We start from the raw sequence: 54,903 nt of genomic DNA, 5'->3' as shown, positions 1-54,903 counted from the left end.
ACCAAAGGCTGACTCATGGCAAGTCGGCTCTGCCCGCAAAGTCGCGGGCAAACTGGTAGGCAACGCGGCCACTGCGAGCACCTCGCTCCAAGGCCCACAGCAATGCTTCAGACCTCGCAGCGGCAATCTGTTCTGAACCAAACCCCAGGCTTCCCAGCCATTGGTCGACGATGGACAAATACTCGTCCTGGCTGAAAGGGTAGAAGCTGACCCACAACCCGAATCGCTCAGAAAGGGAGATTTTCTCTTCAACACCTTCACCGGGGTGCACTTCACCGTCTTCGGTGTGCTTATAGGTCTGGTTTTCAGACATATATTCAGGAAGCAAGTGGCGACGATTACTGGTCGCGTATATCAGCACATTGGGAGTGGAGGCTGCCACCGATCCATCGAGCACGGACTTCAAAGCCTTATAGCCAGGTTCGCCGTCGTCAAAGCTGAGGTCATCGCAAAAAACGATGAACTTTTCAGGGCGCGAAGCGATGAGCTCAATGATGTCCTGCAAGTCGATCAAATCCGCTTTGTCGACTTCAATCAGTCGCAAGCCTTTTGGTGCAAACGTATGCAAGCAAGCACGTATCAACGAGGATTTTCCGGTCCCACGTGCACCAGTGAGCAACACATTATTCGCCGTGCCACCGCCGACAAATTGAGCGGTGTTGCGATAAATTTTTTCCTTCTGATCGTCAATTTCACGAAGCGACTCGAGACTCATGGCGCCCACGTGAGCCACCGGGCTGATGATGCCTTGGCCAGAAGTGCGGCGACGGTATCGAAACGCGATAGAGGCAGTCCAGTCCGGCGCTGTCAATGTGTGGGGTAAAGAAGCCTCTACACGCTCCATAAAGAGCTCAGCACGTGCAAAAAACCGCTCCAAGGTATCGGTCATGGCGCTCCCCGTCAAGACCGGTAATCCGCGTTGATCGTGACGTAATCGTGGCTCAAATCACAGGTCCAAACGGTCTGGGCGGCATCACCCCGGCCCAATCCGACACGCACGGTAATTTCGCTCTGCTTCATGACACGCTGACCATCTTCTTCGCGATACGCCGGGTTCCGCCCCCCGCGGGTCACGACATGAACATCATCCAGAAAGAGCTCGATCAGACTCTGATCCAGATCCTCGATTCCGGCATAGCCCACTGCCGCAAGAATGCGACCCAGGTTCGGGTCACTGGCAAAGAATGCGGTCTTCACCAAAGGAGAATGCGCTATCGCATACGCGGCCAATCGGCATTCGGCCTCTGATCGACCGCCCTCGACTTGTACGGAAATAAACTTGGTGGCGCCCTCACCGTCTCGCACAATCGCTTGTGCCAGCTTGCGGGCCACCTCCAGGAGCGCAGTTTTCAGCGCACTGGCGGCGGGCGTATTCAAATCAGTGACAGGGGTGTTCCCAACCTTGTTGGTCGCGATGACGAGCAAAGAGTCATTGGTCGATGTGTCACCATCAACCGTGACGCGATTGAATGATCCTTCCGCCAGTTCCCGTGCCAAAGCATTCATCACCGACTGATCAATACAGGCATCGGTGGCTATGAAGCCCAACATAGTGGCCATATTGGGACGGATCATTCCCGCACCCTTGCTGATGCCAGTTACCGAAACCTGATGACCATCCACTTCCGCAGTAGCACTGAACGCTTTTGGCTGGGTATCCGTGGTCATGATGCCTTCGGCGGCCTTCAACCAGTGATCCGCCTGAACGTCGGCAATAGCGGCATCCATCCCCGCCACAATGCGGTCTACCGGAAGCTGCTCCATGATCACACCGGTCGAAAACGGTAACACCTGTTCCGCTTGAATGCCGAGTTTGGCTGCCAGGGCCACACAGCTTTGCTTTGCGCGCGCCAATCCATCTGCACCGGTACCTGCATTGGCGTTTCCGGTATTGATCAAGACAGCACGTGCAGCAGACAAGCCAAGATGCTCACGACAGACTTGGACTGGCGCTGCGCAAAAGCGATTGGTGGTAAACACACCGCCCACGCTGCAGCCTTCATCCAACAGCATCACCGTCAGGTCTTTTCTGCCTGCTTTGCGGACACCGGCCTCAGTCACACCGATGCGGACACCGGGGATTGCCAAAAGGTCAGCGGCAACAGGCAATGGAAGATTTACTGGCATGACATGAGCCTCAGATAAGTTTGCCGTGGCACTGCTTGTACTTCTTACCGCTGCCGCATGGGCAAGGATCGTTACGTCCGACCCGCGGCACATCTGATGCAGACGCCTGAACAGTGCTGGGGTCAACAGTAGTCTCTACCTCACCACTTTCAGTTGGTGCGGTGTACGTCACATTCGAAATGCTTTCGCCACGTGTCTCAATGGCATCGGCAGCCTGCTCCAACTGTTCGCTGGATTGAATTTTGACCGTCATCAAGATCTTGGTGACGTCGTTCTTCACAGAGTCCAACAACTGCCCGAACAACTCGAAAGCCTCGCGCTTGTATTCCTGCTTAGGCTGCTTTTGGGCATAACCACGCAAGTGAATGCCTTGACGCAAGTAATCCAAAGCACTCAGGTGATCACGCCAATGGGTATCAATGCTTTGCAACAACACCATGCGTTCGAACTGGGTGAAGTTGTCTTTTCCGACCAACTCAACTTTTGCATCAAACGCGGCATTTGCAGCCGTGGTGACAGATGCAACAATTTCTTCATCCGTGATGGAGCTGGCGTCCGTGACTTGCTTTTGCAGATCCAACTCCAACTGCCAATCATCGACCAAAGCCTTCTGCAGTGCAGGAACGTCCCACTGTTCCTCGACCGACTCGACCGGCACGTATTGACGGACGATGTCTTCAAATGCGCCCTCACGCAGTCCCGCTATTTGAGCAGTAAGGTCCTGCGCATCCAGAATGGCGTTGCGCTGCTGATAAATGACTTTGCGCTGGTCATTGGATACATCGTCGTACTCCAGCAATTGTTTGCGCATGTCAAAGTTGCGCGCCTCAACCTTGCGCTGGGCGCTTTCAATGCTGCGCGTCACGATACCAGCCTCAATGGCTTCGCCCTCCGGCATCTTCAATCGGTCCATGATGGACTTGACGCGATCGCCCGCAAATATACGCATCAGTGAGTCGTCAAGACTCAGATAAAAACGCGAAGAGCCCGGATCTCCCTGACGCCCGGAGCGGCCACGCAGTTGGTTATCAATACGGCGGGACTCATGGCGCTCCGTCGCAATGATACGCAGACCGCCCAGTGCCTTGATGGCTTCATGATCCTTCTGCCATTGAGCGCGCAGTTCCGTAATCTTTGCTTGTTTCGCTGCTGCATCGAGAGATTCGTCAGCTTCCACCGCTTCGATGGCCTTGTCCATGTTGCCGCCCAACACAATGTCGGTGCCCCGACCTGCCATGTTGGTGGCAATCGTGATCATTTTGGCTCGGCCTGCCTGCGCCACGATATCGGCCTCACGAGCATGCTGCTTGGCGTTAAGCACCTGGTGTGGGAGCTTTTCTTTTTCCAACAACTGCGCAATGATTTCTGAGTTTTCGATGGACGTAGTTCCAACCAAGACGGGCTGGCCGCGCTCGTAACATTCCCGGATATCTTTGATTGCAGCTTCGTACTTTTCGCGGGTCGTTTTGTACACGCGGTCCAACTGGTCTTCACGACGGCTGATCCGGTTCGGTGGAATGACCACCGTTTCAAGCCCGTATATCTCTTGGAATTCATAGGCTTCGGTGTCAGCTGTACCTGTCATACCGGCCAGCTTGTTGTAAAGCCGGAAGTAATTCTGGAAAGTAATGGAAGCCAGTGTCTGGTTTTCTGCCTGGATCTGGACACCTTCTTTAGCCTCAACCGCTTGGTGCAAACCATCGCTCCAACGCCGGCCGGACATCAAACGCCCGGTGAACTCATCCACAATGACGATTTCACCGTTTTGCACTACGTAATGCTGGTCACGGTGATACAGGTGATTGGCTCGCAGTGCTGCATACAAGTGATGCATCAGCGTAATGTTCGCGGGGTCATATAACGAAGACCCGGCTGGAATCAAGCCGAGCTCAGCAAAAATGGCTTCCGCAGCCTCATGTCCTTGCTCAGTCAAAAAGACCTGATGGCTCTTTTCGTCCAAAGTGAAGTCGCCAGGCTTGGTAATGCCTTGTCCCGTGATCGGGTCAGCTTCACCCTCTTGCTTCACCAACCGGGGGATCGCCTTGTTGATGGCAATGTACAGATCCGTGTGGTCTTCCGCTTGCCCGCTAATGATCAATGGCGTGCGCGCCTCATCAATCAGGATGGAGTCCACTTCATCAACGATCGCGAAGTTCAGCCCGCGTTGCACGCGATCACCCGCTTCATAGACCATGTTGTCGCGCAGGTAGTCGAAGCCGTATTCGTTATTGGTACCGTAGGTGATGTCTGACGCGTAGGCTTGCTGCTTTTCTTCGCGCGGGGCCTGCGGCAAATTGATACCCACCGACAGACCCAAGAAGTTGTACAGGCGCCCCATCCAACGGGCATCGCGACTTGCGAGATAGTCGTTTACCGTAACAACGTGAACACCCTTGCCACTTAGTGCGTTCAGATAAACCGGCAATGTCGCTGTAAGCGTCTTGCCTTCTCCGGTACGCATTTCGGAAATTTTCCCGTAATGCAGCGCCATGCCGCCAAGCATCTGGACATCAAAGTGGCGCATTTTCATGATGCGCTTGGAGCCTTCGCGAACAACCGCAAAAGCTTCCGGAAGGATCGCATCCAGCGTCTCCCCTTTCGCTACGCGTTCTTTGAACTCCTGAGTTTTCGCTCTGAGTCCGTCATCGGTCAGTGTTTCAAACTGCGATTCAAGTGCATTGATACGGGCTACGACAGCACGATATTGCTTAAGCAAGCGGTCGTTGCGACTGCCAAATATTTTGGTGAGGATGTTAATGGCCATCAATGCAAGCCTGAGTCGAAAGCCCACCATGGGCTTTGTAATCAGCGCAGTCCTTTTACTAATCGATTTGATTTGGTGGCGCGATTCCGGAAGTCAAGTCTCTGCCAAAGACACTCATTCCAATCGAGCTTAATCCACCATTTTAGCGTTGCGTTGCGACAGTCTTCGAACCGGCAACTTGCGATGCAGCGAGGCCTCTGCCGGCGCTCAGAAATTTTTGAGGATCCTGCGGCACGCCCTGAACCAGAACCTCAAAATGGAGATGAGGTCCGGTGGACCTGCCTGTGTTGCCTACTTCAGCGATTCTTTGCCCACGCTTGATCAGATCACCCTTCTTGACCAGGATCTTGGACGCATGGGCATATCGCGTGATCAAGTTGTTGCCATGATCCACTTCCAGCATATTCCCGTATTGGGGGTGGAACTCTTGGGTAACCACCATTCCACCTGCGGCAGCATAGATCGGTGTTCCAGGGGTGGCCGGAAAATCCAAACCGGTATGCAACGCAGAACGCCCCGTAATGGGATCGATGCGCCAACCGAATGTCGAACCCAAATTGGCATCGGGCACAGGAATTTGGGTGGGCACCATCATTTTCTTGATTTTTTGCTCGAACAGTCGGGACTCAATCACAGTCATCACATCGGTCCGCTGACTTGCCAGCCCATCGAGCGCTGTGAGCGTAGCGTCCAGTTCTTGGATCGTGAGATCGCGGCCACTGACAAGAGCACCACCTTGACCAGGCTTGATGGCAATATCTGCCGGGCTGATGCCTGCCAAGCCCGACACGCGCTCGCCTAGAGACTCTAACTGCAGCATTTTTGCCTGCATCTCACCCAAGCGCTTGGCCAAGACCTCAATATTCTCCTTCACGTATCGATCCCGTTGTGCGAATTCATCTTTCACAACCAGTCGAACTAAGGAACCAATAATCGGCCAGCCCTCACGGGCACCTTTCATGAACACCCAGTGATACAGTCCCGCCGAAGTCAACATCAAGCAGAGAGAGAGCAGAAATAGCGACAGCAGCAACTTGACGCCGCTCAGGTGGAAGGCTCGCGTTCTGGCCATCCAGGCATCCGTGATAATCACTTGCATCCAACCGTTCCTTTGTTTTTAGATTGCCGTCATGATCAGAAACCATCGTTCCGTGACCGCACTGCAGGCCGCTCATGAATCGCCAACCTTGGCCCACTTGGCGGGTTTGGCAGACGAATCATCGGCGCGACTGAAAAGTATCCAAGGCTTGATTCCCAAATCCTTGCTCGGCAGCATCAAGGCCGGGCCGATTGACGGAACAGTATGGTGCCTGATACTGGAAAACAATGCAGTTGCAGCCAAGTTGCGGCAACTCATGCCTGCATTACAAGCGCACCTGCGATCCAAAGGCTGGGAGGTTACCTCAATCCGCTTGAAGGTACAAATGTCGTCGTCATCGCTGGGGAGATAACGAGAAGAGGAATGGTGCCGGTTATCGGATTCGAACTGATGACCTACCGCTTACAAGGCGGTTGCTCTACCAACTGAGCTAAACCGGCACGGGCTGGATTGTACCTCAGCCAAAAGCAAGTTCTGGAAACTACGCTTATTTAATTCGCGTTAAAGCCGGTCGACCGGCTGGCGAGGCCGGCTTAGGAGGCGTGGGTGTTCCATCATCCTCTGCTATACCTGCTTCTACGGAAGCTAGTACAGGTGGCGCAGCACGCTCGCCCTCCGCGTCGACTGGCTTCGACTGTGATTCTTGCCTCATCACAGAACTGACGGGAAAGGCCATACCTTGCCCATTTTCACGGGCATAAATGGCCAAAACCCGAGTTACTGGAACCAGGATGTCCCTCGCAACGCCCCCAAACCGACCCTTGAACTCAATGTAATCATTCCCAAGCTTCAAGGCACTGGTTGCATCAAAGCTGACATTGAGCACGATTTCGCCATCTTTGACAAACTCCATGGGAACCCGCACCGTCTCATCGACTTGGACCGCGATAAATGGCGTAAAACCGTTATCCGTGCACCACTCATAGAGCGCCCGAATGAGATAAGGCCGTGTCGAAGGGGTATCCATGGAGTCCATCATAAGAGCCAAAGCGCTTACTTGCGCATCACCTTTTCAGATGGAGTCAGTGCTTCAATGTACGCAGGGCGAGAGAAGATCCGCTCCGCATACTTCAACAAAGGAGCCGCATTCTTGCTCAGATCGATACCGTAGTAGTCAAGACGCCACAACAAGGGGGCGATAGCCACATCCAACATCGAGAAGTTCTCGCCAAGCATGTACTTGTTCTTCAAAAACACAGGCGCCAACTGGGTGAGGCGATCACGGATGTGCGCGCGCGCCTTTTCCAACGCCTTTTCATTGCCCTTGGAAGCGCGAGCCTCCAAGGTGTTGACGTGCACGAAAAGCTCTTTCTCAAAATTCAACAAGAACAGGCGTACACGGGCCCGGTCAACGGGGTCACCGGGCATCAACTGTGGATGGGGGAATCGCTCATCAATGTATTCATTGATGATGTTGGACTCATACAAGATCAAATCGCGTTCGACCAAAATGGGGACTTGCCCATAGGGATTCATCACACTGATGTCTTCAGGCTTGTTGTAAAGGTCCACATCACGGATCTCAAAGTCCATGCCTTTCTCAAACAAGACAAAACGGCAACGATGAGAAAAAGGGCAGGTTGTTCCTGAATACAGCACCATCATGGCGAGAGACTCCTAAAAAATGAAAAAGAGTGGGACGCGTCAGCGGACCCACTCTGAACCTGTCGCTGTCCGCCGGCTAGGACGGCACGACAGCCGGAAGATTTACTTCACGTCCTTCCAGAACGCGGCATTCAAACGCCATGCAAACAAGGTCAAAACCGACAAGAACAATAGGACCCATACCCCAACGCGAACACGGGTGTTTTGCGCAGGTTCTGCCATCCACTGCAAGTAGTTGACCAAATCACCAATGGTTTGGTCGTACTGAGCAGGTGTCATAGTGCCGGGTGTGACTTGCTGCCAACCCTTGAACACGTGCTCCTCATGGCCGTGATTTTCTACTGTTTCGTAGATTGGAACACGCTTGCCCTGCAACTCCCAGAGCACATGTGGCATACCCACATTCGGGAACGCCAGGTTGTTCCAACCGGTTGCCTTGGTGTCATCTGCGTAATAAGTGCGCAAATAGGTGTAGAGGTAATCAGCACCGGTACCACCCGCACCTGCACGTGAGCGTGCAATCACGGTCAAATCGGGCGGGTTCGCTCCAAACCACTCTTTGGCTTGGCGAGGATCAATCGCCGCCTTCATGGTTTCACCCACTTTTTCGGTAGTGAACAACAGGTTGTCTTTGATCTGTTGATCTGTGAGCCCGATGTCTTTCAACCGGTTGAAGCGCATGAATGCAGCGGAGTGGCAATTCAAGCAGTAGTTCACAAACACTTTGGCGCCATTTTGCAAGGAAGCCAAGTCATTGGTCTTGGAGGGCGCCTTGTCCCAGGCGATCCCGCCGCTACTGGCGTGGACTCCGGAAACCACTCCCAGAACCAATGCCAAAGACAGAATAATTTTTTTCATAAATTGTTTCTCCGGCGCTCAATGAGCTGCAAATGTCACGCGGGAAGGCACTTGCTTGCTCTCGCCAATCGTGCTCCACCAAGGCATCAACAAGAAAAAGCCGAAGTAGAACAAGGTGCCCACTTGCGAGACGCGTTCACCGATCGGGGAAGGTGGTTGCACGCCCAGATAAGCGAGAACAACAAAATTGATCACGAAGATGCCATACAGGTACTTATGCCAATCAGGGCGATACCGGATCGACTTGACTGGGCTGTTGTCGAGCCAAGGCAAGAAGAACAGGATAACCACTGCACCACCCATCACCACGACACCCCAGAACTTGGCGTCGATAGACAGCATGGCGACGGAGACCACCACAGCAGCGCCGACGATTGCACCCTTGAATATGTTGGGCAGCTTGGCTTTGATCACACCAAAGGCCGCCGCACCGATCACGCACGCAATCAGTGCGTACATCATTTCACTGGTGATCGCACGAAGCATGGAGTAGAAGGGCGTGAAGTACCAGACCGGCGCAATGTGCGCTGGGGTCTTCAGGGGGTCAGCTGGAATAAAGTTGTTGTATTCCAAGAAGTAGCCACCGAATTCAGGCGCGAAAAAGATGATGGCTGTGAAGACCATCAGGAACATGCTGACAGCAAAAATGTCATGCACGGTGTAGTAGGGATGGAATGGAACGCCATCCAGAGGGTGCCCTTGGGCGTCGCGGGGAGCGTTGGGACCCTTGATCTCTACGCCATCCGGATTGTTGGATCCAACATCATGCAGAGCCAACAAGTGCGCGACCACCAAGCCCAACAAAACCAAGGGGACAGCGATCACGTGGAAACTGAAGAAGCGGTTCAGGGTGGCATCACCGACCACGAAATCACCGCGAATCAACAAAGCCAAGTCAGGTCCGACCAATGGCACTGCAGCGAACAAGTTCACAATCACTTGAGCACCCCAGTACGACATTTGGCCCCAGGGCAACAGGTAGCCCATGAAAGCTTCTGCCATCAGGCACAAGAAAATTGCGCAACCGAAGATCCAAACCAATTCACGGGGCTTGCGGTAGCTTCCGTAGATCAAGCCACGGAACATGTGCAGGTACACCACAACGAAGAAAGCGGATGCCCCTGTGGAGTGCATGTATCGGATCAGCCAGCCCCACGGAACATCGCGCATGATGTATTCCACAGAACCGAAAGCCAGATTCGCATCCGGCTTGTAGTGCATCACCAAGAAGATGCCCGTAACGATCTGGATCACCAGCACTAGGAGTGCCAGTGAGCCGAAGATGTACCAGAAGTTAAAGTTCTTCGGAGCGTAGTACTCCGACATGTGCACCTTGTAGGCGTCGAAAGCAGTGGGGAACCGGTTCTCAAACCAGTTGGTCACCTTTTCGCCGGCAGACGCGTTCGGGGAAATGTCCTTGAATTCACGGGCCATGTCTTAATCCTCAGGCTTTCTTGTCTTCACCGATCAGCAACTTGCTGTCGGACAGGAACATGTGCGGCGGCACTTCGAGGTTGTCTGGTGCAGGCTTGTTTTTGAACACGCGACCGGCCATATCGAACGTGGAACCGTGGCAAGGGCACAAAAAGCCACCTGCCCAGTTATCCGGCAAAGAAGGCTGAGCCCCAGTCTGGAACTTGTCCGAGGGAGAACATCCCAAATGGGAGCAGATACCCACCGCCACGAAGAACTCCGGCTTGATGGAGCGGCCTTCGTTGCGTGCGTATTCAGGAGTCAATTCTGAGGGCTTGCGCTCAGACTTAGGGTCTGCCAACAAGGCATCGTTGCCAGGCAGTGCGGCAACCTGCTCAGGGGTACGGCGAACAATCCAAACCGGCTTGCCGCGCCATTCAACGGTAATTTTTTCACCGGGCTTAAGCCCTGCAATGTCCACTTCCACTGCAGCACCAGCCGCTTTCGCGCGCTCCGAGGGCTGAAATGTACTCACGAAGGGAATGGCGGTGGCTACACCGCCTACTGCACCAGCGCAACCGGAGGCTATCAACCAAGTCCGTTTGCTGGAGTCGATCTTTTTGCTGTCGACAAGTGTTTCACTCATGAGAATCCTCAATGAACATCGCTAGTAGGGTAGACCGGAATTGTAGCTGAGAGCTGTAGGGTTATTCAACGCAGCCAGTACTTGGCGCCACGGGTCGTATGACCCCGTTTTCGGGGATACTTCCGGTTTTAACAATTTGAGGAGTCCGCTTCCATGGGTATGTTGCAAGAATTCAAAGAGTTCGCCATCAAAGGCAACGTGGTCGACTTGGCTGTGGGTGTGATCATCGGCGGCGCTTTCGGAAAGATCGTCGACTCTGTAGTTGGCGACCTCATCATGCCCCTGGTCGGCGCAGTGGTCGGCAAACTGGACTTCTCAAACCTGTTTTTGATACTCGGTAGCGTACCGCCCGGCACAGGAACAACACTGGATGCGCTCAAGAAAGCCGGCGTTCCTGTCTTCGCTTATGGCAGCTTTATCACCGTTGCCGTGAACTTTGCCATTCTGGCGTTCATCATCTTCCTGATGATCAAGCAGATCAACCGCCTGAAGAAGGAAGCTCCCGCGCCGGTAGCAGAACCCGCACCCGTGGTGACTCCGGAGGACGTGCTGTTGCTCCGCGAGATCCGCGATAGCCTGAAAAAGTAACTCGGAACCACCAGGCAGCCGCTATAAATTTAGGAGCTGCTTGCGCATTATCCATAGGCGCTGGAAGCCAATTTAAGTCAAATTTGCGAGGCGCTTGGCCATGCGAACTGCCTCGATCAAGCTTTCCGCACTGGCGAGCCCTCGGCCGGCAATGTCAAACGCTGTGCCGTGGTCCGGACTGGTACGGACCAGCGGCAAGCCTAGGGTCACATTCACACCCTGTTCTACGCCCATGTATTTCACAGGGATCAATCCTTGGTCGTGGTACATCGCCACGACCACGTCAAACTCACCGGGATGATCATCAGCGTGGCGTGCACGCATGAATACGGTATCCGGCGCGATGGGCCCGTGGACATCAGCCCCCTCTACACGTGCCGCTGCGATCGCAGGCGAGATCGTCTCAATCTCTTCCCGGCCGAACAAGCCACCCTCCCCCGCATGCGGATTCAGCCCGGCCACCGCGATACGCGGCTCGCGCCCCAGCACATTCCGCAAGGCTATGCGAGTAATGCGTATGGTTTCCAGCACATTGTCAAACGTCACTGCATCCAAGGCATCCCGCAACGACACATGGATGCTGACGAGTACGGTCCGCAAAGCCTCGTTGGCTAACATCATTCGCACCGGCATTTCTGCGATGGGTACGCCACGGGCTGTCGCCGCCCGCGCCTGCAAAAGCTCGGTATGTCCAGGGTAGTTGTCGTATGGCTTACCCGCCGCACTCAGGGCTTCTTTGTGAATCGGCGCAGTGACCAAGGCGGCAATCTCGCCTTTTAAGACCGCATCAGCCGCCCAAGTAACGCAGCGCCCGGCAAATTCTCCGGCGCAAGCCTGCACTTGCCCCATGGCAACCGGCGCCAACGCATCGCCGATCTGCAGCACGGGAATGCATTGCGGGGGCGCAAGCTGCCCCTCCTCAGGAAAGCTGATTTGTAAGACTGGAAGTTGGACTTGTCCGGCGGCCACCTGCTGCGCGGCCCGCCGCATGGCCTGCACATCCCCGGCAACAAAACAGGCGCGCAGGACTTCAGGCTCCTCGCGGAAAGCCTTGGCAATGATTTCAGGGCCTATGCCCGCAGCATCGCCCATGGTTACGGCAATAGTGTGCGATTTCATGCGGGGTTCGGAATATCGATAAAGGTGTGACGGATTCCGAAATCCGCCGCCATTTTGGACGCCACAGCTGGTGCTCCGTAGCGCTCACTGGCGTGGTGCCCGCAGGCGATGTAAGACACACCGCATTCGCGTGCATAGTGGGCTTGGGGTTCAGAAATTTCCCCGGTAATGAATACCTGCGCCCCGGCTGCAATGGCGGGTTCAAAGTAGCCTTGCGCCCCTCCGGTGCACCAGCCCACCAGGCTCACGGGGCCTCGCCGGCCAGACACCAAGGTTACGGGCCGATCCAGGACTGCTTCCACGTGCTGCGCCAGTGCGGCGTCTGACTCCCACGCGCCGGAGGACGAACTCCCCAAGAGCCCCAGCGATTGCTCGCCGAAGCTGGCGTGTGATTGCAGTCCGAGAAGCCGCCCCAATTGTGCGTTGTTGCCCAGCTCCGGATGTGCATCCAGCGGCAGGTGGTAGGCGAACAAATTGATGTCATGAGAAAGCAGCAAAGAAAGACGCTTACGCATCCAGCCACTCACCTGGCCGTCGAAGCCTTTCCAGAACAAACCATGGTGCACCAGGATGGCATCTGCGCCGCAGTCTATGGCTGCCTGAATCAACGCCTCGCTCGCCGTGACGCCGGAAACCAGGTGTCGAATGTCTGCTCGTCCCTCAACCTGCAGTCCGTTATGGCAATAGTCTTTGAAACGCTCGGGCAGCAGCAGCGTCTGAAGGGATTGGAGAAATGCGTGGCGTTCAATCATGAGTTGGCGGACTTGTTCGTCTCCGTTTTGTTCGGCTGGATTGTCCCAGACGGGCTCGCCACTTCCAGCGTGCTGTCACACCCCGAGCCGGCCGATATCCAACGGGGCGCGAGCTTTCGCAGCAAAGCAGCCAATGGTTTCTTTGCAAACTGCATCCACCGCGGCAAGAAATCACCCAAAATGTGTTGAGGCTCGGTCAACGCGCCACAGCGGTAAACACGCTCTTCTTCCACCCAAAGAAGCGCTTCGCACGCTCCCGTTCGACGCCTGCTCAACACCATCCCCACAGGGCAGGGTTCCGCCAGACAGCAAACGCCGCATCCATTGCAGACCGTACCCCATGCCGGCTTGGCGGGGGCCTCAGGCTGGATAAAGATGATGCTGCGGGGTTTCGCCATAGATCAGGGTAGACGCAAAGCTTAGCAGCCTACAATTTGCGCAAAGCACGCACTGTTGTGTGCCCATTGCTGAGTGATTGCATGAAAAGACTTTGGTTGCTGTTTTCCCAAACCTGCACGGTGCTGTTGGCAGCCTACTTTGTGGTGGCCACCTTAAAACCGCAGTGGATCGGCCACGGCAGCGGAGCACGGGGGGCCATTTCCCTCTTTGAGACACCCGCACCGGCAGCAGGCGAAATTCCTCCCGGCAGCCTTCGCGCCGCTGCACAAAAAGCCTCCTCGGCCGTAGTGAGCATCAACACCAGCAAAGCGGCCGTCAAGAACCCCAACGCCAACGATCCGTGGTTCCGCTTCTTCTATGGCGACCAGGGTGACGAACCACAGGGAGGACTGGGCAGCGGCGTCATCGTCAGCCCTGAGGGCTACATCCTGACCAACAACCACGTAATCGAAGAGGCCGACGAGATTCAGGTGTTCTTCAATGACGGACGTAAGGCACCCGCCAAGGTCATCGGTACTGACCCGGACAGCGATCTTGCCGTGCTGAAAGTGGAAATGGACAAACTGCCCACCATCGTGCTGGGCAACTCTGACTCCTTGCAGGTAGGTGACCAAGTGCTCGCCATCGGGAACCCCTTCGGTGTCGGCCAGACCGTGACCAGTGGCATCGTCAGTGCGCTGGGCCGCAACCAACTCGGCATCAACACCTTTGAAAACTTTATACAAACAGACGCTGCCATCAACCCCGGCAACTCCGGCGGCGCATTGGTAGACACCAACGGCAATTTGCTGGGTATCAACACGGCCATTTATTCGCGCTCAGGCGGCAGCATGGGCATTGGCTTTGCCATTCCGGTCGCTACCGCCAAGCAAGTGCTCGAAGACATTGTGAAAGACGGCAAAGTCACCCGTGGCTGGATCGGTGTGGAGCCCAACGACCTGTCAGCCGAGTTGGCTGAGACCTTTGATGTCAAAACCAAAGAAGGGGTCATCATCACCGGCGTATTGCAGAACGGCCCGGCCGCGCAAGCAGGCATTCGCCCTGGCGATGTCATCGTGAGCATTGCCGGGAAGCCGGTGCCGGACGTAACCCAACTGCTGTCTTTGGTATCTTCGTTGAAGCCAGGCACGGAGGCGAGCTTTGTGGTCCAACGCAAAGACGAGACCTTGAAACTCAAACTCACACCCGGCGTCCGCCCCAAACCCAAAGCGCAGAAGCGCTAAACAAAAAAGCCCCCGATTCCGGGGGCTTTTGGCCTACGTCGTGGAGCTCGTCTCTTCGGGTGCCTGAGTGTGTTTGATAAACACCTGCGCTGCCCAGATACCGATTTCGTACAAGATGCACATCGGGATGGCCAGTGCCAGCTGAGACACCACATCCGGCGGCGTCACGATGGCCGCCACTACAAACGCCAACACAATGAAGTAGCTGCGGAAAGCCTTGAGCTTTTCGATGCTCACCAAGCCCATGCGTGCCAGTACCACCACGACAACAGGCACCTCGAAGGCCAGGCCGAATGCCAAGAACATCGATAGTACGAAGTCGAGGTAGTACTCGATATCCGGAGTTGCTGAGATGCTCTTGGGCGCAAAACTTTGAATGAACTTGAAGACCTGCCCGAAAACGAAGAAATAACAGAACGCGACACCCACGAAAAACAACAAAGTGCTGGATATCACCAAAGGCAAGACCAACTTCTTTTCATGGCTGTACAAACCCGGAGCCACAAAAGCCCAGAGCTGCCAGAGGACTACCGGCAACGCCAGCAAAAATGCTGTCATCAGCATGATCTTCAGCGGTACCAGAAACGGGGAGATCACCGACGTCGCAATCAGTTTGCCACCCGCGGGCAGAGTGGCAACCAGCGGCTGTGCGAGAATGTCATAGAGTGCCGCAGGCCCGGGGTACAAAGCCAAGAGGGCTAACGCAACGCCCACCGCAATCAGGGCTTTGACCAGACGGTCGCGGAGCTCCATCAAATGCTGGACGAAAGGCTGCTCGGTGCCTGCAAGCTCGTCTTGCGGTTGATTTTCAGTGGACATGGGAGAAAAGTTGGGCGCCGCTCAATGGGCGCGAGGTGGACGGAACCGGGCCACCCGTGCAGCCCCTGACAACGCGCGGGTGCGCACGCCATTGCGGGCCTTGTACCAGTGCGGCATGGCCCCCTGCTTGAGGCGCCACTTCTTGTTCGGGTGTTTGTAGGCGGGCGCTTCGGGCTCCAGCGCCGCGTCAGTCGCATCGGTCCATGACTTCTCAAAGTCGCTGGCCGAGGTCTGGATAGAGTTCTCCACATTACGCGCAGCGTCTTCCACGGTTTCGCGCATTTTTTTCAACTCATCCAAATCCATGGAGCGGTTGACCTCGGCCTTCACGTCAGCCACATAACGCTGCGCTTTGCCGAGCAAAGCGCCCACGGTGCGGGCGACGCGGGGAAGCTTCTCCGGCCCGATGACGATCAGCGCCACCGCGCCGATCAGCGCCATTTTGGAAATTCCGAGATCAATCACGCAGGACTAACTCAGTTCTTTTGCTTGGCTTCCACGTCGATCGTGGTTTTTTCAGAAGCGTTGGCCACTTGCTGCGCAGGGGCAGCAGGTTTGTCATCAGGTGTAGAGCCGTCTTTCATGCCGTCTTTGAAACCCTTGACCGCACCGCCCAGATCAGAACCGATGTTCTTGAGCTTCTTGGTACCGAAGACCATGACGACGATCAACAGAACGATCAACCAGTGCCAGATAGAAAATGAACCCATGATGTACTCCTAACGATTAATTGAATTCTAGTCCCCGCCGGGGAGACTCAACCCCGCAGCCAAGGGCGCGGACCGCCCATGACATGAAAATGCAAGTGATGGACTTCCTGCCCGCCTTCCAGGCCGGTATTGGTTACCAGACGGTAGCCGCCTTCGGGGTAAGGGTTGCACCCTTCCTGCAAAGCCAGTTTGGGAACCAGGGCCATCATGTGACCCATCAGGGCACCATGCTCTGCGCCCACATGGGCCATGCTCGGAATGTGCGTCTTGGGAATTAGCAAAAAATGCACCGGCGCCCAGGGGTTAATGTCGTGGAAAGCATAGACATGCTCGTCCTCGTAAACCGTTTTGGACGGGATCTGCTTGGCCACGATTTTGCAAAAAATGCAATTCGGATCGTGGGCGCTGTGGGTGTGCTCGCTCATGCACCAATCTCCTGACCTTTGTTCATTGCCACAAAGCCCGTCACGATACGGTACAGGAACCAAACAGATATGACAGCCCAGGCAATCGCTCCGGGAAAGTAGAGCAACAAAAACAGCGGAAATGTCAGCAAGTATGCCAGCCCCGCAAAAATGACAGAGCGGATACGCCACCGGAAGTGGGATGCATGCCAGGTGCCCGCTGCATCATCACGCTTGACCATATCCAGAATCAAGGCAACAACCAGCAAGGTCATGCCGAACTGCCCACCGGGAATGAACGCTGCCACTGCCACGATGAGGTGCAGCACATAGCTGATGGTGCCTATGGTGTTGAGCCCCTGCAACTTGAGCAACAGGGCTTGGTCCGGCGTGGTGGGAGTGGTGAAATCCTGGCTCATGGCGACTCCTTATTTGGATTCTGCTTCACGGGCGACTGCCTTGCGCAAGGCCTTTTCTTCCAGTCCGCTGGTGCCCAGGCGGCGCTCCAGCTCGCTGATAACGTCTGCAGGGCTCAGGCCGTAATGGGCCAGCGCCACCATGCTATGGAACCACAGGTCTGCCATTTCGTAGACGATCTTGGACTTGTCACCGCCATGGTCTGCGTCTTTGGCGGCCAGCACCACTTCGGTGGCTTCTTCGCCGATTTTCTTCAAAAAGGCGTCAGGGCCTTTGTGCAGCAGGCGGGCCACATAGCTGGCTTCCGGGTCACCCCCATTAGCGGCTTTGCGGCTCTCGATGACTGCCGCCAAATGGGCCAGCGAGTCTTGAGAAGTGGGCTTGTCATGCATAGCTTGAGTACGCGCTTTATTTGTAAATGGATTCAGGGTCTTTGAGCACAGGGTCCACTGCCTGCCATACACCGTCTTTCAACACACTGAAGAAACAGCTGTGGCGGCCGGTGTGGCAGGCGATGCCGGGCTCATGGCCAAGCTGGGTCACTTTGAGCAAGATAACGTCACTGTCACAGTCCATGCGGATTTCATGGACTTTCTGCACATGGCCGGACTCCTCGCCCTTGAACCAGAGCTTGTCGCGCGAACGGCTGAAATACACTGCCTGCCCCAGCTCCACGGTCTTTTGCAAAGCTTCGCGATTCATCCACGCGAACATGAGCACATCACCGGTGCCTTGCTCTTGAGCGATGACAGGCACCAGGCCCTTGGAGTCCCATCGGATGTGCTTGATCCAGCTCACTGGAGGGTTTGACGGAGATTCCATTTGCTATTTCTTTGATAGCTGCTCGCGCAGCATTGACGGGCGCCAGAGGCCCAAAAGACTTAAATCCTGACCGGAATGCCCCGCTCCGCCATGCGCGCTTTGGCTTGGCCTACTGTGTATTCACCGTAGTGGAAAATGCTGGCAGCCAACACCGCATCGGCACCGCCCTGCTGCACACCGTCTGCCAAGTGATCGAGGTTGCCTACGCCGCCGCTGGCAATTACCGGCACGCTGATGGCATCAGCCACTGCGCGTGTCAGAGCCAGATCGAAACCGCTCTTGGTGCCATCGCGGTCCATGCTGGTCAGCAGGATTTCGCCAGCGCCGCGCCGGGCCATCTCGGTCGCCCAGGCCACAGCATCGAGGCCGGTGTTTTTGCGGCCGCCATGGCTGTACACATCCCAACCGGGGCCACGGACCAAGGCGTCTTCTTCGGAGCGGCGCTTGGCATCTATGGCCACCACAATGCACTGCGCGCCATACTTGAGCGAGGCGTCTTCAATGACTTGCGGATTGGCTATTGCCGCGGAGTTGAAGCTGGTTTTGTCAGCGCCAGCATTCAGCAGACGGCGTACATCGTCCACAGTACGCACTCCGCCACCGACGGTAAGCGGAATGAACACCTGGGAGGCCACCGCCTCGATGATGTGCAGAATCAGGTCACGGCCATCACTGGTCGCGGTGATGTCGAGAAACGTGAGTTCGTCAGCGCCCTGGTCGTTGTAACGGGCGGCAATTTCCACCGGGTCCCCGGCGTCTCGCAGCTCGACAAAGTTGACGCCTTTGACGACGCGACCGCCGGTCACGTCCAGGCAAGGAATGATTCTTTTGGCTAACACTGTTTAGCCGTTCAACTCGTCAGCGCGTTGCTGTGCTTTTTCGAAGTCGAGATCGCCGCTATAAATCGCGCGGCCACAGATCACACCTTCCACGCCTTCGTCCTCTACTTCGCACAAAGCTTCGATATCAGCCATGTTGGACAGGCCACCGGATGCGATCACGGGGATGGTCAGCGCTTGGGCAAGCTTGACCGTGGCGTCGATGTTGATGCCCGAGAGCATGCCGTCGCGGCCGATGTCGGTGTAGATGATGGACTCGACACCGTAGTCTTCAAACTTCTTGCCCAGGTCCACCACATCATGGCGGGTGAGCTTGCTCCAGCCGTCGGTGGCTACTTTGCCGTCACGTGCGTCCAGGCCCACGATGATGTGGCCGCCGAATGCGGTGCAGGCGTCCTGCAAAAAGCCGGGGTTTTTGACCGCTGCGGTGCCGATGATGACGTAGCGCAATCCGGCGTCCAAGTAGCGCTCGATGGTGTCCAGATCGCGGATACCGCCGCCCAGCTGCACGTCGATTTCGCTGCCCACTTCCTTGAGGATCTTACGGATGGCCTGTTCGTTCTTGGGGTGACCGGCAAAGGCGCCGTTCAAATCCACCAGATGGAGGCGGCGCGCGCCCTTGTCGACCCAGCTCCGGGCCATGACCGCAGGGTCTTCGCCAAAGGTAGTGGATTGGTCCATATCGCCTTGTTTGAGGCGAACGCAGTGGCCGTCTTTGAGGTCAATCGCAGGAATTAAAAGCATGGTGCTTCAGGGTTGGAGGGAAAAGAGAGTCGCTTTGCCAGGTGCAGAGATGCGGCAAGGATAAAGATTCAAGGGTTCCAGTGCAGGAAGTTGCGGTACAGGGCCAAACCGTGTTCAGCGCTTTTCTCGGGGTGGAATTGTGTTGCGAAAATATTATCGCGCGCAATCGCACAGGAGAAGCGTTGGCCATAGTCGGTCTCGCCCGCGCTGTGGCGCGCATCTGACGGTCGGGCGTAGTAGCTGTGCACAAAGTAGAAATAGCTGCCATCCGGCACATCGCCCCACACCGGATGGCGCGTGGCGGCATCTTGGCCGCCGCTTTGCCACACACGGTTCCAGCCCATTTGGGGTACCTTGAAGCGGCTGCCGTCAGCTTGCAGCTGGCCAGCGAGGTCGAACTTGACCACCTCGCCAGGAATCAAGCCCAGGCAGGGCGTGTCCAGCTCTTCCGAGTGATCCAGCAGCATTTGCATGCCCACGCACACCCCCATCAAGGGTTTGTGCGCTGCAGCGTGCATCACGGCGTCGAACATGCCGGAATCATGCAACTCGCGCATGCAATCGCGCATGCCACCCTGGCCGGGCAGCACCACGCGCTCGGCGTCCATCACTTCTTGCGGGGTGCGGGCCCAAACGACCTCGACACCGGTGCCCTCGGCCACGTGCATCACCGCCTGGGTGACGGAGCGCAAATTGCCCATGCCGTAATCAACGACAGCGACCTTTTTCATCAGAGCGAACCTTTGGTGGAGGGAATCACACCCAATGCGCGCGGATCAAACTCCAGAGCTGAGCGCAGTGCCCGGGCAAAAGCCTTGAACACGGTCTCGGCCTGGTGGTGGGCGTTTTCGCCCTTGAGGTTGTCAATGTGCAGGGTCACCGAGGCGTGGTTCACAAAGCCTTGGAAGAACTCGTGCGTGAGCTGGGTGTCAAACGCTCCGATCATGCCGCTCTTGAAGGGCACATGCATTTCCAACTGCGGGCGGCCGGAAAAGTCGATCACCACGCGGCTCAGCGCTTCGTCCAAGGGCACATAAGCGTGGCCATAACGGCGGATGCCTTTCTTGTCGCCCACCGCCTTGGCAAAGGCCTGGCCCAAAGTGATGCCCACATCTTCCACCGTGTGGTGCCCGTCGATGTGCAAGTCGCCTTCGGCTTCGATGTCGAGGTCAATCAACCCGTGGCGGGCGATCTGGTCGAGCATGTGGTCGAAAAAGCCGATGCCGGTGGATAGGCGGCTCACACCCGTGCCGTCCAGGTTCACGCGCACGCGGATCTTGGTTTCCGCGGTGTTGCGGGACACTTCGGCAATGCGCGCGGGCATGGAGGCGGGGACTTCGGTGATCGGGTAATTGGTGCTCATAAGGTTTCCTGCAAGGCCTGAATCAGTCGGGCGTTTTCTTCGGCGGTGCCGACGGTCAAACGCAAACAGCGGGCCAGCAATGGGTGCATTTTAGAAACGTTCTTGACCAGCACACCGCGCGCCTTCAAACCATCGAATATTTTGTGCGCCGCATCGTCCGAGCCGGGGAAGCGCACCAGCACCATGTTGGCATCGCTGTCCCACGCTTTCACACCGGGCATGGCACGCAATGCTCCCAAAAGAATAGCGCGTTGCGCACATATCTCTTGGGCTTGCACGGAAAAAGCATCTTGATGCTCTAGGGCAAACAAGGCGCACTCGTAATTCAGCACGCTGATGTTGTACGGCGGGCGCACCTTGTCCACCTGCGCAATCAGGGCAGCGGGGCCAGTCATGTAGCCCAGGCGCACACCGGCCAGGCCGAACTTGCTCAGGGTGCGCATCAGCACTACATGGGGGTGGGCGGCAGGGTTGGCGCGGATCACGTCCATGTAGGTGCGGCTGGAAAACGGCTGGTAGGCCTCGTCCACCGCCACGATGCTGCCCGCTTGCCTGGCTGCGGCAATCACGGTGGCCATGGCGTCGGCGTCCCACAAATTGGCGGTGGGGTTGTTGGGGTAGGCCAGGTACACGATGGCGGGCTGCTTCTCGGCAATGGCCTGCACCATGGCATGCACATCGAGGGCAAAGTCTTCGGTCAGCGGCACGCCCACAAAGTCCAGCCCCTGCAGCTGGGCGCTCATGGCGTACATCACAAAGCCGGGCGTGGGCGCCAGCACCACGGGGCGGGCCGCGCCGGGCTGGGCAGGTACGTCGCAGGCCATGGAGAGCAGAGAGATCAGCTCGTCAGAGCCATTGCCCAGCATGATGTCGTGGCCAGCGGGCATGCCCACGTACTGCGCCAAGGCTGCGCGTAGGTCGTTGACCCGGCCATCTGGGTAGCGGTTCAAGGCCAGTGCGCCCAGGCGTTGGCCCAGCGCGGCTTGCAGGTCAGGTGGCAGGGAAAACGGGTTTTCCATGGCATCGAGCTTGACCATGCCTTTGGAATCCTGGACCGCGTAGGCATGCATGCCCTGCACGTCTTGGCGGATGCGGCGCGAAATAAGCGCCTGAACGTCAGCAGCAAAGTCGGCAGAGGTAGTCATGCGAGGGCTTTCAAAAAAACTAGTCGGCCAGCGCCAAGTCGGCAGGCGTGGCTTGCAAAGGGTTCAGGATGGTGATGCCGTCGATTTGCTGGCCGTGCTGCAAGTCAAACGACAGCACATGGCTCGCACCGCTCTGCGCGGCGGCGGCGACGATAAGCGCATCCCAATACGGCAGGCCAAAGCGGGCTTCCACGCCCCAGGCGGTTTCCACCGTCTGGTGGTCAATCTGCCAAGGCTGCCAGAGCTGGTAGCGGCGCAGCTTGGCGCGCGCGTCGCCCTGCGGCATGGAGAAGCGGCGGGTGGCGCCGACGTAATAGGCATTCAGCACCTGCGTGCTCAAGCGCCCTGCCCTGCGCTGCCACAAGGCTTGGAGCCATTCGCGTACGCGGGTTTGGCGAGGAGCATCGAACGCATCATCGGCGGCCAACAGCACGTTGGTGTCTACAAAGACGATGGCGCCGGAGGTGTCGAGCGGGCTAGCCATGGTTCAGATCCCGCGCCGGATAAGCCTTGCCACCCGAGCTGAAGCTGGAGGTATCCGCCACCCAATCGCGCTGGGCTCGGGCATAGGCGTCGTCGTGTTGCATCTTCTCGGTCAACATCTCGCCCACCAGCCGCGACACACTGGTATTGCGCCGCGCCGCCTCGATCCGCACCCATTCCAGGGTGGCGTCTTCGACGGTGATGGTGACGTTTTTCATCTTGAAACCAGTTTACACGAAATTCGTGTTGCACGAAGTTCGTGTTAATTTTCAACTGTTTGTTTTCGTTGACATTCCGTTCCGTCTCAATGGCTCGTCGGCAAGGTTGGGCATGCGTTTCGCAATGACCACTCATCTGAACCAAGGCTCCACTCCGAATGAGCGCCTGAACAAAGCAAAAGTGGGTTTGTCGCCGGAGATTCATCAAGCCCGGATACCCTACCGGGTTGCAGCCGCTCAGATCAGAAGGTGACTTCTGCATGCAAACCAACGATCCACATCGAACCGCGAAGACCCCCATGACCAGACAAGTAGGCTCCGTTGAGATCAGGGCCAAGCACCGTGCCTCATGCCACTGCGGAGCCGTGGTACTCGAGCTTGATTTGCCGGATGGAATCGTGAATGCGCGGCGTTGCAACTGCTCCATCTGCAAGCGAAAAGGCGCTGCGGTGGCATCGGTACCCGTCACGGGCCTGAGAGTTCTACAGGGGGCGGAATCACTCCAGCTCTACCAGTTCAACACACGGTCTGCCAAACATTACTTTTGCAAGGTATGTGGCATCCACACGCACAACCAGAGCCGGTCCCAGGCCGGACAGTACGCCTACAACGTGGGATGCTTGGAAGACGTCAATCCACATGAGCTTGGAACGCTACCCGTCAGTGACGGGGTGAACCATATCGCGGACCGCAAGGCCTGAAAATCTACTTCACCCGCTGGAAACCGAATATCTTTTTTAGCCGCTAGCGCCCAGCGCATATGCCGGAGTAGCTACCGAATTGATAGCAAATCCATTGCCCCAACGCCTCAGAGGCAGGGGTACACCGTCCCCAGCGCATTCACCATGACCAGCTGCACCGGCATGTCGGCCTCATACAGGTCGGCGTTGCGCTTCAGTTCGGTGGTGTACAGGTTCTTGGCCATGCTGGGCTCCAGACGGCGGCCATTGAGGCAAATGCTGGCGCTGGCACCTGCGCGTACCGCTTGGGTGTGGGCCTCGAGCGCGCCTTCCATGACACCGACCAGGTAGTAGTCGGTATAGGTGCTTCCTTGCTTTTCCGTCTTCTCCAGAGCCCGCATTTCGCGGATCGTCATGGCCTGGGTCGTCGAAACTGCGACAAGGCCCAGAACAAAACACGCAGCCGCTTGCCGCAGTGTGGAGAAGGCGTGGGGAGTATGAAGTGTGGTGCGCATGTGGATTGGTCGTCCTGATGCACCCATTCTTACTTCAATCGCATTTCCGCCGCACGTGCATGGGCTTGCAGGCCCTCGCCATGCGCCAGCACAGAGGCAATCTGCCCCAACGCTTGGGCGCCCTGCTCGCTCACCTCGATGAGGCTGCTGCGCTTCTGAAAGTCGTATACGCCCAGCGGGCTGCTAAATCGCGCAGTGCCACTGGTAGGCAGCACGTGGTTGGGGCCGGCGCAGTAGTCGCCCAGGCTCTCGGAGGTGTAGGCGCCCAGGAAGATCGCACCGGCGTGCTTGAGCAAGGGCTCCCAGCGGTGCGGGTCGTTGCTGGAGACTTCCAAGTGCTCGGGTGCAATGCGGTTGCTAATCTCGCAGGCCTCTTCCATGCTGCGGGTCTGGATCAGCGCGCCACGGCCGGTGAGGCTTTTGGCAATGATCTCGGCGCGCGGCATTTCAGGCAGTAGGCGGTTGATGCTCTGTTGTACTTGCTCGATGTAGGCCGCGTCAGGGCACAGCAAAATGCTTTGCGCCAGCTCGTCATGCTCAGCCTGGCTGAACAAATCCATGGCCACCCAGTCCGGGGGGGTGGTGCCGTCGGCCAGCACCAGAATCTCGCTGGGGCCGGCAATCATGTCGATGCCCACGGTACCGAACACGCGGCGCTTGGCGGCGGCCACATAGGCGTTGCCGGGGCCGGTGATTTTGTGCACGGCAGGGATGGTGGCGGTGCCATAGGCCAATGCGGCCACCGCTTGCGCGCCGCCGATGGTGAAGGCCCGGGTCACGCCGGCCACATAGGCGGCGGCCAGCACCAAGGCGTTTTTCTCGCCCTTAGGCGTGGGTACGACCATGATGATTTCGCCGACACCTGCCACGTGGGCGGGGATGGCGTTCATCAACACACTGCTGGGATACGCTGCTTTGCCGCCGGGCACATAAATGCCCACGCGGTCCAAGGGTGTGACCTTTTGGCCCAAGAGCGTGCCGTCTTCGTCGCGGTAGGTCCAGCTCTCGCCAGAGGCCTTCTTTTGCGCTTCGTGGTAGCTGCGCACGCGCTTTGCGGCGGCCTCCAGCGCGGTGCGTTGGGCTGCGGGAATGCTGTCGAACGCGGCTTTGAGCTCGGCTTGGGTCAGCTCCAGCGCCTTCATGTCGGTAGCGTTCAGGCCATCGAAACGGGCGGTGTACTCCAGCACCGCCGCATCGCCACGCTGCTGCACGTCAGCCAGGATGTCGGCCACACGCTGCTCGATGGCGGCGTCGGTGTCGGCAGACCAATGCAGGCGCGCCTTGAATTCAGCCTCAAAAGTGGCGCTAGCGCTTGATAAACGTGCGGGAGCAGCTACAAAACTCATAGCAAACAATTCTCAGGTGTTACTTGCCGACAGCGCCTGCAAAGGCGTCGATGATCTTGCGGATAGGTTCTTGTTTGAGCTTAAGCGCGGCTTGATTCACCACTAGACGGGAGCTGATGTCCATGATGCGCTCCACCTCGACAAGGTGGTTGGCCTTGAGCGTGTTGCCGGTGGACACCAAATCCACAATCGCGTCGGCCAGCCCGACCAAGGGAGCAAGCTCCATACTGCCGTAGAGCTTGATCAGATCCACGTGCACGCCCTTGCTGGCGAAAAATTCGCGGGCAATGGCTACGTATTTCGTTGCCACTTTCAGGCGGGAGCCCTGCTTGACGGCAGACGCATAGTCAAAGTCCGCGCGCACGGCCACGCTGATGCGGCATTTGGCGATCTGCAAATCCAGCGGCTGGTACAGGCCTTGGCTGCCGTGTTCCAGCAATGTGTCTTTGCCGGTAATGCCGAGGTCGGCGCCACCGTACTGCACATAGGTGGGCACGTCGGTCGCACGGACCACCAACACCCGCACGTTGGGCTGGTTGGTTTCCAGAATCAATTTGCGGGACTTCTCGGGGTCGTCCAGCACTTCAATGCCAGCAGCTTTGAGCAGCGGCACGGTTTCTTCAAAAATGCGGCCTTTGGACAGGGCCAGGGTGATCATGTCTGCGCTCATGGCGGGCTCTCGGGGTTGCGTGCGCCTCAGGCGGACTGGGCTGCCCATTCGGTGGGCGAGAAGGTTTTCATGGACAAGGCGTGCACCTCGTCGGTTTGCATGCGGTTGCCCAGGGTGGCGTAGACCAGCCGTTGGCGCTGCACGAGGCGTTTGCCTTCAAATTCAGGCGACACGATGGTGGCGTACCAGTGGCGGCCATCGCCTTCGAGCGCGCAATGGTCGCAGGCGAGGCCGGCGGTGATGATGGCTTGGAGTTGGTCTGCGGTCATAGGAATCTCAGCTGCGGATTTTGTAGCCGCTGCGCAGCAATTGAAGGGCAATCAGGCTCACAGCAACGGTCGCGCCGCCGACAACAGACAAGCTCATCCAGGGGGACACATCGCTGATGCCGAAGAAGCCGAAACGGAAGCCGTCGATCATGTAGAAAAACGGATTGAAGTGACTCACCCCTTGCCAGAAAGCAGGCAAGGAATGGATGGAATAAAACACGCCGCTCAAGAACGTCATGGGCATGACCACAAAGTTCTGGAAGGCGGCAAGCTGGTCAAACTTCTCTGCCCACAGGCCTGCAATCAAGCCCAGTGCGCCCATCAAGGTGGCGCCCAGCACAGCGAACACCAGAATCCACAGAGGCGCTGCATAGCTCATGGGCGCAAAAAACGCTGCCACCACGAACACGCCAAGCGCCACGACCAAACCGCGGATCACGGCGGCACCCACGTAGGCTACAAACCAGTTGAAATACGACAGGGGCGTCAGCAACAGGAACACCAGATTCCCCATGACCTTGCTCATGATGAGCGAGGACGAGCTGTTGGCAAATGCGTTCTGCAACAGACTCATCATGGCCAGGCCCGGCACCAGAAAGGCGGTGTAACTGACCTGGTCGTACACCTTCACATGGCTTTCCAGGGCGTGGCCGAAGATCAGCAGGTACAACATGGCGGTCAGCACGGGCCCGGCAATGGTTTGGGCCGCAACCTTCCAGAAGCGCAGGGTCTCTTTGTAGAGCAGAGTTTGCCAGCCGTTCATGCCTGTGCTCCTTGCTGGTTCATGACATCGAGGAACACATCCTCCAGATCGGCTTTGCGGATCTCCACGTCATCCACCGTGACGCCGGCCTGACGCACCGCAGCGAGGTAATTTTCAATTTCGAGCGCGTTGTTGGCTGGCAACTGAACAATACGGCCGGTGATGCGGGCAAGTGCAGCGAGTTCAGGGGGCAGCATATCGGCGGTCTTGAAGCGCAGCACATTGCTGCTGGCCGCCTTGAGCAGGTCGCTGGTTTTGTCCAAAGCCACGATGCGGCCGGTCTTGAGCATGGCAATGCGCCCACACAACGCTTCGGCCTCTTCCAAATAGTGGGTGGTCAGCAACACGGTGCTGCCTTGCTTGTTGAGGTTGGCGACAAACTGCCAGAGCGTCTGGCGCAGCTCCACGTCTACACCGGCGGTGGGCTCATCCAGCACGATGACGGGTGGCTTGTGCACCAAGGCCTGCGCCACCAACACACGGCGCTTCATGCCGCCAGACAATTGGCGCATGTTGGCGTTGGCCTTGTCGGCCAGGCCCAAGCCTTCCAGCAGCTCATCGACCCAGGCGTCGTTGTTCTTGAGCCCGAAGTAACCGGACTGGATGCGTAGCATCTCGCGCACATTGAAGAAGGGATCAAACACCAGCTCTTGTGGCACCACACCCAGCTTGCGGCGGGCGTCGGCGAAATCGCTTTGCACGTCGCTGCCCAAGACTTGCACACTGCCAGTGGTGGGGCGGGACAAGCCGGCCAGCATGCTGATCAGGGTGGTTTTGCCAGCACCGTTGGGCCCGAGAAGACCAAAAAATTCGCCCTCTTCGATGTTGAGACTGACGTTATCGACTGCCTTGAAGGTGGTGCCTTTCGGCCCCTTGGGCGAGGGATACGTCTTGGAGATGGATTGGAAGGAGATGGCGGGCATAAAGAACCCGCGATTTTACGCTGCTGCCCTCAGGCGGGCTTGAGCAGGGCGTCAATCCCGTACAGGGCGGCCAGATCGCGCAAACGGGCGGGGAGTTTTTGCACCGCAAATACCTTCCCCGCCTTGGCGCACTCGCGCCGCAGCTCCAGCAAGACGGCCAGCGCGGAGGAGTCAAAGCGCTGCAAACGCTCGCCATCGACAACGACGGTCGCAGCTTCGCGCTGCAGTCCGTCGCGAAGCTCCGACAGACAGGCCGGGGCGACTTCATGTGTCATGGTGGCGGGCAGGTTCAGCACATCAGCCTTTCTTGGCGTTGGCCTTGTTTTGCTCGGCCAAGGCGTCAATCAAACCATCGACACCCTTGGCATTGATCTGCTGGGCAAACTGGCTGCGGTAGGTTTCCACCAGCCAGACGCCCAGAACGTTCAGGTTGTAAATCTTCCAGCCGGCGCCCACTCCGGGGGTTTTCTCAAGGCGGTAGTCCAGCTGGATGGGGTCACCCTTACCTTTGATTTCGGTACGAACGATAACTTCTTTATCTTCAGGCGCCATGCGCATCGGCTTCATGACGATAGTTTGGTCATTGACTTGAGCCAACGCTCCGGCATAGGTGCGAACCAACAGAATCTTGAATTCGTCTTGCAAGCGCTTTTGCTGCTCGGGCGTCGCCTGGCGCCAACCCGGGCCCACTGCGGACGCCGTCATGCGCTGGAAGTTCACGTTAGGCATGATGCGCGTGTCAACCAAGGTCGCGATCTTTGCGGTGTCACCGGTGCGGATGGATTTGTCTGCCTTGATGGTATCCAGCACATCGACCGACAAGCGCTTGATCAGTGCGTCAGGAGCCTCGTCATCGGCATGGGCCGCAGGGGAAAAAACCACGCCTGCAACCAGAGCCAAAGAGCTTGCCAGCCCCAGAAAACCACGTTTACTCAACATTTTTCATTCCCATCAAACAAGTGCAAATTATGCACATCACCCGTTCAGTCTGCGCCTGCAGCCCCTAACCCTACGGCTCCTGGGGCTCTTCGTCCGGCGGATTGCCGTCATAGACCTGGTACCGCTGTCGCTGCAAATAGCTATCGCGGATGAAGGAGTACCGGTCCAGCGCCGCACCATTGACGACACCCTCTGAATCCAAAAACGTGGACCGCGTGTCCACAAGGTCGACCACAGTCAGGCCGGTTCGCGTGCCTTCATCAGCCACCTGATTCACCAAGTTCCCCTGGCGATCCACAGGGAGTGCCGCTACTTCCCGCAAAGTGAAGGGGCCGAGCAAGGGCAACACTACATAAGGACCGGCCCCCACTCCCCAATGCCCCAGGGTGATGTTGAAGTTCGCGGGGTGCCGCTCAATATTCAATTCGCTGGCCACATCAAACAAACCACCCAATCCGATGGTGGTGTTCACCATGACGCGGCCTACGCTATCGCCAAAGGCTTGGCGTCTTAACGTCAGCCCGTTGTTGACCGCCGACCAGACATCGTCAAGATTGGCAAAGAAATTGTTAATGCCTGTACGCGTCCACGATGGCAAGGTTTGTTTGTATGCCACTGCAACCGGCTTGACGACCGCGCGATCCACCGCATCGTTGAACCCGAAGACTGACCGGTTCATGGATTCCCATGGGTCACGCGGATCAGGATTGGCTACTGTCGCGCAGCCCTGCAAAGTAGCGAAAAGGGCCAGCAACGCCAGCCAGCGGAGCGATAGGCGCATCATTTTGCTGATTTGTCAGAGGGGCCGTCTGCGGCCTTGCTATAAAGAAACTGGCTGATCAGGTTTTCCAGCACCACGGCGCTTTGGGTGGTGCCGATCACGTCGCCAGCAGCAAGGTTCGCTGCATCAGCACCTGCTTCGATGCCGATGTACTGTTCACCGAGCAGACCGCTGGTCAAAATTTTGAGGGAACTGTCTTTGGGGAAGGCAAAGCGCTTGTCCATGGCCAACTGGACTTTGGCCTGAAAGGTTTTGTCATCGAACCCGATGGACTCCACACGCCCCACCACCACACCGGCACTTTTGACCGCGGCTTTGGGCTTGAGACCGCCGATGTTGTCGAACTTGGCCGTCACCGGGTAACCCTTGTCCACGCTGAAAGTCAGGAGGTTCGCCGACTGCAGCGCCAAAAACACCAGCGCCAAAGCCCCCAGCAGCACAAACAGGCCCACCCACACATCATTTTTGGAGCGTTGCATTTTTCTTCCCCTAGATACTGAACATCATGGCGGTAAGGACAAAGTCCAACGCCAGTACGGTGAGCGATGCCACCACCACGGTACGCGTCGTGGCCCGGGCAACGCCCTCGGGTGTTGGCTGCGCCTCGAAGCCCTGCAGCAAAGCGATGAAACTCACTGCAAAACCGAACACCACGCTCTTGATGACGCCATTGCCCACGTCGACCCAGACATCCACACCGCTTTGCATTTGGCTCCAGAACGCGCCTGAGTCAATGCCGATCATGGGCACGCTGACAATCCACCCTCCCAATACGCCGACAGCACTGAACACTGCTGCCAATATAGGCATGGCGATCACCGCACCCCAGAATCGCGGTGCAAGAATGCGCGACACGGGGTCCACCGCCATCATCTCCATGGCGCTAAGTTGCTCACCCGCCTTCATCAGGCCGATTTCGGCGGTCAAGGAGGTTCCAGCCCTTCCCGCAAACAGCAAAGCAGTCAACACCGGCCCGAACTCACGTACCAGGCTCAGGCTAATCAGCATGCCTACCGAGTCGGCCGCACCGAAGCGCTGCAAGCCATAGTAGTACTGCAAGCCCATCACAAAGCCGACAAACACGCCGGACACCGCGATGATGGCCAGTGAATAGTTGCCCATGAAGTGGATCTGGTCACGCAGCAATGCCGGCCTGCGCAACACCGCGCCCAAGGAGGCCACGAGTCGCCCCATCAAGCGCGCACCCGCACCCCAATCCGCCAACTTGCTACGGACAGCAAAACCCAGCTCGGCGGGATGCAAAAACTTCATCGCGCTACCTCTGTTGAGAAGTCGGCCTCTACCGGCACTGCGGGGTAATGGAAGCGTACAGGTCCTTCAGGCAAAGCATTCACAAACTGGTGCACCAACGGATCCGTACTGGCACGCACCTCTTGTGGCGTGCCTTGGGCAGCAATCTTGCCGTTGGCCAACACAATGACCTGATCGGCGATGTGGAAGGTTTCCTCCAGATCGTGCGACACGATGATGCTGGTCAGCCCCATGGCATCGTTCAGTTGGCGGATGAGCCGCGCAGCAGTACCCAGAGAAATCGGATCCAGGCCGGCGAACGGTTCGTCGTACATCACCAACTCGGGGTCCAAGGCAATGGCACGCGCCAGTGCGACGCGCCGCGCCATGCCACCGGAGATTTCAGAAGGCATCAAATCTCGCGCGCCTCGCAAGCCCACCGCGTTCAGCTTCATCAGGACGATGTCGCGAACCAGTGCTTCCGATAGACCGGTGTGCTCCCGCAAGGGGAAGGCCACGTTGTCAAACACACTCAAATCCGTGAACAAGGCACCGAACTGGAACAACATGCCCATACGACGGCGGGCAGCGTACAAGGCCTCAGAGCCCAGACTAGAAATGTCCTGTGGCACATCACCCGCGTTGGGACCGTGGAGCAGCACCTGCCCGCTTTGCACCCGGATTTGCCCTCCGATGAGACGAAGCACCGTCGTTTTGCCACCACCAGACGCGCCCATCAGGGCCGTCACCTTGCCGCGCGGCACTGTCAGGGACACGCCATCGAGAATGCGCCGCTCCCCGTATCCAAAGGAAACGTTTTTCAGTTCAACCAGAGCAGAGAAAGGAGTGGCGGCCATAAAAGCAACAAGGCCGGGATGTGCCCGGCCTTGGAATGATAAGGGGGAAAACCCTTATCAGCGTGGCAGTTCGGTAAAGCCCATCAAGAACTCGTCCACCGCACGTGCGGCTTGGCGGCCTTCGCGGATGGCCCACACCACCAGGGATTGACCGCGGCGGATATCGCCAGCTGCGAACACCTTGGGCACATTGGTGGCGTAGCCGCCAGAGATGTCAGTCGTGGCTTTGGCGTTGCCGCGAGCGTCTTTGTCAATGCCAAAGGACTCCAACACCGTAGCGACCGGATTGACGAAACCCATGGCCAGCAACACGAGGTCGGCCTTGAGCACCTTTTCAGTGCCAGGGACGTCCATCAATTTGCCATCCTTGAACTCGACCTGCACGGTCTTGAGACCCGTGACTTTGCCTTTTTCGCCGATGAACTCTTTGGTGGAGATGGAGAACACGCGCTCGCAACCTTCTTCATGGCTGGAGCTGGTGCGCAGCTTCAGAGGCCAGTAAGGCCAGGTGAGCGGACGGTTCTCTTCAGCCGGAGGCTGGGGCATCACCTCGAACTGGGTCACGCTGACCGCACCGTGGCGGTTGGAGGTGCCCACGCAGTCAGAGCCGGTGTCGCCACCGCCAATGACGATGACGTGTTTTCCGTCAGCGCGCAGTTGGTTCTTCAGCTTGTCACCGGCATTGACCTTGTTTTGCTGGGGCAGGAACTCCATGGCGAAATGGATACCGTCCAGATCGCGGCCGGGAACTGGCAAGTCGCGGGACTGCTCGGAGCCGCCGGTCAGCAGCACGGCGTCAAAGTCCTTTTTGAGCTGCTCGGGGGAAATGGTTTCCTTGGCCCAGTTGGTGACTTTGGAGCCCTTGGGCATTTCACCTACCAACACGCCGGTGCGGATGGTCACGCCTTCGGCGACCAACTGCTCAGCGCGGCGGTCGATGTGGGACTTTTCCATCTTGAAGTCAGGAATGCCGTAGCGCAGCAGGCCGCCGATGCGGTCGTTCTTCTCGAACAATGTGACGTCGTGGCCGACGCGGGCCAACTGCTGGGCAGCGGCCATACCCGCGGGGCCGGAGCCCACCACGGCCACTTTTTTGCCGGTCTTGACGGTAGAGGGCTGGGGCTTGACCCAGCCTTCATGCCAGGCGCGGTCGATGATGGCGTGTTCAATCGACTTGATGCCCACCGCTTCTTCGTTGACGTTCAAGGTGCAGGCTGCCTCGCAAGGGGCGGGGCAGATGCGCCCGGTGAACTCGGGGAAGTTGTTGGTGCTGTGCAGTGTGTCGATTGCAGCCTTCCAGTCCTTGCGGAAGACGAGGTCGTTGAAATCCGGAATGATGTTGTTGACCGGGCAGCCGTTATTGCAGAACGGCGTACCGCAGTCCATGCAGCGCGCAGCTTGCTTGTTAGCCTGTGCATCGTCCAGACCGATAACGAACTCTTTGTAGTTCTTCAGGCGCTCAGTAACGGGCTTGTAGCCCTCTTCGATGCGCTCAAACTCCATGAAGCCAGTGACTTTTCCCATGATGTACGTCCTTGTGCGTTAGATCAGGCTCGCCTTACTTGGCAGCCGCTGCTTCTTTTTTAGTAGCTGCTGGCGCAGACTTGGCGGGCGCTACAGCCGATTTACGTGCATGAATCTCACCCAGAGCACGCTTGTACTCGTTGGGGAACACCTTCACGAACTTGGCGCGGGATGCTTCCCAGTTGTCCAGCAGTTCGCGTGCACGCTTGCTACCGGTCCAGCGGTTGTGGTCTTCCAGCAGTTTCTTAAGCTGGGCTTCATCGGTTTCACCACGGTGCCAGATGCCCTTGTCGAGGGTGGCTTCCTGCTCGGCGGCAGTCAACACCTTCTCCAGGCTCACCATGGCGGTGTTGCAACGCTTGGCGAACTGGCCGTCTTCGTCATAGACGTAGGCAATACCGCCGCTCATGCCCGCTGCAAAGTTGCGGCCGGTTTTACCCAGCACCGCCACCGTACCGCCGGTCATGTACTCGCAACCGTGGTCGCCGGTACCTTCGACCACAGCAGTGGCGCCGGACAAACGAACCGCAAAGCGCTCGCCGGCCACGCCGCTCAGGAAGGCTTCGCCGGTAGTCGCACCGTACATCACCGTATTGCCGACGATGGTGTTGCGGATGGCTTCACCACGGAAGTCGATACTCGGACGCACGACCACGCGGCCGCCGGACAGGCCCTTGCCGGTGTAGTCGTTGGCGTCACCGATCAAGTACAGGGTGATGCCCTTGGCCAGGAAAGCGCCGAAAGACTGGCCGCCTGTGCCTTCCAGCTGGATGCGGATGGTGTCATCCGGCAAACCTTCTGGGTGTACCTTGGTGACAGCGCCGGAGAGCATGGCACCCACCGAACGGTTCACGTTGCGAGCCACTTCCATGAACTGCACGCGTTCACCCTTGTCGATGGCGGCGCGGCTCTTGGCGATGAGCACATTGTCCAGCGCCTTTTCCAGACCGTGGTCTTGGGTAAGGGTTTGGAAGCGTGGCACGTCGGCAGGCACTTGCGGCTGGGCAAACAAACGGGCGAAATCCAGGCCTTGGGCTTTCCAGTGCTCGATGCTCTTGCGGGTGTCGAGCAGATCGGAACGACCGATCATGTCGTCGAACTTGCGGATACCCAGCTGGGCCATGATCTGGCGCACTTCTTCAGCGATGAAGAAGAAGTAGTTCACCACGTGCTCAGGCTTGCCGGAGAATTTGGCGCGCAGCACAGGGTCTTGGGTCGCCACGCCCACGGGGCAGGTGTTCAGGTGGCACTTGCGCATCATGATGCAGCCTTCCACCACCAGCGGGGCGGTAGCAAAGCCGAACTCATCCGCACCCAACAGGGCACCGATGGCGACGTCGCGGCCGGTCTTCATCTGACCGTCAGCCTGCACGCGGATACGGCTGCGCAAGCGGTTCAGCACCAGGGTCTGCTGGGTTTCGGCCAAGCCGATTTCCCATGGGGAACCTGCGTGCTTGATGGAGGACCAGGGAGATGCACCGGTACCACCGTCGTGCCCGGCGATCACCACGTGGTCTGCCTTGCACTTGGCAACGCCGGCAGCGATGGTGCCCACGCCGATTTCAGACACCAGCTTGACGCTGATGCCGGAATGCGGAGCCACGTTCTTCAGGTCGTGGATCAGCTGGGCCAAGTCCTCGATGGAGTAGATGTCGTGGTGGGGAGGGGGCGAAATCAGGCCCACACCCGGCACAGAGTGACGCAGCTTGCCGATGTAGTCAGACACTTTGCCGCCTGGCAACTGGCCGCCCTCACCGGGCTTGGCGCCCTGAGCCATCTTGATCTGGATCTGGTCGGCGCTGGACAGGTACTCGGCGGTCACACCGAAGCGGCCGGAAGCCACTTGCTTGATGCGGCTGCGCAGGGAGTCGCCGGCCTGCAGGGGGAGGTCCACTTCCACGTTCTCGGCACCGATCACGCTCTTGAGGCTGTCGCCCTGCTTGATTGGGATGCCCTTGAGTTCGTTGCGGTAACGTGCCGCGTCTTCACCACCTTCACCGGTGTTGCTCTTGCCACCGATGCGGTTCATAGCCACAGCCAAAGTCGCGTGCGCTTCGGTGGAGATGGAGCCCAAAGACATGGCGCCGGTTGCAAAGCGTTTGACGATTTCCTTGGCGGGCTCGACTTCTTCCAGCGGAATGGCCTTGGCAGGGTCCACCTTGAACTCGAACAGGCCGCGCAGCGTCAGGTGGCGCTTGGACTGGTCGTTGATGATCTGGGCGTACTCTTTGTAGGTGTTCCAGTTGTTGGCACGGGTAGAGTGCTGCAACTTGGCGATCGCGTCCGGTGTCCACATGTGCTCTTCACCACGGGTGCGCCAGGCGTACTCACCACCGGCATCCAATGCATTGGCCAGCACGGGGCTGTCACCAAACGCCAGCTTGTGCATCCGGATGGCTTCTTCAGCGATCTCGAACACGCCGATACCTTCCACCTTGCTGGGGGTGCGGGTGAAGTACTTGTCGATGGTTTCGGTGTTCAGGCCGATGGCTTCAAACAACTGGGCACCGCAGTAGGACATGTAGGTCGACACGCCCATTTTGGACATGATCTTGGACAGGCCCTTGCCGATCGCCTTGATGTAGTTGTAGATGGCTTTGTCAGCGCTCAGGTCACCCGGCAGGTCCTTGTGGATGTCCTGAAGGGTTTCCATGGCGAGGTAGGGGTGCACCGCCTCAGCGCCGTAACCAGCCAATACCGCGAAGTGGTGCACTTCACGGGCCGTGCCGGTTTCCACCACCAGACCGGCGGTGGTACGCAAACCTTCACGCACCAGGTGCTGGTGGATAGCGGAGAGTGCCAACAGCGCAGGAATAGCCACTTGGGTGGAGCTGATGCTGCGGTCGCTGATGATCAGGATGTTTTTGCCACTCTTGATGGCATCCACCGCTTCAGCGCACAAAGAAGCCAACTTGGCCTCCACACCCTCATGGCCCCAAGCCAAGGGGTAGGTGATATCCAGCGTGTAGCTACGGAACTTGCCCTGGGTGTGGTGCTCGATGTTCCGCACCTTGGCCATGTCGGCAAAGTCCAGAATGGGCTGGCTCACCTCGAGGCGCATGGGCGGGTTCACCTGGTTGATGTCCAACAGGTTGGGCTTGGGTCCGATGAAGGACACCAATGACATCACGATGGCTTCGCGGATCGGGTCGATCGGTGGGTTGGTCACCTGCGCAAACAGCTGCTTGAAGTAGCTGTAAAGCGGCTTGTTTTTGTCAGACAACACCGCCAATGGGCTGTCGTTGCCCATGGAGCCAATGGCTTCTTCGCCGGCGGTAGCCATAGGTGCAATCAGGAACTTCAGGTCTTCCTGGGTAAAGCCGAAAGCCTGCTGGCGGTCCAGCAGGCTCACCTGGTCGGTGACGCGCTTGGGCTCTACGCCTGCCACTACTGCGGACAAGGCCTTGTCGGTGCGACGCTCGTCAAACGACACATCGTCCAGCTTGATGCGCAGGTTCTCAATCCACTGCTTGTAGGGCTTGCTGTTGGCGAGGCTGGCTTTGAGTTCTTCGTCATCAATCATGCGGCCTTGTTCCAGGTCGATCAGGAACATCTTGCCGGGCTGCAGGCGCCACTTGCGCACGATTTTGTTTTCAGGCACGGGCAACACGCCGGACTCGGAGCCCATGATGACCAAGTCGTCATCGGTGATGCAATAGCGGGAAGGACGCAGACCGTTGCGATCCAGCGTGGCGCCAATCTGACGGCCATCGGTGAACACGATCGAGGCCGGGCCGTCCCACGGCTCCATCATCGCAGCGTGGTACTCATAGAAGGCCTTGCGGCGCTCGTCCATGGTGGTGTGCTGCTCCCATGGCTCGGGGATCATCATCATCACGGCCTGGCTGATGGGGTAGCCCGCCATTGTCAACAGCTCAAGGCAGTTGTCGAAAGTGGCTGTGTCGGACTGGTCTGCAAAGCTGATGGGGTACAGCTTTTGCAGATCGGCAGCCAACACGGGGGAAGACATCACGCCTTCGCGGGCCTTCATCCAGTTGTAGTTGCCTTTAACGGTGTTGATCTCACCGTTGTGGGCCACGTAGCGGTAAGGGTGAGCCAATGGCCATTCGGGGAAGGTGTTGGTGGAGAAGCGCTGGTGCACCAGGCCCAAAGCTGACACGCAGCGAGCGTCTTCCAGGTCCTTGAAATACACACCCACCTGGTCAGCCAGCAGCAGGCCCTTGTAGACCACGGTGCGGCTGGACATGCTGGGCACGTAATATTCTTTGGAGTGGGTCAAGCCCAATGCCTGGATGTTGGCACTGGCGGTCTTGCGGATTACGTACAGCTTGCGTTCCAGCGCGTCCTGCACGATCACGTCGTTGCCGCGGCCAATGAAGACTTGACGCAGGATAGGTTCTTTTTCGCGCACGGTGGGCGACATGGGCATGTCGCGGTTCACAGGCACATCGCGCCATCCCAACAGCACTTGGCCTTCGGCCTTGATGGCGCGTTCCATTTCCTGCTCGCAAGCGAGACGGGAGGCGTGCTCTTTGGGCAAAAAGATCATGCCGACGCCGTATTCGCCCTGGGGCGGCAAGGTCACGCCTTGCTTGGCCATTTCTTCGCGGTAGAGCGCATCTGGCAGTTGGATCAAGATGCCGGCGCCGTCACCCATAAGGGGGTCTGCACCCACCGCACCGCGGTGGTCGAGGTTTTCAAGGATCTTGAGTGCGTTCTTGACGATGTCGTGGCTCTTTTCGCCACGAATGTGCGCCACAAAGCCGACGCCGCAGGCATCGTGCTCGTTGGCGTTGGAATACAAACCGTGGTCTTTGAGGTGTTGGATTTCGGCTGCCGTAGTCATGGCGCACTCCTGAAAATTACAGTGGACTCGAAGAATACTGCAACGCAACAAAAGTGCCAAGAAATTTAATTGGGGTCAGACACTATTTGAATCTCTTATCAGATTCAAAAAAATCAAATAGGGACACATCAAATTAATAGCGGCCTGCGCTTATCCAGTAAGCGCCAGGGGCGATATTCAGTCTGGAGAAGTTGCCTTGCGGGGCCGTCCTGGCGTTCTGCGAACCAGGCGTCGCGAGGTATTTTTTTGCAACTCTGCAACGAAATCATCGTCCGCCAGCGCCCATCCACGGGTCACCGAGTCAGTAATTTGATGGAGTTGCACTGAATTGAGGCCCTCCCGGGCCGCCGCTTGGTAGGCCGCCTCGCGCGCGAAAGGCGTATTGCCCAATGCCCAATAGGCGGGGTGGGTCACGATACGCTTGTCCATGATGGCGCCGCTGTAATGCGAGTAACTGGTCCACGGATAGTCTGAAGGCGGCAATCCGATACCGGCGCGTTGCGGATGGAGGTCCATAAATGTCAGTGCCGCTAGGGCGTGGCGTGGCTGCAAGACCGCGGATTTGAAGCGCCCCTCCCACAAGGTCCCTTTGCGGTCGTATTTGCGGTTGAAGTAGCGCACATAAGTACGCCCCAAGGACTGCATCATGAGCGCCAAGCCCTGCTCGCTAGCAGGTGTCAACAACAGATGGAAGTGATCCTGCAGCAGCACATAACCATGCACGGCGACCTGATGTTGCCGGGCCGCGAGGTGTATCGCATTCAGCAGTTCTTCGTAATCCTCCGCGGCCGAGCAAATGGACTGGCCGTGCGCACCGCGCTGCAAAACGTGGTGCAGATGTCCGGCAATTGCCAAGCGGGGAAGTCGTGCCATGGGCCGCGATGGTAGCGGATCACAGCCTCAACCCGCTTACAAGCTCGTCACCGGCAATTGGTATTGGGGCGTGCCCATGAGATCAATACCGCATGACAGGTTATCCAACCAATCCAGCAACTGGGCAATGGCAGCCCCTTGCAAGGGCGCGCCATGCTGCGGAACGATCATCGAAATCTCCAGCCCACGAACCATGCGTACCCAAAGCTTGAGGATTTTGTTGCTGACCATGTAGCGGCGGTGAAACGCCTCCATGCCATGAGGCATAGGCATCAAGTTGGTGATGGGTTTGCGCGCGTCCTGACCACTGAGCATGGAAACACCCAGGTCGCCGGAAAACAGGATCTTGCTCACGGGGTCATAGAACTGGAAATTACCCTCGGCATGCAGAAAGTGCGCGGGTAACAGCCACAGCTCGGTTTTGCCGAAGCGGAGTTTGCCCCCTTCATCGGGAATGGGAATGATGCGGTCTTCCGTCTTGCCGATTTTGCAGAAGTGAGGGGCGAAACGAGCCCAAAGCTGTGAAATCAACAACTTGGCCTGGGTGGATGTCATCCAGCGGTCCAGGGAGGCAATGATGTCCGGGTCGGCGTGGGAGGCGATGATGTAGTCGAGGTGCTGAGGCGCGATGTACTTGCGCATCGTCAGATTCAGCTCGTTGTAGGTCATATTGCCACCCGGATCAAGGATCACACCTTCTCCATGGTCGACGATGAGAAACTGATTGGCCTGCACCGCTTCGGTTTCGTCGGACACGAGATCCGTGAACATCACACAGCAGTGATGGGCGTCTTTGTAGAGTTCAACAGCCATGGCGGGGCCCTTATGCAAAGTGGGCGCCTATGCGCCCACATGAACCCCGATTGTCAAATCAGCCCGAAAACCGGGCTTTGATTCACATCAATTATTTGGGCGCTTTGGTCACTCGGACTTTGCCACCGGTGGTGACGATAATCACGGCATCACCTGCTGCCAATTGCTCACCACCCTTGGCTTGGACGATGGCACGGCGATCGCCTCCTTTGAGTTGAACGAGAATTTCAACCGCTTCTTCTTTGGTAGACAAGCGCTCCAACGCGTTGCCTGCAGCAGCGCCTGCCACGCCAGCCAATACACCCAGGACTTGCGCCTCGCGTTGCACACCACTGCCGCCGTAGCCGCCGATGGCACCCACTACGCCGCCTACAGCGGCGCCTACGCCGGACTGGCTGCCGTCCACCACCACATTTCGCACGGACAGGATGACCCCGTCTTGTACCTGGGCCATACGCTGCGCATCACCGCGCTGGATGACATCCGGACTGCTGCTCGCGCATGCACCCAAAGTGGCTACTACCAGGGCAATGCTTGCCCATTTCATGATCTTTTGCATATTTCTCTCCGGTTCTGGAACGGTTCACTTCAGCCCAGCTAACGCTTTAGCCCACCGCTCCGTTGTCAGCCATATTGTCAACCGGCAATGTAAACCGCGTGTCAAGCAGGGATGTGAGCCCGAATTCGCCCAAAATCGCGCGCAAACGCTCCGCAGCGGCACGTTTTTTCTGCCCCGTGTAGCGAGCCAGAATCAACTCATTTTTCATGCTGTGCTCCCAGCCCACCAGTTCAGTCACGGTCACTTGGTAGCCGTGAGCCTCCAGATACAGGCATCGCAGCACATTGGTGAGCTGGCTACCCAGCTCACGGGTGTGCAGAGGGTGACGCCAGAGCTCGGCCAGCGGTGTGCGCGTCAGGTTCATGGCCTTGTTTTGATTCAAGTGACGGGCAAGCTCTGCCTGGCAGCAGGGCACGAGCACAAACGCCCTCACCTTTTTCTCCAGTCCGAACGCAATGGCATCGTCCGTCGCGGTATCGCAAGCATGTAAAGCGGTGACGACATCGAAGCTGGGGGGAAGCTCTTGCAAGCTGGTGGATTCCGCCACACTCACATTCAGAAAGCTCATGCGTTCAAAGTGAAGCTTGGTGGCCAAGGCTTTGGATTTCTCCACCAGTTCAGCGCGGGTTTCAATTCCGTACAAGTGACTGTGCGGGAGGTTCTTGAAGTACAAGTCGTACAGAATGAACCCGAGATAAGACTTTCCCGCGCCGTGGTCTGCCAAGGTGAAGCTGAGGCCTTCTGTTACCGGAAGTTCATTCATCAGTTTTTCAATGAACTGATAGAGGTGATAAACCTGCTTGAGCTTGCGGCGGGAGTCCTGGTTCAACTTTCCGTCGCGCGTGAGGATATGTAGCTCTTTGAGCAACTCCACTGACTGACCGGGGCGGATTTCAGGCGCGATTTGCCCAGAGGGTTGAGTGCCGCCGACTTGCGCAGGCTGTGCTTTGTTTTTTTTCATTGAATGCTTTCGCCCCATCACAAGGGCGCAATGTCAGGGCCGACTTGCAATGCTGACCACCCTTCGGGGCCCAGCCTTTGCAGTGTGGCAATGTTCTTTTCGTAAATCTGCTCCGCAGCGGGGAATGCTTCTACCGCCTTATCGATACTGGCTTCACGCAGGAGATGAAGTGTCGGGTACGGTGCCCGGTTGGTGAAGTTGCCGATGTCATCGGGCTCCGCGTCTGCAAACTGGAATTCAGGGTGGAAGCTGGCAATTTGCAGCTCCCCATCGAGCTTCAATTTGCGGAGTGCTTTGTCAGCGGAATACAAGAAATCGTTGAAGTCCACAAAGTCCACAAACGCATCCGGAAGGATCAGCAGCGTCGTGTCGCGCAACTGCGGGGCCGCTTGAGCGAGTCCCAGAAGCTCTTCGCGAAGTACATCCAGCACATCAGCTGGCTCGGTCGCACGACAAACCACATAGCGCACCTGATTCTTGACGTGCACGGCTTTGGCGAAAGGACACAGGTTGAGACCGATGACGGCCCGCTCCAACCACCGTTGCATAGACTTGACCACTGCGTCATCTGCACTGGGCTGCTGATTACTCAATTCAGACATGGAACAACCTCTGCCCAGTGAGCCGCTCATGCTCCCGCAAAGCAAATCGGTCTGTCATACCCGCGATGTAGTCACTGACCTGGCGTTGAAGAGAGATGTCTTTCATTGCCTCGTCATCCTGGTGCATTTCTGCGGGTGAAGCGACATAGGCATCAAACAGCTCCCCCACAACGCACTTGGCCTTCCCCATGGTGTCCATTACTTGCTGATGCCGATAGAGGTGCTTGAACAAGAAGTGCTTGAGCTCCCGGGTTTGCGCGCGCATTTCGGCACTGAACAGCACTAGCGCCGGTGCTGCGCGTACAGCGTTCACGTCTTGGGGCATTACCTCTTCCAGTTGAGCGCGGGTTGCAGCCAACACGTCATACACCATATCACTGAGCATAAGTCGTATGGTCTCGTAGAGCCAACGCCGCTGTTTTTTGGCTTGCGCGAAATCCGACTGTTGACTTGCCGCTTGGTCCGCATACTTCCGGAACAAGGGCACTTCCAACATCTGGTCCATGCTGAGCAGTCCCGACCGGACTCCGTCATCTATATCGTGGCAGTTGTAGGCAATCTCGTCAGCCAAATTACACAGTTGCGCTTCAAGGCTCGGTTGCCCACCTTGCAGGAATCGCTTGGCGACCCCGCCACTTTGCCCGGGGAAGTCAGCTTCCCATAGCTCCAAGGACATCGCATTGTTTTTGGAGCAATGCTTCAAAATGCCTTCGCGGGACTCAAAACAGAGATTCAACCCGTCAAAACCCGGGTAACGGGCCTCCAGATGATCCACTACGCGCAGACTCTGGAGATTGTGCTCAAAGCCACCGTAAGAGGCCATGCATTCATGTAGCGCGTCTTGTCCGGCGTGGCCGAAAGGAGTGTGGCCCAGGTCATGCGCCAAAGCAATGGTTTCCACCAGATCCTCATTCAAGCCCAAAGTTCTCGCCATGGACCTGCCTAGCTGAGCAACCTCCAGCGAGTGGGTCAAGCGGGTTCTGAACAGGTCTCCTTCATGATTAATGAAGACTTGCGTTTTGTAGACCAGCCGACGAAACGCAGTGGAGTGAACGATACGGTCTCTGTCGCGCTGAAACGGCGTACGCGTGGGGGCTGCCGCCTCAGCAAACCGCCGACCTCGACTCTGGTCCGGTTGGCACGCATATGGTTGTAGGCTGGACATCAAATTATCCACTGACGCCCGTCTGATATGCGTGAGCAGCTATTTTTTCGATAGCAATCAGGCGCAACATGCATCGATGACCTCACGCACCAAGGCATCAGGCGCTGCTCGCATGACCGCACGACCAGGACCGTCAATCAAGACGAACCGGATTTCACCGGCCTCGGACTTCTTGTCATGGCGCATGAGTTCAAGATAGCGACCGGCGTTGTCGGAGGCATCCAAGCTGGGGCCACGGATTGGTAATCCCGCCGATGCAATGATCCGGGTGAGTCGTTCGACAAACGCTGTATCCACCAAGCCCAGGCGCTGGGATAGGTGGGCAGCCATGACCATGCCGCAGCCAACTGCCTCGCCGTGCAACCATTCGCCATAACCCAAGCCCGCTTCGATTGCATGCCCGAAGGTGTGGCCGAAATTCAAAATGGCACGCAGACCGGACTCACGCTCATCTTGCCCCACAACCCAGGCCTTCAACTCACAGCTGCGCTTTACTGCGTGCGCTAGCGCCTTGGCATCCAGTCGCACCAAGCTCTCCATATGGTTCTCAATCCAAGACAGAAACTCCATATCGGCGATGGGACCGTATTTGATAACTTCCGCCAGTCCAGCGCTGACCTCCCTTGGCGGCAGTGTTTTCAATACATCAAGGTCACACACCACCATTTGAGGTTGGTAGAAGGCGCCCACCATGTTTTTACCAAGTGGATGGTTTATTCCGGTTTTTCCGCCCACTGAAGAGTCCACTTGTGCCAAGAGGGTGGTCGGCACCTGAACAAAGGGTACGCCGCGCATATAGCTTGCGGCAGCGAATCCGGTCATGTCCCCGACGACCCCTCCCCCCAAAGCAAACAGGACAGTTTTTCGATCGCAGGTGTTCTGCAACAGCACATCGAAAATCAAGTTCAAAGTTTCCCAATGCTTGTAAGACTCACCATCAGGGAGTTCCATGGCCAGCACTTTGGAATACTTTCCAGCAAGAGCAACTTTTAGCTTCTCCGCATACAACGGGGCCACAGTAGTGTTACTCACAATGACTGCCGTTTTGCCATTGGGCAAGCCAGCGAAAATCTCTGGGTTGCCAATTAGTTCGCCACCGATGTGAATAGGATAGCTGCGTTCAGCCAGGGAAATGTTTACGGTTTGGTGCACCTGAATTGTCATAGCCGCTTAGTTTAGGGCTTTCAGGTGCTGCAACAGCGCTGCTACACGTCAGCGGAAGGAATCGCCCCTGAAAGCTCAAGCTGCATGACGATCATGTTCACCAACGTCGCCACTGAGGGACGACCGGTTTCCAATACAAAGTGCGCAGTTTCGCGGTACAAAGGATCACGAACTGAAAACAGCTCTCGCATTCGAGTCAATGGATCAGCAACCTGGAGCAGTGGTCGACTCACATCGTGCCGGAGGCGACGAAATAACTCTTCGGGCGTGGATTTGAGATAAATCACTTTACCTCGCGAATGCAAATGATGCCGATTGTTCGGCCTGAGGACTGCGCCGCCTCCGGTGGATAGCACGCAATTCACATTTGCCGAGAGGGCATCAAGAACCTCTTCTTCGATATCTCGAAAACGAGACTCACCCTCGCGGTCAAAAAACTCACGAATCGAGCAACCGATACGCGCCTCAATGGCGTGATCCGAATCTACGAAAGGAATGCGCAAGCGGCGCGCCAACTGACGCCCCACTGTGGTCTTCCCTGAACCGGGAAGACCAACAAGACTGATACTCAAGTGAGGCCCATCTCAACCAATGCCAGAGTTACCGGCCAACCACCTTGTCTGCAATGACCTTAGGTGTGATGAACACCAGCATTTCACGCTTGGTGATTTCCTTTGCCCGGTTGCGGAACAAGACGCCCAATCCAGGCAGGTCACCGAAGAATGGAACTTTGGTTTCGCTGTCGGTCGAGCTTTCTGTAAAGATGCCGCCGATAACCACAGTGCCGCCGTTCTCAACCAGTACTTGCGTTTGCACGTGCTTGGTATCAATCGCAAATCCTGCTGGAGTGCTCTGACCGACAGTGTCTTTAGTCACATCCAAGGTGAGGATGATGTTTCCTTCAGGGGTGATCTGCGGCAGTACTTCCAGTTTCAAGTTAGCCTTCCGGAACGCGATCGAAGTAGCACCGCTAGACGAGGCCACTTGATAAGGCAATTCCGTGCCCTGTTCAATCAGCGCCTTGATCTGGTCTGCAGTCACGACTCGAGGACTGGACACCACCTTGCCTTTGCCTTCAGCCTCAAGAGCGGAAATCTCGAGGTTCAAGAACCTGTCCGCGCCAGCGCCAAAAATGGATACTGCAAATTGTCCGGGAGTACTGGAGCCAAGTGCACCTGTGGATGGGAGATTTACAAAGTTGCCGGAAGTTGTCGCTGCCGAACCCACCACATAACTTGAGCCCAGTGCAATTCCCGGCTTATCGCCGGAAGCAGCTGCAGTACCGCCTCCACCCAATTTGACGCCCAGAGATTTTCCGAAACTATCGGACGCCTCAACGATACGCGCCTCGATCAAAACTTGTCGAACAGCAATATCGATTTTTGCAATCAACTGTTGAACTTGCTCCAATTTACTTGGAATATCAGTGACAAATAATTGATTTGTGCGTGTTTCAAAAATCACGCTACCTCGAGAACTCAGAATTCGACTTGCCGTAACACCTTGGCCCGGTCCGGAACCAGCTGCAATCAGGCCCGCCGCAATATCTGCTGCTTTGCCGTAATTGATTTGGAATGCTTGGGTACGAAGGGGTTCAAGATTCTGTACTGCAACAACGGTTTCAAGATCTAGCTTTTCTTTGGCCGCAATCTCATCCTTCGGGGCAACCCACAGAACATTGCCCGTCTTGCGCATGCCCAGGCCCTTAGCCTGCAAAATGATGTCCAGCGCTTGGTCCCAAGGGACGTCCTGCAAACGCAATGTCACCGATCCTGAAACAGAGTCAGAGGTCACGATATTAAAATTAGTGAAATCTGCAATCACTTGCAAGAGCGAACGCACTTCAATATTCTGGAAATTCAGCGATAGCTTTTGGCCGTTATAGCCAACACCTTGCGTCAATTTCTTTGGATCCACCTTCACTTCTTTGATCTCGACCACGAATTGCTCGTCACTCTGGTAAGCACTGTGCTCCCAATCACCCTTAGGCTCGATGACCATCCGAACCCGATCCCCAGATTGAGTTGTAGTTACAGACTTCACCGGAGTGCCAAAATCTGCAACATCCAGCTTCCGGCGTAATCCCTCTGGCAAACTGGATTTCATGAACTCGACAACCAGACCTTGACCTTGTTGGCGGATGTCGACTCCAACTTGATTGTTGGGCAAAGTGACAACCACTCTTCCCGACCCATCGGTACCGCGCCTAAAGTCAACATCCCTCAATGGAGCCGTTACCCTGCTGGTCGTCTCAGAAAACGCATTTATCGGCTTGGCATTGGCGGACTCTGTCGCCTCCAACGACACAAGGAGGGACTTACCTTGGATTTCAGCCTTGTAAGCAGCCGGTTGTTTCAAGTTCAAGACTACACGGGTGCGCTCACCCGCTTGAACCACGCTAACAGACTTGAGATTCCCTTGGTTGATTTCGACCGTAGAACGACCCATCGCGTTGGATACGCCGGGGAAATCCAAAGCAATCCTCGCAGGTGACTGGATCGCAAACCCAGTAGGTAACGAGGTCAGCGCTTGCGACAAATCAATTCTCACAACTTCGCTTCCGCCCTGAACAGAGCCAGAAACGGCCTCGATAGAACCTTGAGCAAAAGCCGCGTGCCCGAGCAAAACAGACAACACAAAGCCGATTTTTTTCAACATGCGCGTTCCAATTAAATTAATTCGGTTTGTCATTTCGCCTTCTCTTGCAACTCTAGAGTTGCTGCTCGCTCAATCCATTCCCCCACAGCGTCCTGAACTATCTCGCGGAGAATGACCTGAGTTTCAGTGATTTTTGTGACCTTGCCATAATTTTGACCAAGATAGTTACCCAATCTCACTTGATATAACAGGTTGTCAACTTTTACCAAAGCAACTGGTTGGCCAGTTTTTGTAAGATTACCGACCAAAGACATCGAATCCAAAGGAAAAGCCTCCAACGGCTCCTTTCTTCGCGCCAGCTCAGGAGCAACCAATGCTCCGTTAGTTACTGCCTGCGACGACTCTCTCTTCAAAGCTTGGGTTAACTTGACATTGCTGAACGGTTCAATCGCTACTGTATTTGTATAAGCTTCCGGTACAAACTGCTTTGGAGCAGGAATTGGAGCGACCTTTGGACGGGTTTGATTTCTTTCTTCAACAATCCATTGTCTTAGGTCGTCTTCGCTGCTTGATCCACAAGCACTCAATAGGGCCAGTACAGAAAGGCCGATCAAGCCGATTAACCTATTCATTTCTGAGCTCCAGTCGCTTTTCGCTGAGCCTTCACTTCATCTGGATCCAAATAGCGGAAAGTCTTCGCGGTGGCATCTAAAGTCAATATCCCATCAGCTCGCGGAGCGAGGGATAAATTATTGAGAGTCACGATGCGTGAGAGGTTCGCTATGTCGGAAGCGAAGCTACCAATATCATGATATTTGCCAGTTACTCTTATTGTGATTGGAAGCTCAGCGTAATATTCTTTAACGGCGACTTGCCCCGGACGAAACAATTCAAACTGGAGACTTCGCCCTAGGCCAGCTTGATTGATATCCGAAAGCAATGCATCCATTTCAGCTTTGCTTGGGAGTTGCTTTTCCAATTGCGTCACGTACTGTTGCACTTGTTCTCGCTGCTTCTTGAGAACATCAAGATTAACCGCTTTAGCTAGTTTCGTTTTGTAGTCTTCTCGCAGCTTCACTTCTTTGTCTTGCTCCTGTTGCAGTGCGTCCTCTGAGCCTGTGAGCCATGTGAACCATAGGACGATTACGATAGCTACAGCGGCAAATACAAATAAAGCATAGCGGGGAGCAGTTGGCCATAAAGACGGATCCTTGGGATCCAAGTCTCTAAATTGAGAAAAGACTTTTTGCTGTATCAGAGCAAAATCGAGTGAGGTACTGGAACTGGTAGCCATAAATACCTAATTAGGAAATTTTGGGTTGGGCACCAGAAGCCGCCACTCCTGGGCTGCTCGCCGGAACAATCGGAGCGTCCGCAGGCCTTGGAACAAGCTTTTCTGCTTCACTGGCCCGCATTAACTTAACTTTTATTGTGAAGTTATATACACGCTTTTGTTCTTTTGTTGAAATCGAAGCTGAACCAGAGGTAATTTCGATTAATTCTGGCTTTGTAAACCAAGGCGTGTTGTTTGCGAGATTCCGAAGCAATTCTGAAACACGCTCGTTTGACTGCGCAACGCCCACCAAAGATACCTGCTGATCCTGCTGAGTCATTTTGTTTATGTAGACACCGTCAGGTAGCTGATTAACTAATTCTGTCATCAGATGAACTGGTAAGTTTCTATCCGACTGCAAGTCTTCAACCGCTTGCTGGCGAGCTCGCAGTGCAGCGATTTCCGTCTCCAATCCCGCAATGTCCTTTATCTGTCCCTCAAGCTTTTTAATCTCTGTTTCCAAGACTAAGTTATTACTTTGTTGTTGCGTGATGGCAGCTTGATACCAAAGGAATATAGTTCCAGCAATAACTCCACCAAGTAATGCGGATGCACCCAAGGAAACGTTGAATAAATCTTTGCGTCGTTTGCGCGCAGCCTCGCGGTGAGGCAATAGATTAATCAATATCATTGCGAAAACCTCCGCAATGCCAGACCGCAAGATGTCAGATAAGAGGGCGCCTCTCTCGTCATTCTTTTGAGCCTGACTCCATCGCCAATTTCCATCCCATCAAAAGGATTCAACAAGCTGCAAGGGAAAGTAGTGTGTTGAGTGACTGCATTGGTTAAGCCTGGCAATGCTGCAGAGCCACCCGCCAACATGATGTAGTCCACCTTGTTGTGCGGAGTACTGGTAAAGAAGAACTGCAACGCGCGGCCAAGCTCCTGAACCATGGTTTCGATGAATGGCTTCAGTACAGTGGATTCGTAGTCATCGGGCAACTCGCCACTGCGCTTTTTGCTCTCTGCTTCTTCTTGCGAAAAGCCATACTGTCTAACAATGAGCTGTGTCAGCTGGGCGCCACCGAACGCCTGATCACGGTCATACAACACCTCATCGTCCCGCATTACCTGCATACTGGTGGTCATGGCACCTATTTCAAACAGTGCCACGATTAAACCAGCGCCTTTGCTGGGCAAGTTTTCAATCAACCGACCAGCTGCCAGACGGGATGCATAGGACTCCACATCAACAATCACAGGAGTCAAGCCTGCAGCTTCGGCAAGTCCCTGAATGTCTTGAACTTTTTCCCGACGGGAAGCAGCGATAAGCACTTCAATGTCACCTGCGGAAGCAGCGCTCGGACCGATGACGCAGAAATCCAAACTTACCTCGTCTAAAGGGAAAGGAATGTATTGGTTAGCTTCAGACTCAACTTGCTGTTCAAGCTCCATGTCAGACATGCCGCCAGGCAAGATGATTTTCTTGGTGATGACAGCTGAAGGTGGCAATGCCATCGCCACATTCTTAGTCTTTGTGCCACTCTTTTTGACGAGCTTTCTGACGGCATCTGCAACTTCATCGAATTTTTCGACGTTGCCATCGGTGATCCAACCGCGCTCCAACGGTTCAATGGCGCATCGCTCCAGAACCAGATTGCCGGCTTTGTCACGCCCCAACTCCACCAGCTTTACGCTGGACGAGCTGATGTCCAACCCGAGCATGGGAGCGGGCTGCCGGCTGAATAAAGACCCCAATGAGATCAAAATGGTCCCCTGAAACGGACTGACAACAGGCCAGTCAAACTTAAGAATTCACTTGAATGCTATCAGCAAGAGTATTGAGCGGCAAAGGTTTTTTCACTTTCTGACAATTTATAACGTTGCCAAAAGCAGACGTTAAACGCCGCCTTTCGGATACGATTTCATCTTAGCGGGGTCGTCAGCATTTCAGGATGCAGGATGTGATCCTCTATCCATGCCTGCCAGTGAGGCCCTCAACGGTGTCATTTTTATAATGACCCGAACGCCCAAGATTGCTATGCCAGATTCACAAGACTCCACCAAAACTGCCAAACCTAAGACACGACATTGGGCATTGGTCACTCTTTTTTGGCTCGTGGGCCTCGCCACAGCTGGCATTTTTTCCGTACTGGCATTGGTCGCACTCGCGTTGTCCATGGCCTACCCCAACCTTCCGGACATTAGCGACCTGTCTGATTACCGCCCCAAGCTGCCTTTAAGAATCTATTCAGCAGAGGGGGACTTGATCGGCGAGTTCGGTGAAGAGCGCCGAAAACTCACCCCCATCAAGGAAATCCCCAAAGCCATGACAGACGCGATCCTAGCGGTTGAGGATGCCCGTTTTTATCAGCATGGCGGGGTGGACTATATCGGCGTGATCCGAGCGGGGTTGGCTAACGTAGGGCGCGTCAAAAGTCAGGGGGCATCAACCATCACCATGCAGGTCGCGCGCAATGTCTATCTGACCTCGGAAAAAACATTCACTCGCAAGATCTATGAAATTCTGCTGACTTTTAAACTGGAACATTTGCTGTCCAAAGATCAGATCCTTGAGATCTATATGAACCAGATCTTCTTGGGGAATCGCGCATACGGTTTTGCAGCGGCTGCTGAAACTTACTTCGGGAAGCCACTGAAGGACATCTCGATTGCGGAAGCTGCCATGCTGGCGGGGCTCCCCAAGGCCCCCTCCGCTTACAACCCGATCAGCAATCCGAAACGCGCGAAAGCACGCCAGCAGTACATCATCGATCGCATGCTCGAGAACGGATTCATCACCGAGGAAGAAGCTGAGACAGCCCGAAATGAACAATTGAACGTCAAGAACGGCCCGGGCGCAAACCCGATACATGCGGAATATGTCGCCGAAATGGTGCGGCAACTGATGTTTTCTCAATATGGAGAAGAGACCTACACGCGCGGCCTGAACGTCTTCACCACTCTCAAATCCGAACAGCAAATCGCGGCTTACCGCGCACTTCGGCGGGGCATCATGGACTTTGAGCGTCGTCAGGTCTACCGCGGCCCTGAGAAGTTTCTGGAACTACCTGCCAAGGGCCAGGAACTGGAAGATGCGATTGATGAAGCCTTGGACGAACACCCCGACAACGGAGACGTGATGGCTGCCGTCGTGCTGGAGGCAGACGCCAAGCACATCAAAGCACAGCGTCAGGGTGGAGAAATTGTGGAGATCATTGGTGACGGCCTGAAGCCAGCCCAGTCCGGCCTTTCCGACAAAGCGCCCCCTAACATCAAACTCCGCAAGGGGGCCTTGATCCGGGTTGCAAAAACGGCCAAAGGAACTTGGGAAATTACCCAACTACCGGAAGTGGAAGGTGCTTTCGTGGCCCTAGACCCTCGAGACGGATCGATCAAGGCACTGGTCGGCGGTTTTGACTTCAACAAAAACAAATTCAATCACGTCACACAAGCGTGGCGCCAACCTGGCTCTAGCTTCAAGCCCTTTATTTACTCTGCGGCCTTGGAAAAGGGTTTCGGTCCGGCAACAGTTGTCAACGACGCGCCTTTGTTTTTTGATGCAGGCGTAACCGGCGGACAACCTTGGGAACCCAAAAACTACGATGGTACTTTTGAAGGTCCCATGACCCTGCGCCGCGGCCTCGCCAAGTCCAAGAACATGATTTCCATCCGGGTTCTCAACTCCATAGGCGCACCCTACGCCCAGGAGTGGATCACCCGTTTCGGCTTTGAGGCGGACAAGCACCCCGCGTATCTCACCATGGCTCTGGGTGCCGGCGCGGTGACACCGATGCAAATGGCAAGTGCTTACTCTGTGTTCGCAAACGGTGGCTACAGAGTGAACCCTTGGCTCATTACCAAAGTCAGCGAACAACGTGGCAAAGTGTTGGTAGAGACAGAGCCGCCGGTTTTGGCAGACACAGAGCGTGCCATTGACGAACGCAATGCCTTCATGATGAGCAGCTTTTTGCAAGAAATAACCCGGTCTGGAACTGCTGCGCGTGCACAGGCCACCTTAAAGCGGCCGGACTTGTACGGCAAAACCGGCACGACCAACGACTCCATGGACGCGTGGTTTGCTGGTTATCAGCCCACTCTCACTGCCATCACGTGGATAGGATACGACACGCCCCGCAAGCTGGGTGACCGCGAAACGGGTGGAGGCCTGAGCCTGCCGGTCTGGATCAGCTTCATGGAGACGGCCCTGAAGGGCGTACCGGTTTCAGAGCCCACAGCACCGGAAGGTGTCGTGAAACTAGGCAATGAGTGGTACTACGAGGAATTCACACACGGGGCAGGCGTTAGCACTCTGGGATTGAGTGACAAACCGGATACGCCAGCTGAAGCACCCGCCGCTGCGGATGAAAAGAAAAAAATTATCGATCTTTTCAAAAACTAAGCCGCTGTAAACACCAAGGCCATGCCGGCTTGCTGGCTGGCATTGGCGCTCAAGGCCGCGAAAAATTCGCCCTGCCCTTTGGTGTCCCGCCATTCGGTGCCAGACCATTTGTAATGGTAGCCACCAGACTTGGCCGCCATCCAGACCTCATGCAAGGGTTTCTGCAAATTCACGATGATCTGTGGGCGATTGGCAAAAGTCAGTGTCACCATGCTTCCGACTCGCTGGTTATCCACATCAGCATCCGATTCGTCGTTGATGCGATCGCATGACAACTCCAAAGCACGCAACAAAGACTCGGCAAGACTCATGAATTCTGGGTCGGTCATTACAATTTCACTATGTTGAATCGAACGCGAATTCTAGTCAGAGGCTTGATCCCGCTGATTTGTGTGCTTACTTTGGGGGCATGCGGCCAAACAGGCCCGCTATTTCTACCCAAAGTTCCACCCAAAGTGTCGCCGGCCAGCAGCACAACGCCCTTTCCCGCCACCAAAGCTTCAGACACCATACCTGCACCATGAGCGCCACTCTTCTACCCGGCCAGCCCCACGTCCATTACGAGAACAGTCAGCTCCACGTGGAGGGCTGCTCGCTGGATGCGTTGGCCAGTACCCATGGCACGCCGCTGTTTGTGTATTCCAAGGCCTCCATGCTGGACGCACTCGCGGCCTACCAGCGCGGCTTTGCAGGGCGCAATGCCCGCATTTGCTATGCGATGAAGGCCAACTCTTCCTTGGCCATTCTGCAATTGTTCGCCAAAGCCGGATGCGGCTTCGACATCGTGTCTGAAGGCGAATTAGCGCGCGTCCTGGCCGCCGGTGCCGATGCTGGCAAGGTCATTTTTTCTGGCGTCGGAAAAACACGTGCTGAAATGGCCCGCGCCCTGGAAGTTGGCATCGGCTGCTTCAACGTGGAAAGCGAAGCGGAGATCGATGTCTTGAACGAGGTCGCGCTCGGCATGGGCAAGCAGGCCCCTATCAGCATCCGCGTCAACCCCAACGTCGACCCCAAGACGCACCCCTACATCTCCACCGGCCTCAAAGGCAACAAATTCGGCATCGCCCACGAACGCACGCTCTTGACCTACCAGCGGGCAGCGGCACTGCCCGGCCTGAAGGTCGTGGGTATCGACTGCCACATCGGCTCCCAGATCACGGAAGAAACGCCCTACCTCGACGCCATGGACCGCATGCTGGATCTGGTGGAGTCGATTGAAGCCGCAGGCATTGGCATTCACCACATCGACTTCGGTGGCGGCTTGGGGATCAACTACAACGGCGACACGCCTCCGGCTGCCGACGCCCTGTGGCACAAGCTGCTCGCCAAACTCGACGCACGCGGCTTTGGCCAACGGCAGCTCATGATTGAGCCCGGGCGCTCCCTGGTGGGTAACGCAGGCGTGTGCGTGACTGAGGTGCTGTACATGAAGCCCGGTGAGCAGAAGAACTTCTGTATCGTGGACGCGGCCATGAACGACCTGCCCCGTCCGGCCATGTACCAGGCCTTCCACACCATAGTGCCTGTGAAGCAGGCGGCCTCTCAATCATCGGGCGCTGAAGTGTTTGACGTAGTGGGCCCGGTGTGCGAGAGCGGGGACTGGATCGGTCACGACCGCACGCTGCAAGTGCAGTCAGGCGACAAGCTGGCAGTTCTGTCGGCAGGCGCTTACTGCATGAGCATGTCGAGCAACTACAACTCCCGCCCTAAAGCTGCCGAGGTGTTGGTGGACGGTGCACACAGCCACTTGATCCGTCAGCGCGACAGCTTTGCCGACCAGATTCGCGGCGAAAAACTACTCTAAGCGCTATAAAAAGAATAGCTGCTCGCGCATATTCAACGGGCGCCAGCAGTCCTTTTTATCCAAAAAATCCGGGCACGCCATCCGAGCAAAACACTCAGAATGGCGGCATATACCGCCACCTCTGAGAAATTGTTTTTGCCGGCGCGCATCCAGAAGAAGTGGAGGATGGCGAATACAGCAATCGCGTACACACTGCGGTGCAAAGCCTGCCATCGCTTTGCCCCCATCACTTTGATCGCCCGGTTGAAGGAGGTGGCAGCTAACGCAGTGAGCAACACCATCCCTGCAAAGCCGACCAGAATAAACGGCCGCTTTACGATGTCGACAACGATGTCAGCAAGCTCCAACCCCATGTCCAGCCAACTGTAAGCAGCCAAGTGAAGAAGGCCGTAGCAAAAAGTCGAAACGCCCACCATGCGGCGAAAGCGGGCCAATCCGGTCCAGCCAGTGACGACCCGTAGTGGGGTGATCAACAGCGTCAGGCAGAGTAAACGCAAGGTCCAATCTCCTGTGGACCGGATCAGGGCTTCAGCCGGATTTGCACCCAACTGTTCGGCCACCGCTGCCCACACCAGATAGGCCAAGGGAGCGCAAATCGCCAAAAGCAGGCACGGTTTGGCACCGCGGTGTAGCAACCACGTGTTCATCAACGTCTGCCGGATTTAGAAAAACTTCTTCAAGTCCATGCCGGCATACAACTGACCCACTTGGGCCTCATAGCCGTTGAACATCAAGGTCTTGCGCTTTTTGGCAAACAAGCCATCTTCGCCAATGCGACGCTCCGTGGCTTGACTCCAACGTGGGTGG

The 54,903-nt window shown here is 56.5% G+C and carries 63 protein-coding genes and 1 tRNA gene (2 of these 64 cut by a window edge); 7 read left to right on the top strand and 57 right to left on the bottom strand.

The genetic code is table 11. The features are described 5' to 3' along the window. The 5 genes from ACOAP0_RS14230 to ACOAP0_RS14210 form a co-directional block, all read right to left on the bottom strand. Window positions 1-17, bottom strand: the start of a protein-coding gene (locus ACOAP0_RS14230; protein WP_498376922.1) for an NUDIX domain-containing protein. It extends 487 nt beyond the left edge of the window; 17 of the gene's 504 nt are visible here — the first part of the coding sequence; its start codon is at window positions 15-17; the stop codon falls past the left edge of the window. Continuing rightward, window positions 14-889, bottom strand: coding sequence for an ATP-binding protein (locus ACOAP0_RS14225; RefSeq protein WP_498376920.1), 876 nt, complete (start codon window positions 887-889; stop codon window positions 14-16). Before ACOAP0_RS14225 ends, ACOAP0_RS14230 begins: the two co-directional genes overlap by 4 nt. 11 nt (window positions 890-900) lie before the next feature. Then, entirely contained in the window at window positions 901-2,127 is a 1,227-nt protein-coding gene (argJ, locus tag ACOAP0_RS14220; protein ID WP_498376919.1) for a bifunctional glutamate N-acetyltransferase/amino-acid acetyltransferase ArgJ, read from the bottom strand. A 10-nt stretch (window positions 2,128-2,137) separates the two neighbouring features. After that, the gene (gene secA, locus ACOAP0_RS14215) at window positions 2,138-4,891 is read right to left on the bottom strand and encodes a preprotein translocase subunit SecA (RefSeq protein WP_498376918.1); all 2,754 of its coding nucleotides are present in this window, start codon (window positions 4,889-4,891) and stop codon (window positions 2,138-2,140) included. A gap of 142 nt (window positions 4,892-5,033) precedes the next feature. Continuing rightward, complete coding sequence (locus tag ACOAP0_RS14210; protein ID WP_498376917.1) at window positions 5,034-5,990, bottom strand: M23 family metallopeptidase; 957 nt, start codon at window positions 5,988-5,990, stop codon at window positions 5,034-5,036. 31 nt (window positions 5,991-6,021) lie between these two features. On the opposite strand from ACOAP0_RS14210, the gene ACOAP0_RS14205 reads away from it, so the two are divergent. After that, window positions 6,022-6,342: a hypothetical protein gene (locus ACOAP0_RS14205; protein ID WP_481874214.1), complete on the top strand. Its 321-nt coding sequence runs from the start codon at window positions 6,022-6,024 to the stop codon at window positions 6,340-6,342. A gap of 12 nt (window positions 6,343-6,354) precedes the next feature. Here ACOAP0_RS14205 and ACOAP0_RS14200 read toward each other — a convergent pair. From ACOAP0_RS14200 to petA, 6 genes are all read right to left on the bottom strand, one after another. After that, window positions 6,355-6,430 (bottom strand) — tRNA-Thr (locus ACOAP0_RS14200). Window positions 6,431-6,477: 47 nt separating this feature from the next. Continuing rightward, window positions 6,478-6,966 (bottom strand): ClpXP protease specificity-enhancing factor, encoded by a 489-nt coding sequence (locus tag ACOAP0_RS14195; protein ID WP_498377784.1) that lies wholly within the window; start codon window positions 6,964-6,966, stop codon window positions 6,478-6,480. 17 nt (window positions 6,967-6,983) lie between these two features. Further along, window positions 6,984-7,595 (bottom strand): glutathione S-transferase N-terminal domain-containing protein, encoded by a 612-nt coding sequence (locus ACOAP0_RS14190; RefSeq protein WP_087496521.1) that lies wholly within the window; start codon window positions 7,593-7,595, stop codon window positions 6,984-6,986. A gap of 102 nt (window positions 7,596-7,697) precedes the next feature. Beyond that, window positions 7,698-8,453, bottom strand: coding sequence for a cytochrome c1 (locus ACOAP0_RS14185; protein ID WP_087496520.1), 756 nt, complete (start codon window positions 8,451-8,453; stop codon window positions 7,698-7,700). A gap of 18 nt (window positions 8,454-8,471) precedes the next feature. Then, window positions 8,472-9,887: a cytochrome b gene (locus ACOAP0_RS14180; protein WP_087496519.1), complete on the bottom strand. Its 1,416-nt coding sequence runs from the start codon at window positions 9,885-9,887 to the stop codon at window positions 8,472-8,474. Window positions 9,888-9,897: 10 nt separating this feature from the next. Continuing rightward, complete coding sequence (petA, locus tag ACOAP0_RS14175) at window positions 9,898-10,512, bottom strand: ubiquinol-cytochrome c reductase iron-sulfur subunit (RefSeq protein WP_087496518.1); 615 nt, start codon at window positions 10,510-10,512, stop codon at window positions 9,898-9,900. A gap of 153 nt (window positions 10,513-10,665) precedes the next feature. Here petA and mscL point away from each other — a divergent pair, with 153 nt between their 5' ends. Beyond that, the gene (mscL, locus tag ACOAP0_RS14170) at window positions 10,666-11,100 is read left to right on the top strand and encodes a large conductance mechanosensitive channel protein MscL (RefSeq protein ID WP_481874213.1); all 435 of its coding nucleotides are present in this window, start codon (window positions 10,666-10,668) and stop codon (window positions 11,098-11,100) included. Between the two features lie 72 nt (window positions 11,101-11,172). On the opposite strand, the gene pdxA is transcribed toward mscL, so the two are convergent. Together pdxA and ACOAP0_RS14160 are read right to left on the bottom strand one after the other, a co-directional pair. Next, window positions 11,173-12,219 carry a 4-hydroxythreonine-4-phosphate dehydrogenase PdxA gene (gene pdxA, locus ACOAP0_RS14165; RefSeq protein WP_498376916.1) on the bottom strand — a complete coding sequence of 349 codons (1,047 nt, stop codon included), beginning with the start codon at window positions 12,217-12,219 and terminating at the stop codon, window positions 11,173-11,175. Continuing rightward, window positions 12,216-12,971, bottom strand: a complete 756-nt coding sequence (locus ACOAP0_RS14160) for a Nif3-like dinuclear metal center hexameric protein (protein WP_498391440.1) — start codon at window positions 12,969-12,971, stop codon at window positions 12,216-12,218. The genes pdxA and ACOAP0_RS14160 overlap by 4 nt, the downstream gene beginning before the upstream one ends. Before the next feature lie 479 nt (window positions 12,972-13,450). On the opposite strand from ACOAP0_RS14160, the gene ACOAP0_RS14155 reads away from it, so the two are divergent. After that, a complete protein-coding gene (locus ACOAP0_RS14155; RefSeq protein WP_087496513.1) occupies window positions 13,451-14,593 on the top strand; it encodes a S1C family serine protease in 1,143 nt (380 codons plus the stop codon). A gap of 33 nt (window positions 14,594-14,626) precedes the next feature. Here the strand turns inward: ACOAP0_RS14155 and tatC are convergent, their stop codons facing one another. The 14 genes from tatC to ACOAP0_RS14085 form a co-directional block, all read right to left on the bottom strand. Further along, the gene (gene tatC / locus ACOAP0_RS14150) at window positions 14,627-15,412 is read right to left on the bottom strand and encodes a twin-arginine translocase subunit TatC (protein WP_498376914.1); all 786 of its coding nucleotides are present in this window, start codon (window positions 15,410-15,412) and stop codon (window positions 14,627-14,629) included. A gap of 21 nt (window positions 15,413-15,433) precedes the next feature. After that, on the bottom strand, window positions 15,434-15,877 hold the full coding sequence (gene tatB / locus ACOAP0_RS14145) for a Sec-independent protein translocase protein TatB (protein ID WP_315465370.1): 444 nt from the start codon (window positions 15,875-15,877) through the stop codon (window positions 15,434-15,436). 11 nt (window positions 15,878-15,888) lie between these two features. After that, on the bottom strand, window positions 15,889-16,122 hold the full coding sequence (gene tatA / locus ACOAP0_RS14140) for a Sec-independent protein translocase subunit TatA (protein WP_087496510.1): 234 nt from the start codon (window positions 16,120-16,122) through the stop codon (window positions 15,889-15,891). A gap of 47 nt (window positions 16,123-16,169) precedes the next feature. Continuing rightward, complete coding sequence (locus tag ACOAP0_RS14135; protein WP_498376913.1) at window positions 16,170-16,547, bottom strand: histidine triad nucleotide-binding protein; 378 nt, start codon at window positions 16,545-16,547, stop codon at window positions 16,170-16,172. After that, entirely contained in the window at window positions 16,544-16,945 is a 402-nt protein-coding gene (locus ACOAP0_RS14130) for a DUF4870 family protein (RefSeq protein WP_498376912.1), read from the bottom strand. Before ACOAP0_RS14130 ends, ACOAP0_RS14135 begins: the two co-directional genes overlap by 4 nt. A gap of 9 nt (window positions 16,946-16,954) precedes the next feature. Continuing rightward, window positions 16,955-17,335, bottom strand: coding sequence for a phosphoribosyl-ATP diphosphatase (locus tag ACOAP0_RS14125; protein WP_498376911.1), 381 nt, complete (start codon window positions 17,333-17,335; stop codon window positions 16,955-16,957). A gap of 16 nt (window positions 17,336-17,351) precedes the next feature. After that, window positions 17,352-17,765 carry a phosphoribosyl-AMP cyclohydrolase gene (gene hisI, locus ACOAP0_RS14120; protein WP_498376910.1) on the bottom strand — a complete coding sequence of 138 codons (414 nt, stop codon included), beginning with the start codon at window positions 17,763-17,765 and terminating at the stop codon, window positions 17,352-17,354. Between the two features lie 59 nt (window positions 17,766-17,824). Then, on the bottom strand, window positions 17,825-18,604 hold the full coding sequence (gene hisF / locus ACOAP0_RS14115) for an imidazole glycerol phosphate synthase subunit HisF (protein ID WP_087496505.1): 780 nt from the start codon (window positions 18,602-18,604) through the stop codon (window positions 17,825-17,827). Window positions 18,605-18,607: 3 nt separating this feature from the next. Further along, the gene (gene hisA, locus ACOAP0_RS14110; protein WP_138517214.1) at window positions 18,608-19,348 is read right to left on the bottom strand and encodes a 1-(5-phosphoribosyl)-5-[(5-phosphoribosylamino)methylideneamino]imidazole-4-carboxamide isomerase; all 741 of its coding nucleotides are present in this window, start codon (window positions 19,346-19,348) and stop codon (window positions 18,608-18,610) included. 68 nt (window positions 19,349-19,416) lie between these two features. Then, window positions 19,417-20,079, bottom strand: coding sequence for an imidazole glycerol phosphate synthase subunit HisH (gene hisH, locus ACOAP0_RS14105; RefSeq protein ID WP_087496503.1), 663 nt, complete (start codon window positions 20,077-20,079; stop codon window positions 19,417-19,419). Continuing rightward, the gene (hisB, locus tag ACOAP0_RS14100) at window positions 20,079-20,711 is read right to left on the bottom strand and encodes an imidazoleglycerol-phosphate dehydratase HisB (RefSeq protein WP_087496502.1); all 633 of its coding nucleotides are present in this window, start codon (window positions 20,709-20,711) and stop codon (window positions 20,079-20,081) included. Before hisB ends, hisH begins: the two co-directional genes overlap by 1 nt. Further along, window positions 20,708-21,856, bottom strand: a complete 1,149-nt coding sequence (gene hisC / locus ACOAP0_RS14095; RefSeq protein WP_498376909.1) for a histidinol-phosphate transaminase — start codon at window positions 21,854-21,856, stop codon at window positions 20,708-20,710. Before hisC ends, hisB begins: the two co-directional genes overlap by 4 nt. Window positions 21,857-21,875: 19 nt before the next feature. Continuing rightward, a complete protein-coding gene (locus tag ACOAP0_RS14090) occupies window positions 21,876-22,340 on the bottom strand; it encodes a PIN domain-containing protein (RefSeq protein ID WP_498376908.1) in 465 nt (154 codons plus the stop codon). Further along, a complete protein-coding gene (locus tag ACOAP0_RS14085; RefSeq protein WP_498376907.1) occupies window positions 22,333-22,557 on the bottom strand; it encodes a CopG family transcriptional regulator in 225 nt (74 codons plus the stop codon). The genes ACOAP0_RS14090 and ACOAP0_RS14085 overlap by 8 nt, the downstream gene beginning before the upstream one ends. A gap of 299 nt (window positions 22,558-22,856) precedes the next feature. Here ACOAP0_RS14085 and ACOAP0_RS14080 point away from each other — a divergent pair, with 299 nt between their 5' ends. Continuing rightward, window positions 22,857-23,258, top strand: a complete 402-nt coding sequence (locus ACOAP0_RS14080; protein ID WP_087496500.1) for a GFA family protein — start codon at window positions 22,857-22,859, stop codon at window positions 23,256-23,258. Between the two features lie 107 nt (window positions 23,259-23,365). Here the strand turns inward: ACOAP0_RS14080 and ACOAP0_RS14075 are convergent, their stop codons facing one another. The 27 genes from ACOAP0_RS14075 to ACOAP0_RS13945 form a co-directional block, all read right to left on the bottom strand. Continuing rightward, window positions 23,366-23,752, bottom strand: a complete 387-nt coding sequence (locus tag ACOAP0_RS14075) for a hypothetical protein (RefSeq protein WP_498376906.1) — start codon at window positions 23,750-23,752, stop codon at window positions 23,366-23,368. Window positions 23,753-23,781: 29 nt separating this feature from the next. Continuing rightward, the gene (gene hisD, locus ACOAP0_RS14070; RefSeq protein ID WP_313878810.1) at window positions 23,782-25,098 is read right to left on the bottom strand and encodes a histidinol dehydrogenase; all 1,317 of its coding nucleotides are present in this window, start codon (window positions 25,096-25,098) and stop codon (window positions 23,782-23,784) included. 19 nt (window positions 25,099-25,117) lie between these two features. Further along, entirely contained in the window at window positions 25,118-25,756 is a 639-nt protein-coding gene (gene hisG / locus ACOAP0_RS14065; RefSeq protein ID WP_313879300.1) for an ATP phosphoribosyltransferase, read from the bottom strand. Window positions 25,757-25,794: 38 nt separating this feature from the next. Next, a complete protein-coding gene (locus ACOAP0_RS14060) occupies window positions 25,795-26,037 on the bottom strand; it encodes a BolA family protein (RefSeq protein WP_087496497.1) in 243 nt (80 codons plus the stop codon). Between the two features lie 7 nt (window positions 26,038-26,044). Further along, window positions 26,045-26,800 carry an ABC transporter permease gene (locus tag ACOAP0_RS14055; RefSeq protein ID WP_313878811.1) on the bottom strand — a complete coding sequence of 252 codons (756 nt, stop codon included), beginning with the start codon at window positions 26,798-26,800 and terminating at the stop codon, window positions 26,045-26,047. Then, window positions 26,797-27,723, bottom strand: coding sequence for an ABC transporter ATP-binding protein (locus ACOAP0_RS14050; protein WP_498376904.1), 927 nt, complete (start codon window positions 27,721-27,723; stop codon window positions 26,797-26,799). Before ACOAP0_RS14050 ends, ACOAP0_RS14055 begins: the two co-directional genes overlap by 4 nt. A 29-nt stretch (window positions 27,724-27,752) precedes the next feature. Beyond that, complete coding sequence (locus ACOAP0_RS14045) at window positions 27,753-28,019, bottom strand: STAS domain-containing protein (protein WP_498376903.1); 267 nt, start codon at window positions 28,017-28,019, stop codon at window positions 27,753-27,755. A 1-nt stretch (window position 28,020) separates the two neighbouring features. Then, window positions 28,021-28,662: an MlaC/ttg2D family ABC transporter substrate-binding protein gene (locus ACOAP0_RS14040; protein WP_498376901.1), complete on the bottom strand. Its 642-nt coding sequence runs from the start codon at window positions 28,660-28,662 to the stop codon at window positions 28,021-28,023. 70 nt (window positions 28,663-28,732) lie between these two features. Further along, complete coding sequence (locus ACOAP0_RS14035; RefSeq protein WP_498376900.1) at window positions 28,733-29,443, bottom strand: MlaA family lipoprotein; 711 nt, start codon at window positions 29,441-29,443, stop codon at window positions 28,733-28,735. Beyond that, on the bottom strand, window positions 29,443-29,922 hold the full coding sequence (mlaD, locus tag ACOAP0_RS14030; RefSeq protein WP_498376899.1) for an outer membrane lipid asymmetry maintenance protein MlaD: 480 nt from the start codon (window positions 29,920-29,922) through the stop codon (window positions 29,443-29,445). The genes ACOAP0_RS14035 and mlaD overlap by 1 nt, the downstream gene beginning before the upstream one ends. Window positions 29,923-29,932: 10 nt before the next feature. Continuing rightward, window positions 29,933-30,715, bottom strand: a complete 783-nt coding sequence (gene mlaE, locus ACOAP0_RS14025) for a lipid asymmetry maintenance ABC transporter permease subunit MlaE (RefSeq protein WP_087496490.1) — start codon at window positions 30,713-30,715, stop codon at window positions 29,933-29,935. Next, window positions 30,712-31,551 carry an ABC transporter ATP-binding protein gene (locus ACOAP0_RS14020; protein ID WP_498391439.1) on the bottom strand — a complete coding sequence of 280 codons (840 nt, stop codon included), beginning with the start codon at window positions 31,549-31,551 and terminating at the stop codon, window positions 30,712-30,714. The genes mlaE and ACOAP0_RS14020 overlap by 4 nt, the downstream gene beginning before the upstream one ends. 57 nt (window positions 31,552-31,608) lie before the next feature. Next, entirely contained in the window at window positions 31,609-33,075 is a 1,467-nt protein-coding gene (locus ACOAP0_RS14015; protein ID WP_498376897.1) for a glutamate synthase subunit beta, read from the bottom strand. Between the two features lie 34 nt (window positions 33,076-33,109). After that, a complete protein-coding gene (locus tag ACOAP0_RS14010) occupies window positions 33,110-37,882 on the bottom strand; it encodes a glutamate synthase-related protein (protein WP_498376896.1) in 4,773 nt (1,590 codons plus the stop codon). 177 nt (window positions 37,883-38,059) lie between these two features. Continuing rightward, the gene (locus ACOAP0_RS14005) at window positions 38,060-38,755 is read right to left on the bottom strand and encodes a transposase (RefSeq protein ID WP_498376895.1); all 696 of its coding nucleotides are present in this window, start codon (window positions 38,753-38,755) and stop codon (window positions 38,060-38,062) included. A gap of 36 nt (window positions 38,756-38,791) precedes the next feature. After that, on the bottom strand, window positions 38,792-39,568 hold the full coding sequence (locus tag ACOAP0_RS14000; RefSeq protein WP_087496485.1) for an oxygen-binding di-iron domain-containing protein: 777 nt from the start codon (window positions 39,566-39,568) through the stop codon (window positions 38,792-38,794). A 91-nt stretch (window positions 39,569-39,659) separates the two neighbouring features. After that, complete coding sequence (locus ACOAP0_RS13995; protein WP_232459860.1) at window positions 39,660-40,127, bottom strand: outer membrane lipoprotein; 468 nt, start codon at window positions 40,125-40,127, stop codon at window positions 39,660-39,662. A 46-nt stretch (window positions 40,128-40,173) separates the two neighbouring features. Continuing rightward, a complete protein-coding gene (locus ACOAP0_RS13990) occupies window positions 40,174-41,088 on the bottom strand; it encodes a class I SAM-dependent methyltransferase (RefSeq protein WP_498376894.1) in 915 nt (304 codons plus the stop codon). Between the two features lie 17 nt (window positions 41,089-41,105). Continuing rightward, entirely contained in the window at window positions 41,106-41,690 is a 585-nt protein-coding gene (locus tag ACOAP0_RS13985) for a DUF1415 domain-containing protein (RefSeq protein WP_498376893.1), read from the bottom strand. Beyond that, window positions 41,683-42,855, bottom strand: coding sequence for a deoxyguanosinetriphosphate triphosphohydrolase (locus ACOAP0_RS13980; protein ID WP_498376892.1), 1,173 nt, complete (start codon window positions 42,853-42,855; stop codon window positions 41,683-41,685). The genes ACOAP0_RS13985 and ACOAP0_RS13980 overlap by 8 nt, the downstream gene beginning before the upstream one ends. Window positions 42,856-42,912: 57 nt before the next feature. Further along, window positions 42,913-44,019: a 3-dehydroquinate synthase gene (aroB, locus tag ACOAP0_RS13975; RefSeq protein WP_498376891.1), complete on the bottom strand. Its 1,107-nt coding sequence runs from the start codon at window positions 44,017-44,019 to the stop codon at window positions 42,913-42,915. A 41-nt stretch (window positions 44,020-44,060) separates the two neighbouring features. Continuing rightward, a complete protein-coding gene (locus ACOAP0_RS13970; protein ID WP_498376890.1) occupies window positions 44,061-44,591 on the bottom strand; it encodes a shikimate kinase in 531 nt (176 codons plus the stop codon). A 28-nt stretch (window positions 44,592-44,619) separates the two neighbouring features. After that, window positions 44,620-46,677: a type IV pilus secretin PilQ gene (locus tag ACOAP0_RS13965; protein WP_498376889.1), complete on the bottom strand. Its 2,058-nt coding sequence runs from the start codon at window positions 46,675-46,677 to the stop codon at window positions 44,620-44,622. A 29-nt stretch (window positions 46,678-46,706) separates the two neighbouring features. Next, window positions 46,707-47,249 (bottom strand): pilus assembly protein PilP, encoded by a 543-nt coding sequence (locus ACOAP0_RS13960; protein WP_498376888.1) that lies wholly within the window; start codon window positions 47,247-47,249, stop codon window positions 46,707-46,709. Next, window positions 47,246-47,911, bottom strand: coding sequence for a type IV pilus inner membrane component PilO (locus ACOAP0_RS13955; RefSeq protein ID WP_498376887.1), 666 nt, complete (start codon window positions 47,909-47,911; stop codon window positions 47,246-47,248). The genes ACOAP0_RS13960 and ACOAP0_RS13955 overlap by 4 nt, the downstream gene beginning before the upstream one ends. Window positions 47,912-47,921: 10 nt before the next feature. After that, window positions 47,922-48,581, bottom strand: a complete 660-nt coding sequence (locus ACOAP0_RS13950) for a PilN domain-containing protein (protein WP_498376886.1) — start codon at window positions 48,579-48,581, stop codon at window positions 47,922-47,924. Further along, window positions 48,578-49,657: a pilus assembly protein PilM gene (locus ACOAP0_RS13945; RefSeq protein WP_087496475.1), complete on the bottom strand. Its 1,080-nt coding sequence runs from the start codon at window positions 49,655-49,657 to the stop codon at window positions 48,578-48,580. The genes ACOAP0_RS13950 and ACOAP0_RS13945 overlap by 4 nt, the downstream gene beginning before the upstream one ends. A 274-nt stretch (window positions 49,658-49,931) precedes the next feature. Here ACOAP0_RS13945 and ACOAP0_RS13940 point away from each other — a divergent pair, with 274 nt between their 5' ends. Beyond that, complete coding sequence (locus ACOAP0_RS13940; RefSeq protein WP_498376885.1) at window positions 49,932-52,292, top strand: penicillin-binding protein 1A; 2,361 nt, start codon at window positions 49,932-49,934, stop codon at window positions 52,290-52,292. Here ACOAP0_RS13940 and cyaY read toward each other — a convergent pair. Further along, window positions 52,289-52,621, bottom strand: a complete 333-nt coding sequence (cyaY, locus tag ACOAP0_RS13935) for an iron donor protein CyaY (protein ID WP_498376884.1) — start codon at window positions 52,619-52,621, stop codon at window positions 52,289-52,291. The two genes, ACOAP0_RS13940 and cyaY, sit on opposite strands and share 4 nt — an antisense overlap. Window positions 52,622-52,633: 12 nt before the next feature. Here cyaY and lptM point away from each other — a divergent pair, with 12 nt between their 5' ends. Continuing rightward, window positions 52,634-52,816: an LPS translocon maturation chaperone LptM gene (gene lptM, locus ACOAP0_RS13930; RefSeq protein ID WP_498376883.1), complete on the top strand. Its 183-nt coding sequence runs from the start codon at window positions 52,634-52,636 to the stop codon at window positions 52,814-52,816. After that, window positions 52,813-54,096, top strand: coding sequence for a diaminopimelate decarboxylase (lysA, locus tag ACOAP0_RS13925; RefSeq protein WP_498376882.1), 1,284 nt, complete (start codon window positions 52,813-52,815; stop codon window positions 54,094-54,096). The genes lptM and lysA overlap by 4 nt, the downstream gene beginning before the upstream one ends. Before the next feature lie 32 nt (window positions 54,097-54,128). Here the strand turns inward: lysA and msrQ are convergent, their stop codons facing one another. Both msrQ and msrP read right to left on the bottom strand, forming a co-directional pair. Further along, window positions 54,129-54,743 (bottom strand): protein-methionine-sulfoxide reductase heme-binding subunit MsrQ, encoded by a 615-nt coding sequence (gene msrQ / locus ACOAP0_RS13920; protein WP_498376881.1) that lies wholly within the window; start codon window positions 54,741-54,743, stop codon window positions 54,129-54,131. Between the two features lie 15 nt (window positions 54,744-54,758). Then, window positions 54,759-54,903 carry the end of a protein-methionine-sulfoxide reductase catalytic subunit MsrP gene (msrP, locus tag ACOAP0_RS13915; RefSeq protein ID WP_087496471.1) on the bottom strand. 863 nt of this gene lie beyond the right edge of the window, so 145 of the gene's 1,008 nt are visible here — the last part of the coding sequence; its start codon lies off the right edge, out of view; the stop codon is at window positions 54,759-54,761.

Source organism: Curvibacter sp. Hmag1.1 (assembly GCF_059769165.1).
Note: the sequence above shows the minus strand (reverse complement) of the source record. Positions and strands in the feature narration are given on the sequence as shown.

Bases quoted from the DNA above. Each gene is read 5' to 3' on its own strand.
- ACOAP0_RS14225 (WP_498376920.1), bottom strand. From the start codon at position 889: ATGACCGATACCTTGGAGCGGTTTTTTGCACGTGCTGAGCTCTTTATG.
- argJ (WP_498376919.1), bottom strand. From the start codon at position 2,127: ATGCCAGTAAATCTTCCATTGCCTGTTGCCGCTGACCTTTTGGCAATC.
- secA (WP_498376918.1), bottom strand. From the start codon at position 4,891: ATGGCCATTAACATCCTCACCAAAATATTTGGCAGTCGCAACGACCGC.
- ACOAP0_RS14210 (WP_498376917.1), bottom strand. From the start codon at position 5,990: ATGCAAGTGATTATCACGGATGCCTGGATGGCCAGAACGCGAGCCTTC.
- ACOAP0_RS14205 (WP_481874214.1), top strand. From the start codon at position 6,022: ATGATCAGAAACCATCGTTCCGTGACCGCACTGCAGGCCGCTCATGAA.
- ACOAP0_RS14195 (WP_498377784.1), bottom strand. From the start codon at position 6,966: ATGGACTCCATGGATACCCCTTCGACACGGCCTTATCTCATTCGGGCG.
- ACOAP0_RS14190 (WP_087496521.1), bottom strand. From the start codon at position 7,595: ATGATGGTGCTGTATTCAGGAACAACCTGCCCTTTTTCTCATCGTTGC.
- ACOAP0_RS14185 (WP_087496520.1), bottom strand. From the start codon at position 8,453: ATGAAAAAAATTATTCTGTCTTTGGCATTGGTTCTGGGAGTGGTTTCC.
- ACOAP0_RS14180 (WP_087496519.1), bottom strand. From the start codon at position 9,887: ATGGCCCGTGAATTCAAGGACATTTCCCCGAACGCGTCTGCCGGCGAA.
- petA (WP_087496518.1), bottom strand. From the start codon at position 10,512: ATGAGTGAAACACTTGTCGACAGCAAAAAGATCGACTCCAGCAAACGG.
- mscL (WP_481874213.1), top strand. From the start codon at position 10,666: ATGGGTATGTTGCAAGAATTCAAAGAGTTCGCCATCAAAGGCAACGTG.
- pdxA (WP_498376916.1), bottom strand. From the start codon at position 12,219: ATGAAATCGCACACTATTGCCGTAACCATGGGCGATGCTGCGGGCATA.
- ACOAP0_RS14160 (WP_498391440.1), bottom strand. From the start codon at position 12,971: ATGATTGAACGCCACGCATTTCTCCAATCCCTTCAGACGCTGCTGCTG.
- ACOAP0_RS14155 (WP_087496513.1), top strand. From the start codon at position 13,451: ATGAAAAGACTTTGGTTGCTGTTTTCCCAAACCTGCACGGTGCTGTTG.
- tatC (WP_498376914.1), bottom strand. From the start codon at position 15,412: ATGTCCACTGAAAATCAACCGCAAGACGAGCTTGCAGGCACCGAGCAG.
- tatA (WP_087496510.1), bottom strand. From the start codon at position 16,122: ATGGGTTCATTTTCTATCTGGCACTGGTTGATCGTTCTGTTGATCGTC.
- ACOAP0_RS14135 (WP_498376913.1), bottom strand. From the start codon at position 16,547: ATGAGCGAGCACACCCACAGCGCCCACGATCCGAATTGCATTTTTTGC.
- ACOAP0_RS14130 (WP_498376912.1), bottom strand. From the start codon at position 16,945: ATGAGCCAGGATTTCACCACTCCCACCACGCCGGACCAAGCCCTGTTG.
- ACOAP0_RS14125 (WP_498376911.1), bottom strand. From the start codon at position 17,335: ATGCATGACAAGCCCACTTCTCAAGACTCGCTGGCCCATTTGGCGGCA.
- hisI (WP_498376910.1), bottom strand. From the start codon at position 17,765: ATGGAATCTCCGTCAAACCCTCCAGTGAGCTGGATCAAGCACATCCGA.
- hisA (WP_138517214.1), bottom strand. From the start codon at position 19,348: ATGCTTTTAATTCCTGCGATTGACCTCAAAGACGGCCACTGCGTTCGC.
- hisH (WP_087496503.1), bottom strand. From the start codon at position 20,079: ATGAAAAAGGTCGCTGTCGTTGATTACGGCATGGGCAATTTGCGCTCC.
- hisB (WP_087496502.1), bottom strand. From the start codon at position 20,711: ATGAGCACCAATTACCCGATCACCGAAGTCCCCGCCTCCATGCCCGCG.
- hisC (WP_498376909.1), bottom strand. From the start codon at position 21,856: ATGACTACCTCTGCCGACTTTGCTGCTGACGTTCAGGCGCTTATTTCG.
- ACOAP0_RS14090 (WP_498376908.1), bottom strand. From the start codon at position 22,340: ATGGCTAGCCCGCTCGACACCTCCGGCGCCATCGTCTTTGTAGACACC.
- ACOAP0_RS14085 (WP_498376907.1), bottom strand. From the start codon at position 22,557: ATGAAAAACGTCACCATCACCGTCGAAGACGCCACCCTGGAATGGGTG.
- ACOAP0_RS14080 (WP_087496500.1), top strand. From the start codon at position 22,857: ATGACCAGACAAGTAGGCTCCGTTGAGATCAGGGCCAAGCACCGTGCC.
- ACOAP0_RS14075 (WP_498376906.1), bottom strand. From the start codon at position 23,752: ATGCGCACCACACTTCATACTCCCCACGCCTTCTCCACACTGCGGCAA.
- hisD (WP_313878810.1), bottom strand. From the start codon at position 25,098: ATGAGTTTTGTAGCTGCTCCCGCACGTTTATCAAGCGCTAGCGCCACT.
- hisG (WP_313879300.1), bottom strand. From the start codon at position 25,756: ATGATCACCCTGGCCCTGTCCAAAGGCCGCATTTTTGAAGAAACCGTG.
- ACOAP0_RS14060 (WP_087496497.1), bottom strand. From the start codon at position 26,037: ATGACCGCAGACCAACTCCAAGCCATCATCACCGCCGGCCTCGCCTGC.
- ACOAP0_RS14055 (WP_313878811.1), bottom strand. From the start codon at position 26,800: ATGAACGGCTGGCAAACTCTGCTCTACAAAGAGACCCTGCGCTTCTGG.
- ACOAP0_RS14050 (WP_498376904.1), bottom strand. From the start codon at position 27,723: ATGCCCGCCATCTCCTTCCAATCCATCTCCAAGACGTATCCCTCGCCC.
- ACOAP0_RS14040 (WP_498376901.1), bottom strand. From the start codon at position 28,662: ATGTTGAGTAAACGTGGTTTTCTGGGGCTGGCAAGCTCTTTGGCTCTG.
- ACOAP0_RS14035 (WP_498376900.1), bottom strand. From the start codon at position 29,443: ATGCGCCTATCGCTCCGCTGGCTGGCGTTGCTGGCCCTTTTCGCTACT.
- mlaD (WP_498376899.1), bottom strand. From the start codon at position 29,922: ATGCAACGCTCCAAAAATGATGTGTGGGTGGGCCTGTTTGTGCTGCTG.
- mlaE (WP_087496490.1), bottom strand. From the start codon at position 30,715: ATGAAGTTTTTGCATCCCGCCGAGCTGGGTTTTGCTGTCCGTAGCAAG.
- ACOAP0_RS14020 (WP_498391439.1), bottom strand. From the start codon at position 31,551: ATGGCCGCCACTCCTTTCTCTGCTCTGGTTGAACTGAAAAACGTTTCC.
- ACOAP0_RS14015 (WP_498376897.1), bottom strand. From the start codon at position 33,075: ATGGGAAAAGTCACTGGCTTCATGGAGTTTGAGCGCATCGAAGAGGGC.
- ACOAP0_RS14010 (WP_498376896.1), bottom strand. From the start codon at position 37,882: ATGACTACGGCAGCCGAAATCCAACACCTCAAAGACCACGGTTTGTAT.
- ACOAP0_RS14005 (WP_498376895.1), bottom strand. From the start codon at position 38,755: ATGGCACGACTTCCCCGCTTGGCAATTGCCGGACATCTGCACCACGTT.
- ACOAP0_RS14000 (WP_087496485.1), bottom strand. From the start codon at position 39,568: ATGGCTGTTGAACTCTACAAAGACGCCCATCACTGCTGTGTGATGTTC.
- ACOAP0_RS13995 (WP_232459860.1), bottom strand. From the start codon at position 40,127: ATGCAAAAGATCATGAAATGGGCAAGCATTGCCCTGGTAGTAGCCACT.
- ACOAP0_RS13990 (WP_498376894.1), bottom strand. From the start codon at position 41,088: ATGAAAAAAAACAAAGCACAGCCTGCGCAAGTCGGCGGCACTCAACCC.
- ACOAP0_RS13985 (WP_498376893.1), bottom strand. From the start codon at position 41,690: ATGTCTGAATTGAGTAATCAGCAGCCCAGTGCAGATGACGCAGTGGTC.
- ACOAP0_RS13980 (WP_498376892.1), bottom strand. From the start codon at position 42,855: ATGTCCAGCCTACAACCATATGCGTGCCAACCGGACCAGAGTCGAGGT.
- aroB (WP_498376891.1), bottom strand. From the start codon at position 44,019: ATGACAATTCAGGTGCACCAAACCGTAAACATTTCCCTGGCTGAACGC.
- ACOAP0_RS13965 (WP_498376889.1), bottom strand. From the start codon at position 46,677: ATGTTGAAAAAAATCGGCTTTGTGTTGTCTGTTTTGCTCGGGCACGCG.
- ACOAP0_RS13960 (WP_498376888.1), bottom strand. From the start codon at position 47,249: ATGAATAGGTTAATCGGCTTGATCGGCCTTTCTGTACTGGCCCTATTG.
- ACOAP0_RS13955 (WP_498376887.1), bottom strand. From the start codon at position 47,911: ATGGCTACCAGTTCCAGTACCTCACTCGATTTTGCTCTGATACAGCAA.
- ACOAP0_RS13950 (WP_498376886.1), bottom strand. From the start codon at position 48,581: ATGATATTGATTAATCTATTGCCTCACCGCGAGGCTGCGCGCAAACGA.
- ACOAP0_RS13940 (WP_498376885.1), top strand. From the start codon at position 49,932: ATGCCAGATTCACAAGACTCCACCAAAACTGCCAAACCTAAGACACGA.
- cyaY (WP_498376884.1), bottom strand. From the start codon at position 52,621: ATGACCGACCCAGAATTCATGAGTCTTGCCGAGTCTTTGTTGCGTGCT.
- lptM (WP_498376883.1), top strand. From the start codon at position 52,634: ATGTTGAATCGAACGCGAATTCTAGTCAGAGGCTTGATCCCGCTGATT.
- lysA (WP_498376882.1), top strand. From the start codon at position 52,813: ATGAGCGCCACTCTTCTACCCGGCCAGCCCCACGTCCATTACGAGAAC.
- msrQ (WP_498376881.1), bottom strand. From the start codon at position 54,743: ATGAACACGTGGTTGCTACACCGCGGTGCCAAACCGTGCCTGCTTTTG.